The following is a 57671-nucleotide window of genomic DNA, read 5'->3' as shown; positions in this document are numbered from 1 at the left end:
GCCCAACGGCCGTAGCGCCCAGCGGATCGCGTCGGCGGGATAGTCGGGACGGTGTTCGGCATAGGCGGCCGCCGCGGCGCCGAACGAAGCGGCCCGCCGGGCCAGCAGTTCCGCTCCGGCGTCGTCCACGCGCTCGGTAGGACTTTCGGAATCCCGCACCCGGCCATGCTAGATCCGGATCCTGAGCGCGAATCCGAGGACCGGACGGCAGGCGCAGGTAGAGGCCCGGCCCGGAAACCCGGGCAGGCCGGATCAGTGACCGGGCGGCAGCTGCGAGCCGGGCCCGGGCGGCAACACCGAGCCAGGCCCCGGCGGTAACACCGAACCGGACCCCGGCGGCAGCTGCGAACCGGACCCCGGCGGTGGCGACCAGCTGTCGTCGTCGATCATGCGGAACTGCGTCACCGGCGGCGGCGGTTCGGTATGCCCGGTCAGCACCCAGGCCATCTGCAACGACAACCGCACCAGCCGCCGCGCGGTGTAGTACAGCAGCGCGGCCAGCGGCAGTTCTCCGAATACGGCGGTCAGCACGGACAACAGCAGGTCCGAGGTGTTCCAGTCCAGGACGATGTCGAACCAGGCGTCGCAGACCAGCAGCGTCGCGGTGATGATCGCCCACGGGATGAAGATCTGCCGGCGCAGCCAGGCCAGCAGCGCGGTCACCCCGACCGCCGCGACCAGGATGCAGTCGAAGCCCACCCAGGCGATATCCCACTGCCGGACCTCGTGATGGGCGGGCAGGCTGAAGGACAGGTAGCCGACCCACGGCACCAGGAAGACGAAACTGCCGGTCACCACCGCGAGGAACAACCGGCGCAGCAGAATCGCGTGCGGATGCTGCGAGGTGATCCTGAATGTCATGACGCCTCCCGGTCGGCCGCGCGACGCGGCGCGTGATCAGCGTATCCAGCGGCAATCAGCGAACGACGGGCAACTGCGGTCCCGGCTCGGCCAGCCACAGCAACCAGTGCGGCACGATCAGCGCGGCGAACTCCTCGTAACCGACTGCGCTGGGGTGATATCCGTCACCCGCGGTGACCTCCCGCATCCAGGTGGTGCTGTGCCGCAGCGGCTCGAAGACCCGGATGTACGGGACCGACGCCCGCTCACACACCGCACCGAAGATCTCGCCCAGCTTCTCGAGCCGTTCGTTGTGCTCCGCGTCGGCATTCGGCGGCGGCGCGATCACCAGCGTGGGCCATCCCCGCGCCCGCGAGCGGCTCAGGATCTCGCCGAGATGTGCGGCCGACCGTTCGGGCGCCACCCGCACCCCGCCGTCCTCGGCCATCGCGTCGTTGACGCCGAAACAGAACACCACACGGGCGTCGACGCCGTCCGGTAACCGTTGCGCGCACTCGTTTTCCCAGCGTGCGGCGATATCCGCGGAGGTCTGCCGGCGCACCCCCAGGTTGTAGTAGCTCAGGGGCTGCCCGGCCCCGATGGCACGTACCGCGAGTCGGCCCGCCCAGCCCTGGCACTGCCGATCCCCCAGACCGGCCACCAGGGAATCCCCCACGAAACAGATTCGGACATCTCGGGTCACGCTGTGATCGTGGCACGGGTTTCGGTTTCTCGCTCCGGGTTTTCCCGACCGGCCGAATTCCGGGCCCGAACCCGCGAAATATGATCACTGGAACCGGTTCGCGACTTCGTGGCGTCCGGTCCGGTGTGGATGCGGCGGCAGCGGCGTGTTGCCGTCGGCGGGCCCCAGCGCCTGCTGCATACTCACCACCGAGCCGAACCTGGGACCGACGCCGCTCCCTCGATCCGAAAGATCCGATTGGATATGCGAGTCGACGGGCGGGAGATCCCCGTATCCGGCAGCCTGCTGCAGCCGCGGATCCGGCGCACCAGCGACATCCTCCGCGTGATGCTGTCGGCGCTGCTGGTGGTGCTGGTCGTCATCGGCTCGGTGATCACCCGGTCCCGCTGGGAGGCGCTGGAACGGTCGCTGTCGGACATCGTCGGGGTACTGCCGCCGGACAAGTCCAACCTGGTGTACGTGCTGTACAGCGTCGCGATCTGCGCGCTGCCGTTCGCGATCCTGCTGCGGCTGGTACTGCGCCGGCAGTGGAAGCTGCTGGTCGGCTATGTCGCCGCCGGACAGATCGCGATCGTGCTGTTGTCGCTGACCGGTACCGGCGGGCTGTCCTGGCCGCAGTGGCACTGGATCGGCCCGAAACAGCTGGACACCTTCCTCGCCCAATTCCTCGACGATCCGCGCTGGATCGCGATGCTGGCCGCGGTGCTGACCGTCGCCAGCCCGTGGCTGCCCCCCAAGTGGCGGCGCGGGTGGTGGGCGCTGCTGCTGGCGTTCGTGCCGCTGCATCTGTTCGTCAGCCTCGTGGTGCCGTCGCGGGCCATCTTCGGACTGGCGGTCGGCTGGTTCGTGGGTGCGGTGATCGTGCTGCTGGTCGGCACCCCCGCGCTGGAAGTACCACTGGAGGCCGCGGTGCGGGTGCTGGCCGACCGCGGCTACACCGTCACCGCGTTCACGGTATTGCGGCCGGCCGGGCCCGGCCCGCTGCAACTGGCCGCCGAGACCGGTCCCCGGCAGCGGCTGATCGTCGAGATGTACGGCCAGAACCAGCGCAGTTACGGCATGTTGCGGCAGGTCCGCCGCTATCTGACCTTCCGGGCCGGTGAGCGCAGCCCGGCCTTCGCCTCACTGCGCCGCGCGGTGGAGCATCGCGCGCTGATGGGTATCGCGATCGGCGATCTCGGGTTGGCGGCCGGTAAGCCGCTCACCGTCGCCGCGCTGGGCCGCGGCTGGACCCTGTACGCGCACACCGTCCCGCAGGGCCGGGTCCTGACCGCCGCGAGCGACCGGACCGTACCCGGCGACCAGGGTCTGCTCACGATGGTGTGGCGCGCGCTGCAGGAACTGCACCGGGCCCAGATCTCGCACGGCGACCTGCGGACCGACGAGATCCGGGTCACCGACGGCCGGGTGTTGTTCGGCGGCTTCATGCTCGCCGAATTCGGCGCCAATCCGGTGCGGTTCCGTTCGGATGTCGCGCAGTTGCTGTTGTCGACCGGCGGGCTGTTCGGCGCCGAACCGGCCGTGCGCACCGCGCGGCGGGTGTTCGGCGACGAGGTGGTGCTGGACGCGTCGCGCCGGCTGACGAAATCCGGGATCCCCCGGCACGTACGCGCCTCGGTACCGGATTCCGGGGAGGTGATCAAGGCGGTCCGCGCGCAGGTGCAGGAGCAGACCGGCCAGGATCGCATCGAGACCGCGCAGATCACCCGGTACTCCCGCAACCAGATCATCCAGCTGGTACTGCTGTTCGCCCTGGTCTACGTGGCCTATCCGTTCATCAGCCAGGTGCCGACGTTCTTCACCGAACTGGGCAACGCCAACTGGTGGTGGGGGCTGCTCGGCCTGACGATCTCGGCGCTCACCTATGTGGGTGCGGCGATGGCCTTGTGGGGCTGCGCCGGGGAGTCGGTGAACTTCCGCAATCTGCTGCTGATGCAGGTGGCCAACACGTTCGCGGCCACCACCACCCCGGCCGGGGTGGGCGGGCTCGCGCTCAGCGTGCGATTCCTGCAACGCAGCGGGCTGGGCGCGGTGAAGGCGACCGCGGCGGTGGCGTTGCAGCAGAGCGTGCAGGTGGTCACGCACGTGGTGCTGCTGATCGTGTTCAGCGTGGCGGCCGGGGTGTCGGCGAATCTGTCACATCTCGTGCCGAGTGCGACGGTGCTGTACTTCGCGGCCGGTGCGCTGCTGGGCGTAGCGGGGGTGGCGACGCTGGTGCCGACGGTGCGGCGCTGGCTGCGCACCGAGGTGCGGCCGCAGCTGGCCGAGGTGGTCAGCGAGTTGCGCACGCTGGCGACGCAGCCGAAGCGGCTGGTGATGATCGTGGGCGGTTGTGCCACCACCACTCTGGGTGCGGCGGGTGCGTTGTGGGCCGCCATCGAGGCGTTCGGCGGCGCCGCCACCTTCGTGACGGTGACCGTGGTGACGATGATCGGCGGCACGCTGGCCTCGGCGGCCCCCACCCCCGGCGGCGTCGGCGCGGTGGAGGCGGCGCTGATCGGCGGGCTGGCCGCCTTCGGCGTGCCGGCCGCGATCGGGGTGCCGTCGGTCCTGCTCTACCGGGTGCTGACCTGCTGGTTGCCGGTGTTCTGCGGCTGGCCGATCATGCACTGGCTCACCGACCGCAAGATGATCTGAGCGAAACCCGCCGTACGGCACGGCCTTCAGCGGGTCGCGGTGATCTCGGCGAGCGCTTGCCCCGCGGAAAGGCTTCCGGCCGTGGCTAATTCGAGATTCGCCAGGCTGGCCGCGTGGATCTCCGGCGCCGCGGCGGCCACGCAGTCGGCGATCGGGTGCACGGTGAAACCGAGATCGGTGCCGTGCCTGGCGGTCTGCTCGACGGTGAGATTCGTCGCCACCCCGGTCAGCAGCAGCGTGTCCACGCCCCGGGCGGCCAGCCAGTCCGGCAGCGCATTACCCGCCAGGCCGGACAGCTTCTGATTGTCGAACACCGCGCCGGCCGCGGCCTGTGCGGCCATCTCCGGAACGATCTGCGCGCCGGGCGAATTCGGCCGGAAGTCGGTCTGCGCGGCGGCGACCGAACGCATGAATCCGGTGTTGCGTACCAGCCCGCCGCCACCGACCGGAACGGTGAAACGCGTGAACACCACCGGTATTCCGGCGGTCTGCGCGGCGGCGTGGAAGGCGGCGGCCCGTTCCAGCACACCGCTCGCCGCGATCGGCGCGGCGAGCATCGGCCCGAAGAAGCCTTCGGGCCGAATCACATTCACCTGCCAGTGCAGGGCCAGCACGGCGGTGCGGAGTCGATCGGTCATCCGCCGATCATCCTCCGCACCGGCCGGTGCCGGGCCCGCTTCGAGTCGTCACCGCGCGCAATCATCGCTGTCGCGCACGCGGCGATCGGATCGGATCAGGACGAATAGTCCTTGCGCAGATCGACTTTCACGACCTTGCCGCTGGCGTTGCGCGGCAGCTCCGGCACGACCACCAGGTGCTTGGGGTGCTTGTAGCGGGCCAGGTTCGCGTTGAGGAACGGCTCGAGCTCCTCGAGGGTGAGGGTGTCGGCCGGATCGGCCAGCGCCACCACCGCGACGGGCACCTCGCCCCACTTCTCGTGGGTACGGCCGATCACCGCCGCCTCGTGGATCTTCGGATGCGCGAACAGGACGTTCTCCACCTCGGCGCAGTAGATGTTCTCACCGCCGGAGATGATCATGTCCTTCTTGCGGTCGACCACCCAGACGAAGCCCTCCTCGTCCTGCTTCACCAGGTCGCCGGAGTGGAACCAGCCGCCGGAGAACGCCTCCGCGGTGGCCTCGGGCTTGTTCCAGTAGCCGAGCATCAGCGTCGGGCCGCGGTAGACGATCTCACCGATCTCGCCGGGGGCGACCTCGTTGCCCTCGTCGTCGACGACGCGGGCGGCGACGGTCGGGATGACCTGCCCGACCGAACCGAGCTTGCGCAGCGCGTCCTTGCCGTCCAGCACACAGGTGATCGGCGACATCTCGGTCTGACCGAAGACGGCGACGTTCTGCGCCTCGGGGAAGCAGTCGGCCATCGCGCGCAGCACGCTGTCGGAGGCCGGGGCCGCACCCCAGGACAGCATCCGCAGCGCCAGCTTGCGCTGCTTGACCGTCGGCTCCTCGCAGATCAGCTGCCACTGCGCCGGCACACAGAACGCGGCGGTGGCCTGTTCGGCCTCGACCGCGTCCAGGAATTCGGTGGCGTCGAACGCGCCCAGCGGATGCAGTACGAATCTGGCGCCGAGCACGAAATACGGGACGAGACTGCCCAATCCGGCGATGTGGAACAGCGGCGAGGTGCAGAAGCCGACGGTGTCGGGGGTGAGATCCATCGCCCGAATGCAGGTGAGGGCCTGCGAATTCAGGTTCGAATGGGTGAGGATCGCGCCCTTCGGGCTACCGGTGGTGCCCGAGGTGTACATGATCAGGGCCGGAGTGTCCTCCGGAATGTCCAGCGGCGTATGGGATTCGCCACCTTCGGCGAGCACGTCCTCGAAGCCGAACACCTCCTCGCCGGTGTCGCCGCCGATCACGAAGACGGTCTGCAGACCCGGGGCCTGGGACCGTACCCCGACCGCCAGCGGCTGCAGCACGGTATCGGTGACGATCGCGGTGGCGCCGGAATCGGCGACCAGGTAGGCCACCTCCGGCGGCGTGAGCCGGAAGTTCACCGGCACCGCGATCGCGCCGAGGGCGGTGATACCGAGCACCGCCTCCAGATATTCGGGATGGTTCAGCGCGAGGATCAGCACCCGATCACCGAAGCCCACCCCGCGCCGGGCGAGCGCGTCGGCGAAACGCTGCGAGCGGTCGTGGAACTGCTTCCACGAGATGTCCCGTCCGCGGTAGCGCATCGCGACGGCATCCGGGCGCATCTGCGCATGCGTCGCGATCTGGTTGTTCCAGTGATTGCGGCGAGAGCGGACGGGCTCGTCGAGCGCGCCGGGGACGAAGGTCATGCCGTGCCTTCCTAGCTTCCTACTGCATCCGACGATTCGGGCAGTCGTCACCGACGGCCGAATCGACAATGAGAATACCAACTAACTTTTTGTGTGACAAGAGTTACAGGAGTGCCCTCCGGGCACCCGAGCGCCGATCATACTCCCAGTTCAAATCCGATATTGGAACGTGTTTCGACGCAGCTCCAGGGAGTGGAGTCACCGGCCGAACGGATGGGCATCGCAAACAACGGCTCACATGAAGGTTGTTCCGCCGGATCGGCCGTGCCACCATCGGGGGCATCCGGAGGCAGGTCCGGGCGGTCAGGGAGGACACAGGCGATGTTGCGCACCAGATTCACCGAGACGTTCGGAATCGAGCACCCGATCGTGCAGGGCGGCATGATGTGGGTCGGCCGGGCCGAACTCGTCGCGGCCGTGGCGAACGCCGGTGGACTCGGCTTCCTCACCGCCCTCACCCAGCCCACCCCCGAGGCGCTGCGCACGGAGATCGCCAAGGTCCGGGAGCTCACCGACAAGCCGTTCGGCGTGAACCTCACGATCCTGCCGTCGATCAACCCGCCGCCGTACGAGGAGTACGCCGCCGCGATCATCGACTCCGGAATCAAGATCGTCGAGACGGCCGGCAGCAATCCGGAGCCGTTCCTGCCCGCCTACCGCGAGGCCGGGATCAAGGTGCTGCACAAGTGCACCAGCGTCCGGCACGCGCTCAAGGCGCAGGCCATCGGCGTCGACGGCGTCTCCATCGACGGTTTCGAATGCGCCGGCCATCCGGGCGAGGACGATGTGCCCGGCCTGGTGCTGATCCCCGCCGCCGCGCGAGCGCTGACCATCCCGATCATCGCCTCCGGCGGCATCGCCGACGCCCGCGGCCTGGTCGCGGCGCTCGCGCTCGGCGCCGACGGGGTCAACATGGGCACCCGCTTCCTGTGCACCGAGGAGTCGCCGGTGCACCGGAAGGTCAAGGAGCAGATCGTCGCGCACACCGAGCGCAGCACCCAGATGATCTTCCGCACCATGCACAACTCCGCGCGCGTCGCGGACAACGAGATCAGCCGCAAGGTCGTCGAGATCGAGAAGGCCGGCGGGAAATTCGAGGACGTCCGGGAACTGGTCGCGGGCGCCCGCGGCCGCCGGGTGTTCGAGGAGGGCGACCTCGACGCCGGTATCTGGTCGGCCGGGCAGGTCCAGGGCCTCATCGAGGACATCCCGACCTGCGCGGTGCTGATCAGCCGGATGGTCGCCGAGGCCGAGCAGCTGATCAACTCGCGACTGGCGTCCTTCGTCGCCTGATCCGCGCGACCCGGGGCCGGTCGGCCCCGGGCTGTCGCCGGCTAGGCGCGCGACAGCATCGCGTCGTAGTCGTGGGCGGCGATCACCTCGATACCGGACGGCAGCGCGTGCAGCCGGTGGATGGTCTCGAAGGTCTTCGCCCGGTCGGCATCGAACAGCTGACCGGGCATCGGGGCCTTCTCCCGGATCAGCTCGATCTGCAAGGAGTTCCAGACCGCGTCACCGGCGAGCAGCACGCGGGTGCCGTCGTCGACCGCGAGCAGCACCCCGATACTGCCCGGGGTGTGCCCGGCCAGGTCGACCAGCAGTACCGAACCGTCGCCGAACAGATCGTGACTGGCCTCGAAGGTGAGCACCGGCGGCCCGTCGAGCGTGAGCGGCGAGATCTTGCGATCGTGCAGCGGTGCGCGGACCACCCCGTAGGGCGCGTGCGATCCGGCCATCGCCCACTCGTATTCCGTTCCGGTGACCCGTAATTCGACCGAATCCGGCAACTCCAGCAGGCCGGACACATGATCCCAGTGCAGGTGGGTGGCCAGCGTGAAATCGATGTCGGTGAGCCCGAGTTCGGCGTCCGCGAGCGCGTCGCCGAGCCCGAGGACCGGCTTGTCCGGCGATACCAGCAGCCCCAGCGGGAACGGCTGCCCCGGCAGCACCCGCTCGTGCACATTCGCGCACATGCCCGGATCGACCAGGAATCGCGCCTTCGGATGTTCGACCAGGAAGGCACCGTAGACGGTCCAGACCGTGCGCAGGCTCCGCACCCCCTCGGCGACGATCGCCAGCGGAGCGCTGGTCCGGCTCTGCGGCAGCGTGCGTAGCGCGACGGTGGCGCGAGCGGGCGGCGCCGGTACCGGCGTCAGGCTCGCGAGCAGACGATGATCGGGGCGGCGAGGGCGCAGCAACCGGCCGGGGGTCGCGGCCAGCGCACCACAGCAACGGACCAGCGTGCCCAGCACGCCCGGGCGGCCCGTGGTCGGATCGGCCGGATCGGCCACGTTGTCCTCGATGGCTTCGGTCACGGCGCCCACGGTATGCGATCGCCGCCTGTGCGGGAAACTCTTCTCCGGGCGGCCGGTTCTCGGCATAATCGCGGAGGGACGCGGGGCGCGTGCCACCGGATCCGGATGTCCGCGGGGCCGGTGGCGGCAACGGAGCACGGCCACGCCAGGATCGACCGGCGGCGCCGGAGCATACGAGGGGTGAACCGACGTGGGGCAGAATTCTTCGGGCAGTGGGTCTTCGGGCGGCGATCACGGCGATGATCCGGCGGCGGTAGCGATCCCGCGCCGCGGCCGGGCCGCGATGACCGCCACCGCCGTGGCGGCGATCGCCGACCTGGCCGGAGTACCCGGCGACACCGTGGCGACCGACGCGCCCTTCACCGACCTGGGCCTGTCCTCCACCCAGTTGGCGAGACTCGCCGCGGTGCTGGAAGATGCACTGGGCGTGGAGGTTTCACTGACTGCTCTGTACGATCACCCCGACATCGACCGGCTGGTCGAACATCTGGCGTCGGTATGACCGCAGCCACGCTGCCGCCCGCGGACCGCGACGGGCCGACCCTCGACGGTCCGCGTCCGGGTGAACGCGAGCCGATCTCGATCATCGGCATCGGCTGCCGGGTGCCGGGTGCGTCCGGCGCACAACAATTCTGGCGGCTGCTGACCGAGGGCCGCGACGCCACCGGATTCCCCCCACCCGGCCGCTCCGGCCTCCGGCGCGCGGGCTATCTGGACCGGGTCGACGCCTTCGACAGCGAATGGTTCGCGATCACCGATCGTGAAGCGGCAGCGATGGATCCGCAACAACGCCTCGCACTGGAGGTGGCGGTCGAGGCGATCGACGACGCCGGAATCGGTTATCGCCTCCGCGGTTCCGACACCGCCGTGCTGTTCGGCGCGGCCACCTACGACCACGGGGCCGTGGTGATCGGCCGCGGCGGCCGGGACGCGCCGTACGCACTGACCGGTTCGGCGCTGAGCATCATCGCCAACCGCCTGTCCTACGTACTGGATCTGCACGGCCCGAGTCTGGTGCTCGACAGCGCCTGTTCCGCGTCACTGGCCGCGGTCGACCTGGCACCGCGGTTGCTGGCCGACGGTTCCACCACACTGGCGATCGTCGGCGGCGTGAACCTCACCCTGCTCCCCCACCCCACCGATTATCTCGACACCGGTGGATTCCTGGCACCCGACGGCCGCTGCAAACCCTTCGACGCCGCCGCCGACGGCTACACCCGTGGCGAGGGTTGCACCGTCCTGGTGTTGCAACGCAGTGCGGACGCGCTGCGCGAGGGCAACCGCGCCTACGCCGAGATCCTCGGCGCCGCAGTCGGTTCCGACGGCCGCTCGAACGGGCTGTACGCGCCGAACGGTACCGCGCAGCAGCAGGTGATCCGGACCGCCTGGCGGCGGGCCGGCGCCGACCCGGCCCTCGGCGACTACTTCGAATGTCACGGCACCGGAACGCCACTCGGCGATGCGGTCGAGATCGGTGCGCTGGCAGCGGTACTCGGCCCGCGTCCCGAGTCGCCCGCCTGGATCGGCTCGGTGAAATCGAATCTCGGCCATCTGGAGGCCGCCGCCGGTGTCACCGGGGTCGCCAAGGCCGCGCTGTCGATCCATCACGGAATCGTCGCTCCCACCGTCAATTTTCGGGAGGCGAATCCACTGCTGCGGCTGGCCGAACGGGGCCTGCGCGTACCGACCGCACCCATCGCCTGGGATATCCCGCCCACCGACCGGTACGCGGGAGTCAGCTCGTTCGGCTTCGGCGGAACCAACGCGCACGCCGTCCTGCGCGGCGTGCCGCAACCGGCCCTCCGCGACACCGACCCGCCCGTGCTGATCCCGATATCCGGCCGCGACGAGACCGAACTGCGCGAACTCGCCGCACGCTGGGCCACGGACCTCACCGAATCCGGCACGCCGCTACGCGAATTCGCGGCCGCGGCAGCACGACTGCTGCCCCAGCCGGTGCGCGCCGCGATCCGCGCTGCCGATCGGGACGAGGCCATCGCACTGCTGCGCGACCTGGCGAGCGCCGCCGAGAATCCGGCGGATCGAAACTCAGTGGCCGCTGGTGATATTCGGGCGGTCGAGGGTTTCGACGGGGCGGGCTCGGATCGATCCGAGACTTCACCTGTCGGGGCAGGAGATAACGGCGGCTACGGCGGACCGGGCTCGAACCAGCCCGGGACTTCACCCGTCGGGGCGGCGGATAGCAACAGCTTCGACGACGGACCGGATCCGCAACAATCCTGGACTTCACCCCTCGGAGCGGCGGATAGCGACGACGAACCGGGCTCGGACCAATCCGTGCCCCCGTCCCTGAGGGCAACCGATAACGATAGCCTCGGCGGGCCGGACTGGGACCGTTCCGGGCCCCCACCTATCGAGGCAGTGGAAAGCCCCTCTTCTGCAATCGCTTCCGAAGAATCATCGCAATCCTCGGGTGCGATTGCTCCGGGTGCCGGACCCCTCGATCATCAGCGCGGTATCTCGTTGTCGAGTCCGCGCGCGCATAACAATCCCCCGGTCCGGCACTCGCCGCCCGGGGTTCGTCCGGTTGCGGGTCCGTCCGCACCATCGGGTGATGGGGCGAACTCCACCCGCGACGGAGAGACCCGAGCGGAATCCGATGTGCGGCGATCATCGTCGAGACCGATTGTCTCCGAGCCGGATTCGATGTCATCCGACCACGCCGGGCCCGGGGCGGAGCCGGAAGCGAGCCTGCGCGACGACGAATCGAGTACCGCAAATACCGGGACACCGGCGGGTCAGACCCCCTCGCAGACCGCTGAAAAGGTACGCTCCGCTCCGAACATCGGCGCTACTACGGCCGTTCGGCAGCACAGCGACAGTCCGGCGCCGGCCGCGACCGGCAGCACCCTCGTCCCGGAACCGGACGGCCGCCGCCCACTCCAGACCACGAAAGGGCTCGGCTCGAGCGGCGATGCATCCATTACGGAGCTTGCGGAACAGGAACCGGACACCACCGGTGGGACGGAATCCGTCGTCCTACCTTCGCACCGATCCGACTCCGAGAGCGGCCCCGACTCGCCGGGCGATGAGCGGACGGATTCGATCCGGCACAGCCCTGTCTCGTCCGAGGTGAGCGCCGGGTCCGGTTCGGCCGACAAGCTCGAAACGGAGTACTCGTCGGCGGAACCCACCGCGCTGGAGACGAGCGAGGACGAGTCCACAGATTCTGCGGCGCAGGGCAATTCCGCCCTGTCTGCCGATCCGACGTCCGTCGGCGCTGCATCGGAGATCGGCGGCAAGCCCGAAACAGCACGGATACCGCATGTTTCCGAGCTCGACGGCGCGGCCGGGCACGACAACGTAGCCGAGCACGAACATGCGGCTGGGCTCGATGACGCGGCCGGACACGACAGCACAGCCGGACACGACGATGCGGCCGGGCACGACAGCGCGGGCAGGCAGGACAACGCGGCCGGACACGACAGCGCGGCCGGGCAGGACGGCGCGGCCGGGCACGACGGCGCGGCCGGGCACGACGGCGCGGCCGGGCAGGATGCTGGTCGACCGGCGCCGCGTGGCGCGGTCATCGCGGACGGGTTCGAAGGGGTGGGGCGGTTCGATCCGGCGGGGGTGGTGATCGGGCCGGGGCGGGCGCGGCGACCGGGGCGGGTGTTGTTCCTGTTCTCGGGGCAGGGTGGGCAGCATGCGCGGATGGGGCGGGCGCTGGCTGCGCGGTATCCCGTCTTCGCGCGGGCGGTGGCGGATGCCGCGGATGCGGTGGTGCGGGCCGGTGGGCCACGGGTGTGGACGCCGCGATACGGGTTCGCGCACAGTCTGGACGGGACCGCGGCGGTACAGCCGGCCCTGTTCGTCTATCAGATCGCGCTCGCGGAGTTGTTGCGGGCCTGGGGAATTCATCCGGATGCGGTGGCGGGGCACAGTCTCGGCGAGATCGCCGCGGCGGTGGTGGGCGGAGCGTTGTCGCCGGACGAGGGTGCGCGAGTGGTGGTGGCGCGCAGCCGGATGCTGGCCCGGCTCGATGGGCACGGGGCGATGGCGGTACTGGAGGCGACACCCTACGAGGCGGCGCGAATGGTGGAACCGTTGCGGTCCGAGGTCGCCGTCGCGGCGATCAACGGGCCGCGCGCGGTGGTCGTCTCCGGGTCGGCCCGGTACGTCGAGACCGTCGTGCGGCGCGCGCAGCGGCGGCAGATGTTCGCGCGGTACATCGCCGTGGACTTCGCCGCGCACAGTCCGCAGGTACGCGCGGTGGCGGCGGATCTGGCGGCCGAGCTGAAGGAGCTCCGGGCGCGGGCGCCACAGTTGCCGCTGTACTCCACCACTCGTCGCGGCGAACCGCTCACGCAGGCGCCGGACGCCGGTTATTGGGTGGAGAACGCCTGCGGCACCGTCGAATTGGCGGCGGCGCTGGAAACCGCGGTGGCCGAGGACATCTCGACGGTGATCGAGCTCGCGCCGCATCCGGTGCTGGCGCCCGCCGTGCGGGATCGGCCGGAGTTCGCGCGGTCGACTGTCGTCGTGGCCGATCGGGACGCCGAGGCGAGTGCGTTCCTGGACGGTGTCGGGCGGCTGTTCGTGGCCGGGGGATCGGTGGACTGGTCGGCGGCCGGTGGCTTCACCGGCTCGGCGCCGCAACGGATCTGGCGGCATCGGAGTTTCCCGCTGCTCACCGGCGCGGAACCGCTACCGCTGCCGGACGATCCGGTGCCGCTGCGCGATCACGTGGTCGACGGTGTCGCGACCGTGCCGGTCACCTTCTGGTTGCGCCAGCTGTTCCGGCTCGGGCCCGAGACCGCTTCGCGCATCGTTGATTTCACCGTGCACGAGCGCACCGATGTGGCCGCGCTCGACGAGGTCCGCTACCGGGAGTCGGCCGGACGGCTGGAGGTACTCGGCTCGGTACCGCTGGCCTCCGGCCGGTCCGCACCACCACCGGCGCCCGGCGAGATCGTCGGGTGGATGCGGACGGTCGACGCGCATCGGGGTGCGGGACGCGCACTGCGGCCGCTCGATATCGAGGCGTTCTATGCGGCGCTGCGCGAGCGGCGGCTGCAGTACGGCCCCGGATTCCGCACGCTGCGCGCCGTGTCCACCGGAAACCGCAGTGCGATCGGACTTTTCGGGCAGGTGCGATTCGACGTCGCGGTATTCGACGGCTGCCTCCAGGTGATCGCGGCGGCGGCGCTGGAACTGTTGCCGGACGGGGTGCTGCCGTTGCCGGTGGGTATCGCGTCGGTGTGGCTGGCAGGCGCGCCCGATCTGCTGCTGACCGAGGCACACGCCTTCGTGCGCGAGACCGGTCCCGCCGGGCTGATCTGCGAGGTCATCGCGCTGGATCAGTACGGTGCGCCCGCCGCCGCGCTGTCGGGAATCCGGATCGGCTTCGCGGCGCTGCCCGCCGACCCGCCACGGCCCGCGCCGATCGCGGCCGAACCCACGGCGTCCGGCGACGGCCGGGTGGGCGGCATCGACCTGCTGCTCGCCCCGACCGTGCCGACGGTACCCATCACCCGCATCGCGCGGGCCGAGCCACCGGCCGCCGTGCTGCGGCACGAGGCCTGGCTGCCCACCCGGGCCGCGGACTGGGCCGCCGCACAACCACTTTCGCTGGTCGAACGGGTACTGATCGTCGGTGAGTCGGCCCTGGCGGTGCGCTTGACCCGGGCACTGCACCGCCGCCTCGCCGCCGAGCGGGTGGCCCGCGAACCCGGCGAGGCGGCCCCGATCGTGGCTTCCGTCCTCGCGACCCGCACCGACCGGACCGCCGTCGTCCTGGTGTGGCCGGACGAGGAGGCCGGTCCCGCCGACGCGGTCCCGGGCCTGGTCGTGCGCGCACTGGATCTGCTGCAACGGGTGTACGACAGCGATGCGACGGCGGCGCTGACCGTGGTGCTGCGGGATCGGTCGGCGATCGATCAACAGGCGGTGGCGGGACTGGTCCGGTCGTTGCAGACGGAGTCCGGTCGGCCGATCCGGCTGGTCTGGACCTCGGGCGACCGCCCCGGCCCGCTACCGGACCTGGTGCTGGAACCGGCCGGGCCCGAGGAGGTCCGGATCGACGGCGCCGCGATCGATGTCCGGCGCTTCGTCCCCGCACCCACCGCCACGCCACCCGCGATCCGTCCCGAGGGCACCTACGTGGTGACCGGCGGACTCGGCGCGCTGGGCGCGCCCACCGTACGCTGGCTGCTCGCGGCCGGCGCGCACGACGTCGTCGTCCTGACCCGGACCCCGCGTCCGCTGCCCCCGCTGCTGGACGGCCTGGAGGACCGGATCGTCGTGGTCCGTTGCGATGTCGCCGACCGCACCGATCTGGCCAACGCACTCGAGGACATCCGCGAATGCGGTTCCACCATCCAAGGTGTCGTGCACTCGGCCGGTGTGCTGCGCGATGCCGAATTCGGCGCCGTCACCGGCGAATCGCTGCTGGCGGTGTTCGCCCCGAAACTGCTCGCCGCCGCCGATCTGCTCGACCTCACCGCCGACGACCCGATCGATTTCGCCCTGCTGTACTCCTCGGCCACCGGCGCCCTCGGTGCCCCCGGCCAGGCGGCCTACGCCGCCGCCAACGCCGCCGTGGACGCACTCGCCCGAGCCCGCACCGACCGCCGCGTCATCAGCATCGCTTGGGGCAGTTGGGAATCCGGCCTGTCCGCGGCCGCCGGCGGTGCCGCCCACCTGCGCCGCGCCGGCGTGGTCCCGTTCGATGCGACCCGCGGCGCCGCCGTACTCTCCGCGGTACTCGGCCAACCCGAACCGTTCGTACTGGCCCTGGACTACTCCCCCACCACCGACCGTTCCCCCCTTGCCGACCGAGTCCGCACGGCCCTCGGATATCCGCCGCCACCCACCCCGGCCCGCGAAACCGATTCGGACACATCACGTCCGGCCCTGCCACCGATGGAATCGATCCTCGCCCCACTGGTTCCGCCCCGGCGCACAGGCACTCACCCGGCCGCCGACCGATCCGGATCGACGGACCCCGGCGGCCCGAGAGCCGGTCTTCGCAACCCGGCATCCGGATCCAACAGCACAACACCCGGACCCAGCCGCCGCGCAACAACCGGTGCACCGACATCCAGGACCGTCCGCCCAATAGCCGAGCACAGCGACCCGATGACAGGGTCCGGCAACCCGACCACCGAGTCGGACCGGACGGCCGAGGCCGGCGGCCCGACGATCGGGTCCGGCGGCCCGACAGCCGAGCCCGGCCTCCCAACATCCAGGTCCAGCGACCCGGCAACAGCGTCCGACGACTCGGCCGCCTGGTCGACCGATCCGGCACCCGGGTCCAGCGACCCGGCCGCCTGGTCGACCCACCCGACATCCGGGCCCAGCGACCCGACCGCCTGGTCGACCCACCCGACATCCAGGCCCAGCGACCCGACCGCCTGGTCGACCCACCCAACATCCGGGCCCAGCGACCCGACCGCCTGGTCGACCCACCCGACACCCGGGCCCAGCGACCCGGCGTCCCGGTCGACCGCCCCAACACCCGGGTCCGACGACCCGGCAGCCTGGTCGACCCACCCGACACCTGGGCCCGGCGACCCGGCAGCCCGGTCGACCGATCCGACACGCAGGTCCAGCGACCCGACGGCCGGGACCAGCGACCGGACGCTCGGGTCCGGCGGCCCGACAGCTGGGTCCGGCAGCCCGACAGCTGTACCCAGCACGTCGACCGGGCCAGGCGACCCGACGGCCGAGCCCGGCGGCCCGTCGACCGGGTCCGGCAGCCCGACGACCAGGTCCGATCCGGGCGAGAGCACCACGACGACCGGAGCACGGAAAGTGTGGCGGGGCAACGGGAATGTGGTGTCGCTGGTCGGTGGTCTCACGGATCGGGACGGTGCCGAGGATCGAAATCGGCCGGGCGCCTTCGATTCCGGGGCCGCGAGCGATCCGGATCCTGCGGACGTGGCGGCGCGGGCCGAGGCGATGGTGCCGATCATCCGGTCCGCGCTGGCGGAGACCTTGGACCGGCGGGCCGAGAGTATCGACCCGGCGGGCGATTTCGTCGCGCTCGGGCTGACATCGCTGCTGGCCATCGAGTTGCGGCGGGCCCTGGAGGCCCGACTGGGCCGGCGGATCGGGACCGCCGAAATCTTCGAATATCCGACCATCGTCGCGCTCGCGGCGCATCTATCCGCCCGGCAGGTCCGCTAGGAGTTCTCGTGACAGTCTCCGGCACATCCGCGGCCCCGCTGGCCGTGGCCGTCTCCGAGCGAGCTCGCGTCCGGCCGGACGACCCGGCTCTGATCACCTTGACCTATCGCGGCACGGACTGCCTGCCGCATACCCTGACCTGCGGTGAATTGCATTCCGCCGCAGGGGCTCTCGGCGCCGAACTCCGAGCACTCACCGAACCCGGTGCGCGCGTGGCGATCCTGTGTGAGCACGGGCCGGACTATGCGATCGCCTTCCTCGCCTGCCTCTACAGTGCCCGGGTGGCGGTGCCGTTGTTCCCGGTGTCGCCGCACCGGAACATGGATCGGCTGATCACGGTGCTGGCGGATGCCGATCCGGCGGTGAGTCTGGTCTGCGCGGGGGCGGAGCAACGCACCCGGGACAGCGGGGCCGCAGTGGGGCGGGTGCTGGTCGTGACCCCAGGAGCGGCCGGGGCCGCGCCGGTGCTGGATCCGGTCGGTGACCATCCGGCCTATCTGCAGTACACCTCGGGCTCGACGAAAGCGCCGTCCGGAGTGGAGATCTCGCATGCGAACCACACCGCCGCGCTGGAGCAGTTGCGGGCCGGGATGCCGCCGGTGGCGGTGCGGCCGATCGTCACCTGGTTGCCGTTCTTCCACGATATGGGCCTGATCCTGGCGCTGTCGCTGCCGCTCTACACCGGCGTGCTCGCGGTCACGCTGGCACCGGCCGAATTCGCCAAGCGGCCGATCCGCTGGTTGCGGGCGTGCAGCGACTATCGCGCCGGTACCACCGCCGGGCCCAATTTCGGTCTGGCCCTGGCGGTCACGGCGACCACCGCCGCCGAACGCGAGGGGCTGGACCTGTCCGCCCTGGAACTGCTGATCAACGGGGCCGAGCCGATCCGCGCCGAATCCCTCGCGGCCTTCACGAAGATGTTCGCCCCCTACGGTTTCCGGCACAGCGCGCATACGCCGGGTTACGGGCTGGCCGAGGCGACGCTGCCGGTCGCGTTCGCGGCGACGGCGGAACCGCCGCTGGTGGAGGAGTTCGATCGCAGCGAACTGGCGGCGGGTCGCGCGGTCCTCGCGCGCGATCCGGCCCACGGTGTCGCACTGGTCGGCTGCGGGACCGCGGCGGGACAGCAGATCCGGATCGTGGATCCACTGCGGCACCGGGTGGTGGCCGACGGTGAGGTCGGCGAGGTGTGGGTGGCGGGGCCGAATGTGAGCGCCGGCTACTTCCGCCGGCCCCAGGCCAGTGCCGACGTATTCGGCGGCCGGCTGCCGGACAGCCACGAACGCTGGTTGCGCACCGGCGATCTGGGTTTCGTGCACGACGGGCAGCTGTTTCCGGCCGGGCGGCTGAAGGACATGATCATCGTCGCGGGCCGCAACCACTATCCCGCCGATATCGAGGCGACGGCCGCGCACGTCTCCCCCGAGGTGCGCGCGGGCCATATCGCCGCCTTCGGGATCGATCACGGCGATCACGAAACCCTGGTGCTGGTCGCCGAACTCGACGACCGCCTGGCCGATCCGGTCACGGTGGCCCGCCGGATCGGGGCCGCGGTGGCGGCGGCGCACGACATCGCGCCGGCCGATGTGATGCTGGTGCCGCGCGGTCAGATCCCGAAGACCTCCAGCGGTAAATTGCGCCGCGGGGAGTGCCGGGCCCGGTACCGGGCCGGAGCGCTGACCCGGATCACCGAGCCGCCGATCCGGCAGTCGTTCTGACCGTCGCGCGTGCCGGGCGGGCCGGGGACCGTTCGGCGCGCGATCATATCCGGATGACGAACGAGCCTTATCCCGTGCGCTGGCTGGACGCGCCGGAGGACCACGACTATCCCGCGGCCGCGGACTATCTGGACCTGGTCGCCGATCGGGATACCGTCGACACCCTGGTGGAGCTGTTGCGCGCGGCCCCGGTGACGCACAAGAAGGCGAAGGATCTGCTGCGCGCCGCACAGTTGGACCTGCTGCCGCCGGACAATCCGCATGTGCGCCTCGATCTGGCCAAGATCCTGACCGGTAAACCGTTGTCGCCGATCCTGGTGGTCCGCGGCAATTTCGCCGCCGGCGCACCGGCCCTGATCGCCGACGGCTACCACCGGGTGTGCGCCTGCTATCACACCGACGAGAATGTGCCGATCCCGGTGAAGATCGCCGCGCTGCCCACCCCGGATGCGAAAGTCGCTGCGGCGGCGGCGAAATCGACTGCCCCGGCCCCGGCAGCGGATTCCGATGTGGCGGTGGCGAAATCGGACTCGGGTAAGGGGTCCGGTGGGAAGCCGAAGTCGAAGAAGTAGCCGGCGGTGACATTCTCGACCCTGGCACTCGTGCTGGTACTGGGCCTGGCCGGACCGCTGCTGGCCTGGCGGGCGAATTGGCACGTCCCGGTCATCGTCGGTGAGCTGCTGACCGGAATCCTGTTCGGTACCACCGGTTTCGGCGTACTGCATCCCGACGATCCGGTGTTCGCGTTCCTCGCCGACATGGGTTTCGCGCTGGTGATGTTCGTGGCGGGCACCCACGTGCCGATGAATCGGTCGGTGCGGTCGGCGCTGGCCCCGGGCCTGCTGCGCGCCGCGGGGGTCGGCGTCCTCGCGGCCGCCGCCGGATATGTGATCGCGCACTGGTTCGGGACCGGACACGGTGCGATGTACGCGGTGCTGATCGCCTCCTCCTCGGCCGCGCTGATCCTGCCGATCCTCGATTCCGCCGGGCTGTCGGGTAATTCGGTCCTGGAGCTGACCGCGCAGGTCGCGGTGGCCGACACCGTGTGCACGGTGGCCCTGCCGCTGGTGATCGATACCGGTTCCGTGGTGCGCACCGCGCTCGGCGCGCTCGCGGTCACGGCGGGGGCGGTGGTGATCTATCTGGTGCTGCGCTACCTGGAGCGTTCCGGATGGCGGCATCGAGCGCACGAGGTGTCGCAGCGCCGCAAGTTCGCACTCGAGCTGCGGATCAGTCTGGCGCTGCTGTTCGGCCTGGTGGCGCTGGCCACCCGCACCCATGTGTCGGTGATGATCGCGGGCTTCGCCACGGGACTCGCCGTGGCCGGGGTCGGCGAGCCGCGCCGGGTGGCCAAGCAGCTGTTCGCGATCAGTGACGGCTTCCTCGCGCCGTTGTTCTTCGTCTGGCTCGGTGCGCGGCTGAGTCTGCGGGAGTTCGGGCATCATCCGCGACTGATCCTGCTCGGTCTGGCGCTCGGCGCGGCCGCGGTGCTGGCGCATGCGGCGATGCGGGTGTCCGGTCAGCCGATCGCGTTCGCGACGCTGGCCGCCGCGCAGATCGGGGTGCCGGTGGCCGCGGTCACGATCGGCACACAGGCGCACGTCCTGGTAGCCGGAGAGGGTGCGGCGATCATGCTCGGGGTCCTCATCACCATCGCCGCGGCGGCGCTGGCCGGTGGACGCGCCGGTCGCGGCACCGGTACGCCGGCGACACCGGAGGTCACGGAAAGGTAGCTGTTCGATATCGAATAGGTGTTTGATCCGATGACGGCCGGGGTACCCCTCGATACATGGACCGTGGGATCAGAAATATGCCTCCCCGGTACCGGAAGCTCATCCCCTCCGATTGGGTGGAGCGCCTGATCGTCGGAATGTTGTTCGCGGTGTCGGCCGTGGGGATCTATCTCTTGACGGGGACGGTGTTGTCCTCGCTCTTGATCGGACTCCTGGTCGCTGTAGTGGCGATCGGAATGGTTTCGGTGTTGTAGTTTCGGCGGGTCACCCGGCCCGGCAGAAATCCTGCCGGACCGAGCGGGCCGGACCGGACTATCGCCGGAAAAGTTTGTTACCCAACCAGACGATCGGATCGTATTTCCGATCGACGACTCGTTCCTTCATCGGGATCAGCGCATTGTCGGTGATCTTGATATGTTCCGGGCACACCTCGGTGCAGCATTTGGTGATGTTGCAGTAGCCGAGCCCGAAATCTTCCTGCGCCATATCGCGCCGGTCGGCGACATCCAGCGGATGCATCTCCAATTCGGCGACGCGCATGAGGAATCGGGGCCCGGCGAAGGCGTTCTTGTTGTCCTCGTGGTCACGTACCACGTGGCAGGTGTCCTGGCACAGGAAGCATTCGATGCACTTGCGGAACTCCTGCGAGCGCTCGACGTCCTTCTGCTGCATCCGGTACTCGCCCGGCTTCAGGTCGGCCGGCGGCGTGAAAGAAGGTATCTGCCTGGCCTTCTCGTAGTTGAACGACACATCGGTGACCAGATCGCGGATCACCGGGAAGGTGCGCATCGGCGTGACCGTGACCACCTCCTCGGTGGTGAAGGTCGACATGCGCGTCATGCACAGCAGCCGCGGCCGGCCGTTCACCTCGGCCGAACAGGATCCGCACTTGCCCGCCTTGCAGTTCCAGCGCACGGCGAGATCCGAGGCCTGGGTGGCCTGCAGCCGATGGATGATATCGAGCACCACCTCGCCCTCGTTCACCTCGACGGTGAAGTCCTGCAGGGAGCCGCCTTCGGCGTCGCCGCGCCACACTCTGAATTTGGCGTCGTAACTCATTGCTACGCATCCCCTTTCGCGGAGGATTCGGCAGATGCCGGGTGGTCGACGAGATCTGCCGCGGTGTAATACTTTTCGAGCTCGGTCAGTTCGAAGAGGGCGAGCAGGTCGTTGCGCATCGGCACCTGATCCTGCGGAGTCACGGTGACCGCGGGTACCGTCTGGCCGACACCGTCCGGATCGACCTTGCAGACCAGCAGCCTGTTGCGCCAGTTCGGGTCCATGACCGGATGGTCGTCACGGGTGTGCCCGCCGCGACTCTCGGTGCGCAACAACGCCGCCTGCGCCACACATTCGCTGACCACCAGCATGTTCCGCAGATCCAGCGCCAGGTGCCAGCCCGGGTTGAACTGCCGGTGCCCCTCCACCGTCACGGTGTCGAAGCGCTCACGCAGCTCGGCCAGCCGCTCGATGGCCTGCTTCAATTCGGGCTCCTTGCGGATGATGCCGACCAGGTCGTTCATCGCCTGCTGGAGATCGGTGTGCAGGGTGTAGGGATTCTCGGCGGTGCCGTCGGCCGGCGGATCGAACGGCGCCAGTGCGAGTTTCGCGGCCGCGGCGAGATCGGAGTCGGCGATCTCCGGCCGCTTGTCGAGCTGCTCCACATAGGTGGCCGCCCCCATCCCCGCACGCCGGCCGAAGACCAGCAGATCCGAGAGCGAGTTGCCGCCGAGCCGGTTGGAACCGTGCATACCGCCGGAACACTCACCGGCGGCGAACAATCCGGGCACGCCCGCGGCGCCGGTGTCCGGATCGACCTCGATCCCACCCATCACGTAGTGACAGGTCGGGCCGACCTCCATCGGCTCCTTCGTGATGTCCACGTCCGCAAGCTCTTTGAACTGGTGGTGCATGGACGGCAGCCGCTTGACGATCTCGTCCGGGGTCAGGCGCGAGGCGATGTCGAGGAAGACGCCGCCGTGCACCGTGCCGCGACCGGCCTTGACCTCCTCGTTGATGGCGCGGGCCACCTCGTCACGGGGCAGCAGATCCGGGGTGCGGCGCGCGGAGTCGTTGTCGCGCAACCACTGATCGGCCTCCTCCTCGGTCTCCGCGTACTGCCCCTTGAACACCGGCGGGATGTAGTCGAACATGAACCGCTTGCCCTCGGAGTTCTTGAGGATGCCGCCGTCGCCGCGGACGCCCTCGGTGACGAGGATGCCCTTCACACTCGGCGGCCAGACCATGCCGGTCGGATGGAACTGCAGGAACTCCATGTTGATCAGCGCGGCCCCGGCCCGCAGCGCCAGCGCGTGGCCGTCGCCGGTGTACTCCCAGGAATTGGAGGTCACCTTGTAGGACTTGCCGATACCGCCGGTGGCGAGCACCACCGCCGGAGTCTCGAACAGCACGAACCGGCCCGATTCACGCCAGTACCCGAAGGCGCCCGAGATCGCGTCACCCTGCTTGAGCAGATCGGTGATCGTGCACTCCTGGAACACCTTCAGGCGCGACTCGTAGTCACCGGTCGCGGCGAAATCCTCCTGCTGCAACGCGACCACCCGCTGCTGCATGGTGCGGATCAGCTCCAGGCCGGTGCGGTCACCGACATGCGCGAGCCGCGGATAGGTGTGACCACCGAAGTTGCGCTGGCTGATCCGGCCGTCGGGCAGCCGGTCGAACAGGGCGCCCCAGCTCTCCAGCTCCCACACCCGGTCGGGGGCCTCCTGCGCGTGCAGTTCGGCCATCCGCCAGCTGTTGAGGAATTTGCCGCCGCGCATGGTGTCGCGGAAATGCGTTTGCCAGCTGTCCTTCTCGTTGGCGTTACCCATCGACGCCGCGCAGCCGCCCTCGGCCATCACGGTGTGCGCCTTGCCGAACAGCGATTTGCACACCACCGCGACCGAGAGGCCGTGTTCGCGCGCCTCGATTGCTGCACGCAGGCCGGCACCACCGGCACCGATCACGACGACGTCGTACTTGTGCCGCTCGACTTCAGGCATGGAACCGAATACTCCTGTAGGACAAGGGAATGTGGGGACACGAGCGTTTCGTCAGTTGACGAAGCGCAGATCCGAGATGGTGTTGCTGGCGACCAGCATGACGTAGAAGTCGGTGATCACCAGGGTGCCCAGCGTGGTCCAGGCCAGCTGCATGTGCCGGGTGTTCAGCTTCGACACCTGCGTCCAGAACCAGTAGCGGACCGGATGCGCCGAGAAGTGCTTCAACCGCCCGCCCGCGATATGCCGGCAGGAGTGGCACGACAGCGTGTACGTCCACAGCAGTACGGCGTTGGTCAGGATGACCAGGGTGCCCAGGCCGACGCCGACGCCCCCGGACTTGCCGTGGAAGGCGATGATCGCGTCGTAGGTGTTGACCAGCGAGACCAGCACCGCGATGTAGAAGAAGTAGCGGTGCGCGTTCTGGATGATCAGCGGAAGCCGGGTCTCACCGCTGTATTTCGCATGCGGCTCGGCCACCGCGCAGGCCGGCGGGGAGAACCACACCGCCCGGTAGTAGGCCTTGCGGTAGTAGTAGCAGGTGAGCCGGAACAGCAGCAGGAACGGCAACACCATGAATCCCAGCGGGATCCAGGACGGCAGCGCGCCGACCCAGTGCCCGAGATGGCTGGAACCCTCCGCGCACGAGGTACTCACACAGGGCGAGTAGAACGGCGTTAGATAGTGATAGTCGTTGACCCAGTAGGCCGTTCGCACGAATGCCCGGATGGTCGCGTAGATCACGAAGGCGCCCAGGCCGACCACGGTGATCAGCGGCGGGAGCCACCATCTGTCCGTGCGCAGGGTTCGCATCGTCATCGCAGCGCGGCCGGTGCCGAAAACGCCGGTACCCGGCTCGGGGGCTGTCGTCTGCTGGGTAAGTGGTTCGCTCGCAAGCTCGCTCACGGCAGGATGCCTCGCTGATCTACCCCGTGGAACGTCATCGTTACCTCCGGCATCGAATGTGATGGTCAGCACCATACGACAACGGAGCTATGACTTGTGACCGGTCCCGAGAGAATCGACCCACCTCGGGCCATATGATTTGCGCCACATTTTCTGATCATGAGACATGATTTCAAGATCAGTGAACGGTAGGCAAACAGGCCGCCCATCAAGGGCTTTCGGGACATAACGGGAGGTTCGGGCATTTTCCGCGCTTCACCGGGGATTCCCGCCGCGATGTCAGCTACGAATCAGTGGCCCGGCCGGGAGGCGCATCGGTAGCGAACCCGAACACGGCAACAGCACGAACCGGGTACCGATACCTCCCGATCCGTGCTGTCCGGTAGCTGTACTTTTGGCCTTCGCTTCGCTTCGGCGGGTTCGCGGCCCTCAAGTCTCGGTCCTTCCCTCCTCCGCTCAGTCGCTGCGCTCCCTCGCTCCGTCAGTCCAGGACCGAGCCGGGCCGCGAACGACCGTGTCGGGCCGGGGCGGGGCGATCTAGGTGGTGCGAGGGCGGGAGTGGAAGCCGAGGCCCTCGTCCTGCGCGCCCATCCAGGCTGCTTCGTCGGACTTGCTGTCGGGAACGTAGATGGTCTCCTGATCGCGGCGGCTCGAAATCTCGGGCGGCGGCGACTGTTCGAACTCGTCGGCGTCGATGACGAGCCGTTCGAGGTCGTTCTCCAACCGCTTGACCGTGTTGGACTCGCCGTAATGCGACCGCAGTGCACCGACGCACTGACGTAGCTGGGTGACCGCGAAGCGGAGCTCCGCTATCTCGCTGCGTGTCATCGAACCCTCCTCGAGACCGTTTGCGGATGTATCGCCACGATGTGATAGACCACACATCGTGATCTACAACACAGTACGCGATCTCTGCGCAGATGGCTCGTACAGCGTCGAAAAAGGGGTCTGAGCTGGGGTGCAGCCGCCTGTCATCCGGCCGCCGCGAGGTCCGGAATCGGGCCTGCGGCGTTGCCGAGGACCCGGTCGACGAGGGCCGCCACGGCCGGGGCGACCTCCGCGGCCCGGTCCAGGATCACGCCGTGGCCGGCGCCGTCGAGGCGGACCAGCTCGGCCGCGGCCAGCTGCGAGGCCAGCACCACGGAGTGCGCGAACGGGATCATCAGGTCCGCCGAGCCGCCGAGTACCAGGACCGGGAGGTCGGCCAGCAGCGTCAGAGTGGACGTCTCGTCGAAACACATCAGCGAATCCAGGAAGCAGGCCATCGTGAGCAACGGGGCCTCGTTCAGCAACACCGTCGCTGCCGCGACCAAGCGCGGTCCGGCCGGACGGCCACTGCGGGTCTCGCGCACGATCGACTCGGCGATCGTGCGGGACAGACGCTGCCAGGCGTGCATGAATCTCGGCGCTCGCCGCACGGCCAGCTGCAGTGAGGCGACCGCGCGCGGATTGAGCAGGCGGCCCAGGCCGACCGCGGTGATCCCGCCCGCGGCGGCGGCGAGCAGGCCGAGGCCCGCGATGCGGGTGCCGATCATGTGCGGGAACAGCCGGGCATAGGCGAGCGCGACCATCGCGCCCATGGAGTGGCCGATCAGGACGACCGGGCCGTCGGGGACCTTGGCCCGCAGTACCGCATCGAGGTCGCGGGCCAGTTGGTCGATGGTGTAGGTCGCCGGATGCGCCGCACCGGATTCGCCGTGCCCGCGGTGGTCGTAGTGCACCATCCGCACCTCGTCGGCCCAATATGCCCGGAGCCGGGTGCACACATCCGTCCAGGATTCGCCGCGCAGGCAGTGCCCGTGCACGAAGACGATCGTGAGAACGGCTGTGGGCGAATCGAATTCGCGTACGGCGAGCAAGGTCCCGTCGTCGGCGGCAACGAATTCGGTGGACGCGCTCTCGCCGGACCGGACCGCCTCCCCGCGGTTTCGGCCATACCGATCGGATCCACGACCGCCGGTCATATGCCCTACCCGGTCCACTGCCCCATGCGTCCGACGGTCCGCCTCCCCGCGTATCCGGCCGTACAAGCCTGAGCCACGGCTGACGGTCACAGGTCCCACCCCGACCGCCTCCCCGGGTTTCCGGCCATACAAGCCGGAGCCACGACCGATGGTCACAGGTCCCACCTCCTTGCCGCTCTGGTGGGAGTTACCCGGGGAGTTACCCATGTGCTCACCAAATCAGTCCTGCGGTAGGCAATCTTTACAGCATGATGATCAAATTGATGGCAACTGGTGGTTCGGGTGTCGGGCATTCGCTTGTCCGGCGTCGTGATGGATATCTAAGTTGATCTAGTTTCTGGGCTAGATACCTTTAGATATCGCTCGACGGTGCCGATTCGCATCAGCTTCCGGAGCCGTGGCCTGTTCGGGACACGCGTGGACTGTTCGGGCCGAGGTCCTGCCTGAAGAAGTGGCGTCGTGGTGCGGCGGGCGGGATGCGAGCGCGGCGCGGATGGGGATGCGGCAGGCGGATGTCGGCGGGCGCGGGGGCTCGCAAATCGTGGGCAGGCGGTCGCCCGGGGGTAGCCGTGGGTGGGGTGGCGGATTGGCGGGCGGGTGCAGCTATCGGGTGGTGGTGGCGGTCATTCCACCCAGAGGGTCCAGGTGCCGGTGGTGCCGGCGCCTTCGCAGGCCAGGGCGTGGCCGTCGGCGGTGCGGGCGGATTTGTCCGTGCCCGGCAGGCATTTCGAGCCGCCCTCGTAGACGGCGGTGCTCACGTTGTACGGGCCCACCCAGCGGTATCCGCTGCTGCTGTGCAGGCAGAGCAGGGTGCTGTTGTCGGAGGTCTTGCCGATCAGGGCGACCTGGGCGTCGGTGCACACCTCGCCCTTGGCGACGCTCGGGGGTGTCACGGGGGTGGCCGCGGTGACGGTCACGGGGGCCGAGGTCGTGCTGGACTGGGCCGGGGCGACCGACGGCTGGCTGAGGGACGAGGTGGAATCGGCGTTCCGGTGCAGGGAGAGGTGTGGCACCGTCACGCCGGCCAGCATCGCGATACCCGCGACCACCGTCACCTCGAGCATGCCGATCAACAGGGCGCATGCGGCCATGAAACGGCCGCGCGGATAACTGAAGGAGACGAAGGCGAAGACGATCGCCACCGGGAACGCGCCGATCAGCGCGGCGACCAGCGCCACGATCGCATAGGGATTGACGATCGGCGGAACCTCGACGCGCAGCCGGCCGGCCCGGCGGCGGCTGGGTACGTCCCAGTCCTCCTCCTCCGGATCGGCCGGTGGCGCAGCGGGACCGCGCCGCCGGGCCGACGCGGCCCACGGGTCGTCGTCGGGTTCCACGGGTGGCGGGGGAGGTACCGGGCGGCGGCGATTCTGCGCCGCCGCCCAGCGATCGTCCTCGGGTGGAGCCTCCGGCCAGCGCCCGTCGTCGGAGGCCTCGGGCCAGCGCTCGACTTCCGGATGCTGATTCCTGGCCATGCGGTTCCTCTCACCTTCGTGCAGGAACCTCGTACCAACGGACCCCGCCCCGATACCGACAAAGGATAAGGGTCCGGGCGTATGCCGCAAACCGGTAGTTTGATCGGCACGGGTGCGTTGTGCGGCGCCACGATTGGGCAGCCGGAAATTTGTCGCAAATGAGACGGGGGATTTATCGCCCGTCGAATTGCTTCTCCCCCACCACGGCAACCCGGACGGCGAGCAACCATCCGGCCAGCCCCAGCATCAGACGGTCGTAGCGGTCGAGCGCGGCATGCGCCGGGCGGGCCCGTCGCGAACCGCCCGGAGCCGCGTGCCGTCCGGTGCGCAGCGGCACCGGCGGACGGCCGGGCGCCGCGGCGTGGCGGGCGATGGTGCGGCCGCCGCGTTGCCGCGGGGAGGAGGGCCGCACCACCTTCCGGCCCCCTGCCGGCATCAGCGCCGTCACGGTAGCGCCCGTTCGTCGAGCACACAGCGACCGGCTTCCACGAGTACCGCACGGGCACGTCGGCGTACCCGGCACGTGTCGACCGTGCAGTCGAGGTGCAGTTGCATCGCGGCATGTGCCTGGCCGACGCTCATGACACCGGGGTCGGCCCCGCAGCGGAGCAGTCCGGCGCCGGGCAGGTGCAGGCCCGTCACTTGCACTCCCCCACCCCCCGGACATCGACGACCAACGCCCTCCCGACGACATGTGCAGCCATGACTCCTCGTTCCTGCGTGCGATTTTCGTGCCTTGCGATCCGTAAGGGTGCCCGGAGCTTCAGGAGCGGAAAGGGGCCCAGGGCGCTCCGGGCACACATCCAGCATCCACCAGCCGACGGTTCGCTACCCCCGAAGTGGATATCCGGTAAATTTTTCGCGCGAATTCCCAGCACCGAATCCGCCTGGGAGCGCAAGATTCTCCATAGTGGACGAAGGCTCTGCCGATGTGATGCGCCGGGGGCGGGCGGGAGCGGACGACTATATCCGCCCCGGACATCCGGACCGAACGGAGTTTGTGCTGTGTCTGAAACCTCCACCCACACCTCGTCGACGCTGCCGCGCCGGCAGCTGGGAAGGTACCTGCGAGACTGGCGGGCCCGCGCCGGGCTGACCATCGCCGAGGCGGCCAAGTTGATGGAGTGGGGCGCCACCACCTTGCAGCGGCTGGAGAAGGGCCAGGCCGATCGCATCCGCACCATCGATATCGAGGCGCTGTGCCGGATCTACGGGATCCCGGACGAAATCGGCGAGGGGCTCAAGGGATTGGCCCAGCAGGCGGCGGTGAAGAGCTGGTGGCACGCCTACGGCGATCTGATCCCGGAGGACTTCGACGTATTCGTCGGACTGGAGGCATCCGCGCGCCGGCTCACCGCCTATCAGTGCGAACTGGTCCCGGGCCTGGTTCAGACGGTCGACTACGCGCGAGCGCTCAATACCCTGGGATATCCGGCGAATTCGGCCGCCGAGCTGGAGCGGCGGGTGCAACTGCGGCTGCAGCGACAGGTGCTGATCACCCGTAGACATCAGCCTGCAAACCTCGAGGTGGTGTTGTGTGAATCGGTCTTGCGTCGCGTCGTCGGAAGTGCAAAGGTGATGGCTGCGCAGCTGAGGCATCTGGCCGATCTCAGCACTCGGGACAATGTCGAGTTGCGCGTTCTGCCCTTCAGTTCCGGTGTCCCGCTGGGGCTTTCGTCCGGACCGTACATTCTCCTCGAGTTCGGTGCGGATCCGAAGGGGCAGCCGGTGGAGCCGCCGGTGGTCTATGTCGAGGGCTTCACCGGAGATCTCTATCTCGAGAGAGAAACCGATGTGCGGCGGTATCGGCGGGCGCACGAGCAACTGCTGCGCAGCGCATTGGACATCTCCGCCAGTAGACACCTGCTGCGGCAGGTTGCCAAGGAATTCATGGTGTGAAGCACACGGGATTGCGGCGTCGGCAGCGAGTCCCCTCGGCGCAAGGCCCGTCGGCTCCCGCCGGAAAGGACAGAACGGTAATGGAAAACGAGCTGGTCGGCGCTCGCTGGTTCAAGAGCACCCGCAGCGGTGCCAAGGAGTGCGTCGAGGTGGCCTTCCTCGACAGCGGCCGAATCGGCGTGCGCGACAGCAAGAATCCGGACGGCCCGGCCCTGCGCTTCGGGCCCGGCGAGTGGAGTGCGTTCGTCGACGGCATCCGCGACGGGGTCTTCCCGGGTTGATCGAAGGTCCGGGCCGTTTCTCGGTAGGGCGCGGAAACGGCCCGGCCCGCAACACATTCCGGGGGTGAGCCGCACGGCGCGGAGGCGGCCGCACGGGTATCGGATCAATCGGGCGCTCTGCCCTGCAGCCGATCCGTTTCGCGGCGTTCACGTTTCGTCGGACGACCGGCCCCCCGATCGCGGCGCGGCATCGACGCGATGATTTCGGGGGGCGGGGGCGCGGGGGTCTTATCGATCAGGCACTGCGCGGCGATCGCGGCACCGACCCGCTTGGCCACGACCTGTTCCACGATCACGATGCGTTCGTGCCCGGCCACCCGAATCCGTACCTCGTCACCGGGTTTCACCTGATGAGCGGGTTTGACGGGAGTGCCGTTCACACGCACGTGTCCGCCGCGGCACGCTTCGGCCGCGGCGGAACGGGTCTTGAACAAACGGACGGCCCAGGTCCAGGAGTCGACGCGGGCACTACCGGGGTGCTGCTCCAGAAGTACTCCTCGGGTTCACGTCGGCTTCGAGACCGGCCGACGTGAACCGAGCGGGTACGAACTCTCGCTCAGGACACCCGGCGGGCGGTGACGATCGAGTCGGGGTTGAGGTGGGCGTAGCTGACCGTCTCACCGGACTGCGGCGCCTGCAGGATCTTACCGTCGCCGGCGTACATGGCCACGTGGCCGCCGCCGTTCTGGATGACCAGATCGCCGGGCTGCAGATCCTCGAAGGCGATCGGCTGGCCGACGTGCGACTGCTCGAAGCTGGTGCGCGGCAGGTCGATACCGACCTGCTTGTAGGCCCACTGCACCAGGCCGGAGCAGTCGAAATTGGCCGGGCCGGAGGCGCCCCACACGTACTCGGCGCCGATCTTGGAGCGGGCCACGTCCAGCGCCTGGTTGCCGACGCTGTGGTCCTGCTGATGGAACAGGTCGGGCAGCATCGGGACACCCGGCATACCGGGGCCCTGCAGCGGCGCCATCGACTGCGGCGCGAGGACCTGCTGAGCGGCCTTGATCTGATCGGCGTGATCGGCGAGCGCCTGGTTGGCCGCAGCGACCTGCTGGTCGAACTCCGAACCGACCGGAACATCGAAGTTGCCGATGCCGGGAACATTGATAGTGGCAGCGCTCGAAATAGCCGGTATCGCACCGGTCGAGGCGGCAACGGCGCCCATGACGAGCGCACCCTTCACGGAACTCGGAAGCCGAGATTCCCGTTGCAAGCTGTGTCTACCCACCGAACCGAGTCTCCTGTGTGAAGCTGACCCAACGAGCCACTTCTCTGCCGTGAAGCGACTGACTTCGTTAAGTCACGAGAAGATTACGGCTACGCCGGGACGCTTGTCCACTCGAACGGCTGGCACTTTTGTGCCCCAGCGCAAAAGCCCAGGACACGCCGAGCAACGACGGCATCGGCGGCAGGATCACGACGCGATATCGGCTCGGCTACAGCTGTTATCGAACCTACGTGCGGGTGCGTTACGGACTCCGGCGTAAGGGATTCGCGGCTCATTCCGTACCCCGCGGCGCGGCTCATTCCGTACCGCCGCGGGCCAGCTCCCGCTCCAGTTCGGCGATCCGGCGGCGCGCGTCGGCCAGGTCCACCTCGAGCCGGCCCACCGCGACCACCAGCGGCCCGACGGCGAGATCGGCGACGAGTTGCGGGTCGTCATAGCCACCTTCGATCGCCACCAGGATGTTGTGCCGGATCTGGAGGGCGACCGGAGCGTCGTCCGGCACCTTCCAGGATTCGACGACCGCCGCGACCGTGGGAACCGACTCCCCGGGACCAGACTCCTCGGACATGCCCACAGCCTAGAGGGTTTCGCCGTTCGCCCCGGGAGTCGACCGGTCCCGCCCGGACCGCCGGACAGCATTCGATGCCCCTGTCTAGGAGAAGGTCTAGATGGTCCGATATTTCGCTGCGGACGCGCTACGGTGTAGCGGCATGGACCCCGTGCGAAATCCGTACGCCCCGGGCGCCGGTCAGCGGCCGCCCGAACTCGCCGGGCGCGACAAACAGCTCGACGCGTTCGACATCGTGCTGGAGCGGGTGGCCCGCGGCCGCCCGGAGCGCAGCGTGATGCTCACCGGCCTGCGTGGCGTCGGAAAGACGGTGCTGCTCAACCAACTTCGTTCCGCCGCACGGCAACGGGGCTGGGGCACCGGCAAACTCGAGGCCCGGCCCGATCAGGAACTGCGGCGGCCGCTGGCCTCGGCCCTGCACATGGCGGTCCGGGCGATCGCGGTGGCGCATCGCAATCCGGAGATGGTCGACGACTTCCTGGGCATCCTCAAGGCTTTCGCGCTGCGCTCCACCGCCGACAAGGGCATGCGCGAGCGCTGGCAGCCCGGAATCGACGTGCCCGCGGTCACCGGCCGCGCCGATTCCGGCGATATCGAGATCGACCTGGTGGAACTGCTGCTGGAGGCCGCCGAGGTGGCCCGCGGTATCGGGGTCGGCATCGCGATCTTCATCGACGAGATGCAGGATCTGGGCCCGGCCGACATCTCCGCGATCTGCGCGGCCTGTCACGAACTGAGCCAGGAGGCGGCGCCGCTGATCCTGGTGGGTGCGGGCCTGCCGCATCTGCCGGCGGTGCTGTCGGCCTCGAAGAGCTACTCGGAGCGGCTGTTCGGCTATCACCGCATCGATCGGCTCGATCGGCCCGCGGCCGACCACGCGCTGATCGCGCCGGCCGGCCGCGAAGAGGTGAAGTTCACCGACGAGGCCCTCGACGCGCTGTATCAAAAGGCCGACGGCTACCCGTATTTCGTGCAGGCGTACGGCAAGGCGACCTGGGATGCCGCCACCGACAGTCCGATCACCGCCGAGGATGTCGAGGTCGGCGCACCCGCCGCGGAGGAGGAGTTGGCGGTCGGCTTCTTCGGCTCGCGCTACGAGCGGGCCACGCCCGCGGAGCGCGAATATATGCGCGCCATGGCCGATCTGGCCGGTGACGACGGTCCGGTGGCCACCTCGGCGGTGGCGAAGGAGCTGGGGCGCAAACCCGCCTCGGTATCGCCGGCGCGGGACGGGCTGATCAAGAAGGGCCTGATCTATTCGGCCGAACGCGGGACCATCGGGTTCACCGTGCCGCATTTCGGACGCTATCTGCGCGGGGTGCAGTGATTCGCGCTGTAGTAGCTCGATCTTCGCTTGTCTACCATGATCAATAGACAGCCGTAGATTTCCCTGCCGAAGCCCTACCGGTGAGTAACCACCGCTCCTACACTCGATGTGATCCCCATCACTGTCGAGGAGGGCATCATGGCGGCCACCGCGAAAGTCCATGCCACCGAGGAGCAGTCCCGGGCGCTCGCCGAGGAATCCCGCGAAACCACCTGGGCCAAGCCGTCGTTCGCGAAGGAGCTGTTCCTGGGCCGGTTCCGGCTGGAGCTGATCCACCCCTATCCGCAGCCCGCGCCCGCCGAGGCGGCGCGCACCGACGAGTACCTGAAACGCTTGCGGGCCTTCGTCGAGACGATCGACGGCGCGGCCATCGAGGCCACCGCGCGGATTCCCGACGAGGTGGTCCGCGGGCTCGCCGACCTGGGCTGTTTCGGCCTGAAGATTCCGGCGGAGTACGGCGGGCAGGGCCTGTCGCAGGTGGGGTACAACAAGGCGCTGATGCTGGTCGGCTCGGCGCATCCGAGCCTCGGCGCCCTGCTGTCGGCACATCAGTCGATCGGCGTGCCCGAACCGCTGAAACTGGCGGGCACGCCGGAACAGCGGCGAAAGTTCCTGCCGCGCTGCGCGAAAGGCGCCATCAGCGCATTCCTGCTGACCGAACCCGACGTCGGATCCGATCCGGCCCGGATGGCCTGCACCGCCACCCCGACCGCCGACGGCGAGGCGTACGAACTCGACGGGGTCAAGCTCTGGACCACCAACGGCGTGGTCGCGGAACTGCTGGTGGTGATGGCGCGGGTGCCCGCGGGCGAGGGGCGCCGCGGTGGCATCTCGGCCTTCGTGGTCGAGGCGGACGCACCCGGCATCACGGTGGAACGGCGCAACGCGTTCATGGGCCTGCGTGGCATCGAGAACGGTGTCACCCGCCTGCATCGGGTGCGGGTGCCCCGGGACAATCTGATCGGCCGCGAGGGCGACGGGCTCAAGATCGCGCTGACCACGCTCAATGCCGGTCGGCTGGCGATTCCGGCGCTGTGTACCGCCGCCGCCAAATGGTCGCTGAAGATCGGCCGGGAATGGTCGGCCACCCGGGTGCAGTGGGGCCGGCCGGTGGGTGCGCACGGTGCGGTCGGCGCGAAGCTGTCCTTCATCGCCGCAACGACTTTCGCGCTGGAGGCGGCGCTCGACCTGTCCGGGGCGATGTGCGACGAGGATCGCAACGACATCCGGATCGAGGCGGCGCTGGCGAAGTTGTGGGCCTCCGAGATGGCGAGTGTCATCGCCGACGAACTGGTGCAGATCCGCGGCGGCCGGGGTTACGAGACGGCGGCCTCGCTGGCCGCCCGCGGCGAACGTGCCGTCGGCACCGAACAATTGGTGCGCGACCTGCGGATCAACCGGATCTTCGAGGGCTCCAGCGAGATCATGCGGCTGCTCATCGCCCGCGAGATGGCCGATGCGCACATGGCCGCGGCGGGTGCGCTGGTCGATCGCACCGCGACCACCGGCGCGAAGGCCCGCGCGGCCGTCGGGGCGGGCCGCTTCTACGCGGGCTGGTTCCCCCGGCTGACCGTCGGCCCCGGCACGGTACCGTCCGGATTCGGCGAATTCGGCGCGCTGGCAACGCATCTGCGGTTCGTCGAGCGGATGTCGCGGAAACAGGCGCGCGCGCTGATGTACGCGATGGCGCGCTGGCAGGCGAAACTCGAATACCGGCAGGGATTCCTGGGCCGGATCGTCGACATCGGCGCGGAGCTGTTCGCGATGTCGGCGGCGTGTGTGCGGGCCCGGGCCCTGGCGACGGCCGGCGATCCGGGCGCGGCCGGGGCGGCCGAACTGGCCGATACCTTCTGCCGGCAGTCGCGGATCCGGGTGCAGACACTGTTCGCGGCGCTCTGGGACAACACCGACGACGCCGACACCGCCCTCACCGCCGACCTGCTCGACGGCCGCTACCGCTGGCTGGAGGAGGGCGTACTCGACCCGAGCGAGGGCACCGGGCCGTGGATCGCCGAATGGCAGTTCGGCCCGTCCACCGAGCCGAACCTGCACGCGCCGTTCCACCTCGGCGGGTCGTGAGCCGGGTCGGGTAGCGCGGCGCGAAACCGTGGGTGCGAGGCGGTAGCGTCCCGGGCATGAGCCGACGGGTCGTGCGCCGGGCGCTCACCGGGTATGCGCTGTTGTTGCCGAGCCTGATCGGGGTCGGATGTTTCCTGCTGCTGCCGATCGCGGTGGTGGCGTGGCTGAGCGTGCACAGCTGGAATCTGCTGGGGCCGGTGCGATTCACGGGCTGGGACAACTGGCGGGCCGTGCTGAGCGACCGGCAGTTCGGGCATGCGCTGGTCGTGACGCTGGCGCTGACCGCGCTGGTGGTGCCGATCCAGACCGTGCTCGGCTTCGTCGTGGCGGCGCTGCTGGCCCGGCGGCGCGGCGGGACGGCACTCCAGGTGCTGTACGCGCTGCCGTGGATGTGCGCGCCGGTGGCGGTGGGTGTGGTGTGGCAGTGGGTGTTCGCGCCGACCGGCGGGGCGCTGAACGCGGTCCTGGGCCGGCGGATCGAGTGGCTGTCCGAACCGGCGCTGGCGCTGCCGTCGGTGGCGGCGGTGAGCATCTGGTCGAATGTGGGATACGTGGCGCTGTTCTTCGTCGCCGGAATCCGGGCCATCCCGGCGGATCTGCTGGACGCGGGTGCGCTGGACGGGGCCGGCGGCTGGCAGCGCATCCGCTTCCTGGTGTTGCCGCTGCTGCGGCCGACCATGTTCTTCGTGCTGGTCACCGGGGTGCTGGCGGCGTTCCAGACCTTCGACACGGTGTACGCGCTGACCAAGGGCGCCCCGGATCATCGCACCGATGTGGTGGCGATGCGGATCTTCTCGGAGGCGTTCGACGCGGCGCGGCCGGGCCGGGCCGCGGTGATGGCGATCGTGGTGTGCGCGGTGATGATGCTGATCACCGTGTTGCAGCACCGCTACTTCCGGGATCGGACCGGCTATGAGTACTGAGCGCACCGAGCGGCGCCACCGCGGCCCGGCCGTATCGCGTTCGGCGGCAGCCTATCTGCTGCTGTGTGCCGGGGCGTTGCTGACCGTGGCGCCCCTGGTGCTGAGCGCGGCCACGGCGCTGAAGACGCCGGGGCAGTTCGCCACCGGATCGCCGCTGTCCCCGCCGAATCCGGTGACCGGGGCCAACTTCCACACCGTCCTGCACCACGGGCTCGGCCGGGCCGTCCTGGTGACGGCGCTGATGACCGTCTTCGTCACCGGCGGGCAGCTGATCACCTCGACGCTCGCCGCATACGCGTTCGCGCGCTCGGACTTTCCCGGACGCGACGCCTTGTTCTGGGGATATCTCGGCACCATGATGGTGCCACCGATCGTCACCCTGATCCCGCTGTATCTGATGTTCGCGAAGCTGGGGTGGCTGAACACCTTCTGGGCGTTGGTGATTCCGTTCGTCTTCGGCTCGCCGTACGCGATCTTCCTGCTGCGGCAGTACTTCCGGTCGATTCCCGCGGAACTGCTGGACGCGGCCCGGCTGGACGGCGCGCACACCCTCGACATCATCGTGCACGTGATCGTGCCGGTGAGCCGGCCGATCCTGGCCACGCTGACACTGATCACCGTCGTGTCGCAGTGGAACAATTTCCTGTGGCCGCTGGTCGCGAGCAGCGGCGAGACGTGGCAAGTGCTGACGGTGGCGACCGCGAACCTGCAGACGCAGTACAACACCCAGTGGACCCTGGTGACGGCCGCGACCACGCTGGCGATCGTGCCGCTGGTACTGCTGTTCCTGATCTTCCAGCGACAGGTGCTGCGGTCGATCGCGTGGACGGGGCTGAAATGAAGACCTCCACCCGGGCCGTGCTCGGCATCGCGCTCGCCGCGGTGTTGCTGGTGGCCGCCGCGCTGTGGCTGGGCCGCACCGAGTCCGGCGACGGCACGACCGTGGTGCGGCTGCGCCTCTGGGACGAGAGTTTCGTACCCGCCTACCGATCCGCCCTGGACGCCTTCGAACAGGCGAATCCCGATGTGCGGGTGCGGATCACGGTGGTGCCGTGGGCGAACTACCAGCAGAAGCTGCGGCTGGACGTGGCCGGCGGCACCGCCGACGACCTGTTCTGGACCAACCTCTACGAGGACTACGCGGACGCCGGACGCCTGGTCGACGTCGGTCGCGCGCTCGGGCCGGATGCGGTGGCGGCCTGGGATCCGTCGGCGGTCGCGCAGTACACCCGGCACGGCTCCCTGTGGGCCGCACCGCAATTCGTCGACGGCGGGACGGCGGTCTACTACAACCGCGATCTGCTGGCCGCGGCCGGGGTGTCCCCCGCCGAGCTGGCCGATCTGCACTGGGGTCCGGTGGACACCTTCCGCCCGGTGCTGCGCCGGCTGGCGGCCGTCGCGCCGTGGGCATACAACGCGGGCAACGACTTCCAATCGCTCGAGCTGCCCTATCTGGGTTCCGCGGGCGGCCGGTTCCAGGACGGGTCCGGCGATTTCAGCTTCGCCGATCCGGCGGGGGTGACGGCGTTCGGCTATCTGGTGGGGCTGGTCACCGATCGGCTCGCACCCGCGGCGGCCGATACCGCCGCCAACTCCGATTTCGCGAAGAACACCTTCCTGCAAGGGAAGCTGGCGCTGTTCCAGTCCGGGACGTTCGATCTCGCGCAGATCGCGAAACAGGCCCGCTTCCACTGGGGAGTGGCGACCATTCCGGCGGGCCCGGCCGGACGGGTGTCGACGAACAACGCGATCGGTATGGCCGCCAATGCCGCCTCGCCGCATCCGGACGCGACCCGCCGGGTCCTGGCGTGGCTGGGCAGCGCCGCCGGCAACCGCTATCTCGCGGCGGACGGCGCCACCATTCCCGCGGTCGTCGCCGATCAGCTGATGTATCGCGATTACTGGGCCCGCGCGGGCGTCGATGTCGCGCCGTTCTTCGACGTGCTGAACGGGCCGCGCACCGGATCCGGCGGCGGGCCCGGCTTCCCGGCGGCACTGCAGGCGATCACGGCGGTGTTCGCTGAGATGTTCGCGGGCCGAATTCCCGTGCCGGAGGCCCTGTCCCGGGCGCAGGCCGCCGGAAGCGCCGCGAGGTCCTGAACGGTCTCCGTGCTCGGTGACCGCCCGCGAAATCGTCATGCGGCCGGTGCTTCACGTACATGACGGGTCTCAGATACGGCTGTGGTCGACCAGCGGGGTACGCGGCCCGAACTTCGGTTTGTGCGCGAATCCGGCGATCTCCAGCAATCGGATGGCCCGATAGCGGTGTGGCCGTAGCGGTTCCAGGTATTCGACCATCTCGTCGTCGTCGATCGGCCGGCCGAGCAGAGTCCAGCCCACGATCCCGGCGAGGTGAAAATCGCCCACCGACAAGGCATCCGGATCGCCGAGGGCGCGCTGCGCGATCTCGGCGGCCGTCCACACCCCGATACCCGGCACCGCGCACAACCGCCGCACCGCGTCCGCCGGGGTCATCGTCGCGGCCTGCTCGAGTTTGCCGGCCATGCGCGCGGCCGTCACGATCGTCCGGGACCGCTGCGGATCCACATTCGCCCGGTGGTAGACCCACGACGGGATGTGCCGCCAGGTCTCGGCATCCGGCGGCACCCGCATCGGCGCCGGGGTGGGACCGGGTGCGGGCTCACCGAACCGCCACACCAGGCTGCGCCACGAGGCACGCGCGGAGATGGTGTGCACCCGCTGCTCCAGCACCGCCGGAACCAGCGCCTCGAACACCAGACCGGTGCGCAACATCCGCAATCCGGGGAACCGCCGATGCGCCTCGGCGATCTTCGGATGGCTCGGCTCGAAATCGGCGAGATCCTCGTCCAGGCACAGCAGCCCGGACAATCCGTCGAGGAATTCCGCGGCGCCGGGACCCCAGGCCCGCGCCTCGATCTCGCGGGGCCCCTGCTGCGTGAGCCGATAGGTGACCGGGCCGGCGGCCATCCGGGCGGCCCGCCAGTGCGCGCCGTCGGCGGTGGTCCGATGACACGGATCGCCGGATCCGCGGCGCAGCGGGGCGAGCGTGTGCGCCAGATCGATGGGCCGGTCGGCCGTCACCGTCCGCGTCGTCCCGCCGGTCCTCGATTCCACCGCCACATTCTGCGACGTCGAACCCTTGTGTCCGGCACCACCCCCGCAATTCGATAACGGAACGATCACAGGCTGCGATGAGTGTGGTGATCGGCCCGCTGCGGAAGGGCCGGCGCTCGACCGGGAGGTTCTCTCATGATCACCAACATTCTGAATGCGCTCCTCAACGCCTGGGGCAGTGTCGCCGCGGGTAGCTCGGGCTACCAGATCCCGCCGGGCACACTTCCCTTCGGCAGCTGATCCCGGGGGCCGCCGCACCGTCGGCGGTTACCGCGCGGCGATCCGCTGCGGAACCCGGCGCCGGAGCACACGGTGGATGCGCTGCGGCGCTGGATCCGCCGCTGACCGGCCGTTCTGTTCGCTCTTCGCGAACGGGGGATCGAGCGGAAAGATTTGCTCTCAACCTTTGTTCAGGTCTTAGTGTCGGTGGTCACGGGTTGAATGGCCTCCGGGCGGACCCGCGACCAGAGGGAGCAGGCGGATGGACATCGAAGCAGTCGCGCGCAATCAGCTGTACCGAAATATGCACGCACCCGCGCGGTCCCGCGGACTGACCGGGATCACGGCGCGGCGGATGCTCGGTTTCGCGCGGCCGCACCGGACCTCGTTGCTGGGGTTCCTGGTGGCCAGTATCGCCTCGGCGCTGCTGGCGGTGGCCAATCCGGTGCTGGCCGGGCAGGTGGTCAACGACATCGTCGGCCATTCGGCGCCGCGGGCGGTGGTGACGCTGGCGGTCGTGATCGGCCTGGTCGCGATCGGCGATGCCGGGCTCGGCATCCTGATCCGCTGGCTGTCCTCCCGGATCGGTGAGGGACTGATCTTCGACCTGCGCACCGCGGTGTTCGATCACGTGCAGCGGATGCCGATCGCATTCTTCACCCGTACCCGTACGGGTGCGCTGGTCAGCCGGCTCAACAGCGATGTGATCGGTGCGCAGCGCGCCTTCAGCACCACGCTGTCCGGAGTGGTCACCAACGTCGTCACGCTGGTGCTCACCCTGGCGGTGATGGTGCGGTTGTCCTGGCAGGTCACCGTGCTGGCCCTGATCCTGTTGCCGCTGTTCATGATTCCGGCCCGGCGCACCGGCGTCCGGGCGGCCGGGCTGCAGCGCGAGGCCAATCAGCTGAACGCCGATATGAGTACCCAGATGACCGAGCGGTTCTCCGCACCCGGCGCCACCCTGGTCAAACTGTTCGGCCGCCCCGAACAGGAGTCGGCCGCCTTCGCGGTGCGCGCCGGCCGGGTGCGCGATATCGGGGTGCGCACCGCGATGCTGCAGACCACCTTCATGACGGCGCTCACGCTGGTGTCGGCACTGGCGGTCGCCCTGGTGTACGGCCTGGGCGGCTGGTACGCGCTGCGCGGTCAGCTCGACGCGGGCGCGGTGGTGTCGCTGTCGCTGTTGCTGACCCGGCTGTACGGGCCGCTGACCGCGCTGGCCGGGGCCCGGGTCGACATCGTCTCGGCGCTGGTGAGTTTCGAGCGGGTCTTCGAGATCCTGGATCTGAAGCCGCTGATCGTGCAGGCGCCGGACGCGGTGGAGGTTCCGGCGGGCCCGGTGACCGTCGAGCTCGACGACGTGCGTTTCGGTTATCCCTCGGCCGACAAGGTGTCGCTGGCCTCGCTCGAGGATGTGGCCACCCTCGACTCGCGCGGCGGCGAGGAGGTGCTGCACGGTGTCTCGCTGCGGGCGGAACCAGGGCGGATGATCGCGCTGGTCGGCTCCTCCGGCGCGGGTAAATCGACCATCGCGCAACTGGTTTCGCGACTGTACGACGTCGACTCCGGGGCGGTGCGGTTGAACGGCGTCGACGTCCGGGAGCTGACCACCCGTTCGCTGCAGGACACGGTCGGCCTGGTCACCCAGGACGGCCATCTGTTCCACGACACCATCCGCGCGAACCTGCTGCTGGCCCGGCCCGACGCCACCGAGACCGAGCTGTGGGACGCGCTGCGCCGGGCCCGGCTGGCCGATCTGCTCGAGAGCCTGCCGGACGGGCTGGAAACCGTTGTCGGCGAACGTGGTTACCGGCTGTCCGGCGGTGAACGGCAGCGGCTGACCATCGCCCGTCTCCTGCTCAAACAGCCGCGCGTGGTCGTGCTGGACGAGGCGACCGCCGCGCTGGACGCCACCTCGGAGGCGGCCGTCCAGGAGGCGCTCACCGAGGCCCTGACCGGCCGCACCTCCCTGGTCATCGCGCACCGCCTGGCCACCATCCGCAACGCCGACGAGATCCTGGTGGTCGAGGACGGCCGAATCATCGAGCACGGCAACCACACCCAGCTACTGGCCGCCGACGGCCGCTACGCCGAGCTCTACCGCACCCAGTTCGCCGACGCCCCGGAACCGGCCGCGGCCTAGGCGAGCGATTCCGGTTGCAGAGCCCGGCCGAGAAAGCCCGGATCGAATCGAGCACCGATTTCGCTGAGCTCGAACTCCGGCTCGACCGGCCGGTCACCGCCACCGCGATCGGTGACCTGTTCATCCGACGGTCGACGACCTGTTCGTCTGGGCCTTCAGTGGGTGGCGAGGAAGTCTTCCCACGTGCCATGGCCGATGGTGGCGTCGGCGAGTGCGAGATTGTCGCCGGCGCGGTAGGCCTTGCCTGCTTTGCCGGGCATGCCGAAGGACAGGATCGGGCGACGCTTGCCGGTGGCGTGCAGGTAGCCGCGAATGAGGTCGGCCATGGCGTATTCGGTCGGACCGGCGATGTCGGCGACCAGTCCGGCCGGCGCGGCGAGGGTGAGTTCGGCAATACGCGCGGCGACGTCGCCGGAGTCGACGGGCTGCATGCGCACGCCGGGGGCGGGGACGATGGGCATCTTGGCCATCATGGCGATGGTCTTCAGGGTGAGTTCGTGGAACTGGGCGGCGCGCAGGATGGTCCACTCGATACCGGAGTCGACGATTGCCTGCTCCGCGCCGCGCTTGGACCTGAACCAGGCCAGCGGGACCTTGTCCGCGCCGATGACGGAGATGTACACCATGTGCCGCACGCCGGCTCGTTGCGCGGCCGCGACCAGGTTCCGGGTGGCGACGTCGTCGCCCTTGGTGCTGCCCGCCAAGTGCAGGATGATCTCGACGCCGGCCACCGCACGGTCGATGCCTTCGTCTTTCAACAAGTCGCAAGCCACGTATTCGACGCCGTCGGTGCTGTCGCGGGTGTGCCGGCTGAGTACCCGCAGCGCGTAGCCCTTGTCCTGCAGCAGCGGCACCACCCGGCTGCCCAGGACGCCGGTACCGCCGGTGATCAGGATAGTTGCGCTCATGACTGTCTCCGATGTTCGTATCGCCTATTGCCTTACTGTTATGACCCCCCGTATGGAAGGAATGTGACAACGGTGGGTTTCGAGGAACAGCGGCCACATCTGCGCGCGGTGGCCTACCGCATGCTCGGCTCGATGAGCGAGGCCGACGACGCGGTTCAGGAGACGTGGCTGCGGTACCACCGCACCGACTCCGCGGAAATCGACAATCTCGCGGGCTGGCTGACCACCGTGGTGGCCAGGGTCTGTCTGAACATGTTGCGGTCCCGCGAGACTCGCCGCGAGGAGCCGCTGGACGAGCCCGCTCGCGAGCTGGCTCCCGCCGAAGCCGCCGATCCGGAGCAGGAGGCAATGCTCGCCGAGTCCGTCGGCCTGGCCCTGCTGGTAGTGCTCGACACGCTGACCCCCGCCGAGCGCATTGCCTTTGTCCTCCACGACATGTTCGCCATGCCCTTCGATGACATCGGCCCGATGATCGAGCGCACGGCAGCCGCGACCCGCCAACTCGCCAGTCGCGCCCGTCGCCGGGTGAAAGGAGTCACCCCGATCGCCGATCCCGCCGATCTACCCCGCCGCCGCAATGCCGTCGACGCCTACCTGTCCGCCTGTCGCAGTGGCGACTTCGAGGCACTGGTCGCGCTGCTCGATCCGAATGTCGTGTTGCGCGCCGATCCGGCGGTCGGCCCCACCCCGGTCTCCGTCATGATCCGTGGTGGCGCCACAGTCGCCAAGGCCGCGTTGGCGTCGATGCAGCGGGCGCTGTTCACCGAGACCGCGCTGGTCGACGGCAAGGTGGGCTTGGTGATGGCCCCCTACGGGCGGCTGTCGGTGGTGCTCGTCTTCACGTTCGCGGGCGATCTGATTGCCGACATCGACGTCATCGCCGAACCGGACCGGCTTCGCAACCTGGAGATCGCATGCGCATGATTCGCCCAAATCACGCACAACTCGACGTTGCGCACCCAGCTGGACAAGCGACTCCAATGGTCGTCGGCGTTGAGGGATCGTTCGACGGGTGCGCCGATGTTTGCGTTGTGCCGGATCACGGCGGCCAGGGCGAGCAGTCGCCGGGCGGCTCGGGCGTAGAGCGGTCGCCACCGCCACGCCGCCAGCCGACTTCGACGATTCCCTCAGCCGGCGAACTTCTTCGCGATGTCTCGCAGCCGTGCCACCGCGGCGGCCACCTGGTCGGCGGTGAGGTTCACGCCGGGCATCGGGCCGCGGCCCAGTCGCTCGATCTGCTCGGCGAAGCGGAGGTATTCCCGATGAGCGTGTTCCCGGCAGGCGAGGCAGGTGACGCTTTCCGGGTGTGGCGAGGTCATCGCGTAGGGGGCCCGGACGCCGCAGCCGGTGACGACGACGCTCGGCGCATCGGGCACCCGGCCGAGCATCGATGAGATCAGGTTGCGGGTGGTGGGCCCGGCCGCCGGCACCTTTCGCTCGACGTGGATGTGCGGATCGGTCTCGCTCATCTGCCTCCGCCTCGGTCCGGGTCGGTCCGAACCAGGTTATCGGCCGGGTTGGGGCAACCCGGCCGATGTCCGGTGTCAGGACCCGGTACTGCCCGGATCCGCGATCCCGAAGCCGGGCGGCATCATTCGGGCGCGTTCGGCGCGCAGTCGTTCGCGGTCGGCGGGACTCATCGCGGCGGCGGCCGCCGCTCGCCGTTCCGACAGTGCCGCAAGTTCTTCCGGGCGCAACTGCCGGAGGTATTCGGTGCGCCGCGCGGTCAGGCGGGCGAATTCCTCAGGGGTCAAAGGCTGATTCACTGCGATCGTCTCCTCGATCAGGCGTAGGAATTCCGATGTCGACGGCTCGACCGCACGATCGAGACCGCCGAGCACATCGAGGAGGCGCTGCCGCAGCAGGGTGGCCCGGGTGATGCGTTCGCCGATCAGGGCGAGTTGCTGCCGGACCAGTTCCCGCGGGTCCTGGTCGGGTTCGGCGCGCAGGACGGCGGCGATGTCGTCGAGCGAGAAACCGAAGCCGCGCAGGGCGACGATGCGGTGCAGCAGCCGGACGTCGGCCCGGGTGTAGCAGCGGTGGCCGCCCGATGTCCGGGACGACGGCACCAGCAGGCCGAGGCGGTCGTAGTGGTGCAGCGTCCGCACCGTCACGCCGGATTCCCGGGCCAATTCGCCCACCCGCCATTCACGTTCGGACATCCGACGCCTCCTTCGATGTGCACCGCCCACGCTAGGACCTGACGTTACGTCGGGTTCAAGCTCGCGACTGCCGGCTCACGACCGGTCGGGCACTCCCCCGGCCCGGCGTCGGACAGCCGGGACCAGCCGACCGTCGTGAGTGCGGCGGCGCCCAGGGCGGCGGCGATCCATGCAACGGACGGGTAGCCGAGGCCCGCGCCGAGGGCCAGCCCGCCGAGCCAGGGTCCGACGGTGATACCGACGTTGAAGGCGGCCACATTTCCGGCGGCGCCCAGTGTGGCGGCCGCGGGGGCCAGGGTGAACACCCGGCTGTTCAGGACCGGGTTGGTGACGAAACCGGCGATGCCGAACAGGATCACGGCGGGGATCACCACGATCGCGTACCGGGCGGTCAGTGCGAGGAGTACGACGGTCAGGGTCAGGCCGGTGATGCCGATCGCGAGGGTGCGCAGGGGGTGAGCATCGGCGAATCGGCCGCCGAGGACGACACCGGCGAACATGCCGGCGCCGTAACCGGCCAGCACCACGGGGACCCAGGCCGCGGACAGTCCGGTCGTCGTCGTGAGGAGGGCGCCGAGGTAACCGAAGACGGCCAGGCCGGCGCCGGTGGCGAGCATGGTGGTGAGGTAGAGCCGGAGCACCGGACCCGTTGCCAGGGCACGCAATTCGGTGCGCACGCGTGGCACGGTGGTGGGGCGGCCCTCGGGTACCGCGATCAGTACGCCGAGTGCGGCGAGCGCCGACAGCAGCGTCACCGCCCAGAACGCGGACCGCCAGCCCCACAGCTGACCGGCCCAGGTGCCCAGTGGCAGGCCGACGACGGTGGCGAGGGTGAGGCCGCCGGCCACGATGCTCATCGCCCGGCCGCGCGCCGTCGCGGGGACCGCGTGCACCGCGGTGGCAGCTGCCACCGACCAGAACCCGGCGTACACGAAGGCGGCCACCATGCGGGTGGCGAACAGCACCGCATACGAATCGGTCAGGGCCGCAACGATATGCGCGGCGGCGAAGATCGCCAGGAAGGTGAGCAACGCGGACCGCCGGGACCAGCGGGCCGTGGCGATCGCGAGAATTGGTGCGCCGAACAGCATTCCGATCGCGAAGGCGGAGATCAGCAGGCCCGCTCGGGGTACGGTGACGCCGAGATCGCCCGCGATCGTGGTGAGCAGTCCGGCGAGCATGAGTTCCGAGGTGCCCTGGGCGAAGATCGCCGCGCCCAGTACGTAGACGGCCACGGGCATCGCATACCTCCTGTTTTGTATTGATCAGTCCAAAATCGGGGCAGCGAAACCGGGTGCGGTGCCGCGCTTTTCGGCTACCCGAGGGTCAGAGGGCGGCCAGCGCTACGTCGGCGATCGCCGCCAGCGTGGCGCGTTCGGCGCCGCCGCGGGCCGCGACCCGCATGCCGCCGATCGTGGCGACCACGAAGTGCGCGATGTCCATCGGATCGCGGCCGGAGGCGATCTCACCGGTGCGCTGTCCCGCCGCGACGGTGGTGGACAGCGCGGTGAGACGGCGTTGCAGATCGGCTTGCAACAACTGCGCTGTCTCCGGATCGCGCTGTCCCAGTTCGACAGTGGCGTTGACGACCAGACAGCCGAGCGGATCGCCGTCCGGTGCGTCGACCACCGCGTACAGCAACATCCGGAGCTTCTCCCGCGCGGAGCCGGGGCCGTCGAGCAGCGCGAAGGTGTCACTGTTCTTGTCCGCCATGTAGCGCCGCAGCGCCCGCTCGAAGAGGTCCCGCTTGCTGCGGAAGGTGTTGTAGATACTGCTGCGGCCCAAACCCGTTGCCCGGCACAGCTCTTGCGTCGACACCCCGTCGTAGCCGGCGATCCAGAACGCTCGCATCGCCGCCTCGACGGCACCCTCCTCGTCGAACTGCTTCGGTCGCGCCATGCCGTCACCCTACCAAGTTTTGGATACATCAGTCCAAAACCAGGTCATCGTCTCCGTGCAACTGCGGGAAGGTCCGGCTGCGTGGTCGCCTTGATCGTCGCGAGTACCGGCGTGGTCTCCAGGGTGTGGATCGCGTCGAGGGCACCCAGGCGATGGGTGAGATAGGTGTGCAGTTCCGCCGGATCGGAGCACAACGCCTCGGCGACCAGATTGGTGCGGCCGGTGGTGGCGGCGACGAAGGCCAGTTCCGGGTGCTGCGACAGCGTGTGGCCGACCTCGTCCAGGCGGCCCGGGACCACCGCGGCCCAGAGCAGGGCCCGGGTGTTGACGCCGAAACAGCGATCGTCGAGTTCGACGTCGAAATACAGTGCGCCACAAGTACGCAACTCCGACATGCGGCGTGCCACGGTCGACGCCGACCAGCCCGTCACGGCGGACAGGTCGGCGAGCGTCGCGCGCCCGTCGCCGCGCAACGCCGCGAACAGGGCGGCATCGTCGGGCTTCACCCCGGATCGGTCGGGCTCGATGACGGATCTGCCGTCGGAGCTTGCCGAAACGCCGTCGGGGCCGGATCGTCCGGGAGGGGCCGTTGCGGTGGCCGACAGGTCGCCTCCCGCCGAAAGTCGTTGCTGCTGTTCGGATGTGAGTTGGCGGAGACGGCCGGGCCAGGCGGTGGCGTTGCCGAGGTAGGTGTGCAGGACGTAGTGGGCGGAGATGCCGGTGATCGCCGAGGTGCGCGGCAGATCGTGCAGCAGCAGGGCGGGGGTGTCGGGGCCGGGTGCGTCGACGATCAGGAATACCTCGGTGCCGCCGGAGGTCAGCATCACCCACGAGGTCTCGGGTCGCCGCGACAATGCGTGGGCCAGCCGTTGCGCGGCGGCGGGTGTGGAGGTCAGGCGCAGCAGCCACTGGGCCGTGCCCGGCCGATCGGGGTCGGGCAGGCCCACGACGCGCAGACCGGCCTCAGCCCGCAGGCGGCGGTAGCGCCTGGCGACGGTCTGAGTCGACACCCCGAGTACCTCGCCGATCCGGTTGAAGGGGGCCCGGCCGTCGATGTGCAGCGCGTGGATCAGACCGCGATCCGTCTCGTCCAGCATGAAACTCATTCTCCGATATCGCCGATCGCGCGGAAAGTATCGGCAAAATCGGCGCTCGTGATGGATCCGGATGGGCCGACGCTCGCACCCTGGTCAGCAGGTCGCGGAACTCTCCGTGGCCGGGTGAAAGGACAATCATGATTCTCGTGACGGGTGCGACCGGAACCGTCGGACGGGTGCTGGTCGATCAACTGCTCGAGGCCGGGGTGCCGGTGCGCGCCGCCACCCGCCGGCCGGATGCCGCCGGGCTACCGGCCGGAGTGCCGGTGGTGCGGGCGGATCTCGACGATCCGGACAGCCTCACTCCCGCCTTGGACGGCGTCGACGCCGTCTTCCTCCTGTCGACAGGACCCGATCTGCCGCGGCACGACGCCAACGTCGGGAAGGCGGCCGCGGCGGCGGGAGTCGGCCGGATCGTCAAGTTGTCCTCCGGCCGGACCGGGGATCCCGCCGCGGACGACCCGATCCCGGCCTGGCACCGGGCCGGGGAACAGGCCGTGCGCGACAGTGGGGTGGCGTGGACGATGGTGCGGCCCTTGGGTTTCATGACCAACGCGCTGCACTGGGCGCCGTCGATCCGCCGTCGTGACACCGTGTCCGCGCCGTACGGGCAGGGTCGCATCGCGGTGGTGGATCCGGTGGATATCGCGGCGGTGGCGCGACATGCGCTGATCGAACCGGGGCATGTGGGGCACACCTACACATTGAGCGGGCCGCAGGCCCTGTCACCGGGGGAGCAGACCGAGATCCTCGCCGAGGTTCTCGGCCGACCGCTGCGGTACGAGGAGACCTCACCGGAGCAGGCGCGGGCCGCCCTGCTGGGTTTCGGGGTCGACGCCGAGATGGCCGATGCCATCATGGCGTTGCGGGCCACCGCGCTGGAATCGTTCACCTCGATCGTGCATCCGACGGTGGAGGAGGTGACCGGCCGGCCGGCGCGGAGTTTCGCCGATTGGGTTCGCGCGCACCGCGACGAATTCGCCTGAGCCGCAACAGACTGCGCGGTGGCTCACGGCTAGGGTGGCGAGGTGGTCCGCGAGCCCTCGATCCGGGCGCCGACCGCACCGCGGCCCACGGCCCACGGCCCACGGCCTGCGGCCTGCGGACCACCGCGGCCAGCGAACCGGAGACGGTGGTGTCCGGCGCGGAATCGTCCCCGACCGCCAGCGGCTCCCGGGCCGCCGCGGATGGTGCCCGCCGCGGGTGGTGCCCGGCACGGGTGGTGCCCGGCACGGGTGGTGCCCGGCACGGAATCGTCCCGGACCGCCAGCGGCTCCCGGCCCGCCGCGGCGAGCACCAGGCCGCTGCCGAGGCCCATGCGCCGCCAGACATTGCCGATATCCTTGAGCAGCGAATCCAGTACGGCCGGTGGGAAATCGCCGAGGGTGGCAACGCCGCGTGGCCTGCGGGAGGTCGACGCCGAACGCGCACCGCGCTGCAACCGAGGTACTGACCACCGGCCGGATGTGGGGTGAACTCTGGCATCTCGACGGCACCGGGGGCGTCGCCCGCAACGAGTTGTTCCGCACTCGCGGCACCGGGAGTTGGCGGTACACCGACTGGGCGTGGGCCTCCGCGTCGGATCGGAACTGATTCGTCCGGTGTCGACCGGCGGCGTGGGGAGTGGCCGGGCCGGGTTCGGTGGGATGCTCGTCGGGTGCGCGGCCGTGTGCCGCCGAGCCCGATCAGATCCGTTCCGTGAAAGGCGCCGACCATGACCGAATCGTCCGTGTCACCGCACAGTGCGGCTGCCGATTCCGGCATCACGTTCACGCACGAGACGCTGGGGCAGCGGGCCGGGTTCGGGCACGGGCGGGCGGCGGAGTTGCTGCGGGCCGAGGTGGCTCGGCTCGGCGCCGAGCGGGTGATGCTGATCGCGTCGACCCGGGACCGGGTGAACGTCGATCGGCTGGCGGCGGTTGTTCCGGTGGCGTTGCGCTGGACCGAGGTCCGGCAGCATGTGCCGGTGGACAATGCCGAGCGCGCGCGGGCGGCCGCGACGGCGGCGGGGGTCGACGTGCTGGTGGCCGTGGGTGGCGGGTCGGCGGTCGGACTGGCGAAGGCGGTCGCGCTGACCAGCGGGTTGCCGATCGTCGCCGTGCCGACCACCTATGCCGGGTCGGAGGCCACCGATGTGTGGGGACTGACCGATGCGGACGGGAAACGGACCGGATCCGATCGGGCGGTACTGCCGGTCGCGGTCGTCTACGACGCGGAGCTGTCCCTCTCGATGCCGGTCGAACTCGCGGTGACCAGCGGGCTGAACGCGCTGGCGCACTGCGTGGACGCGCTGTGGGCGCCGCGGGCCGATCCGATCAACCGGGCGATGGCGCTGGAGGGGGCGCGAGCGCTGGCCACCGCGCTGCGCGGCATCGTGGCCGATCCGGGCGACGGCGCCGCGCGGGAACGGGCGTTGTACGGCTGCTATCTGGCGGCGGTCGCCTTCGCCTCGGCGGGTTCGGGGCTGCATCACAAGATCTGCCATGTGCTGGGCGGGGCCTTCGATCTGCCGCATGCCCGCACCCATGCCGTGGTGCTGCCACACGTACTCGCGTTCAACGCGCCGGCGGTCCCGGATCTGGCCGGTCGGCTGGCCACGGCCCTCGGGCATCCGCCGGTCGTGCCCGCGGCGGGTCCGGCCGCGGCGATCGGCGCGCTCGCCGAGCTGTACCGGGCGACGGGTGCGCCGACCGCACTCGCCGAATCCGGTTTCACCGCAACGGATGTCGTGGCCGCCGTGCCGCAGGTGCTGGCGGTGGCGCCGCCGTCGAATCCGGTGCCGGTGACCACGGCGAATCTGACCACGCTGCTGACCGCCGCCCGCACCGGATCGAATCCGGCGGTGCCGGCCGAGGTGGAACAGGCCATCCGGGAGCAGACCCTGACCGATCGGGTGGTCGCCTCCTTCGCCGGCGCCGCCGATCCACGGTTGCGGATGTTGATGCAGGCGCTGACGCGGCATCTGCACGCGTTCGTGCGCGAGGTGCGGCTCGGCGAGGGGGAGTGGGAGGCGGCGATCGACTTCCTCACCCGGGCCGGGCACATCACCGACGACCGGCGGCAGGAGTTCATCCTGCTGTCCGATGTGCTCGGCGCATCGATGCAGACGATCACCGTGTCCAATCCGGCCAACGGGAATGCCACCGAGGCCACCGTATTCGGGCCGTTCTTCGTGGCCGGTTCGCCCGAGATCCCGCTCGGCGGCGATATCGCCCGGGGTGCGATCGGCGAACCGTGCTGGGTGGAAGGCGTCGTCACCGGCGTCGACGGCGCACCGATTCCCGGGGCCCGGATCGAGGTGTGGGAGGCCGACGCGGACGGATATTACGACGTCCAGTATCCCGGCGGCGCGCTCGCCGGTCGCGGGCACCTGTCGACCGATTCCGAAGGGCGGTACCGGTTCTGGGGACTGACGCCGACGCCGTATCCGGTCCCGCACGACGGGCCGGTCGGGGAGCTGCTGGCGGCGACCGATCGATCGCCGGTGCGCGCCGCGCACCTGCACTTCATGGTGACCGCTCCCGGCTTCCGCACGCTGGTGACGCATATCTTCGTGGCGGACGATCCGCAGTTGGCGATCGGCGACAGCGTCTTCGGCGTGAAAGACTCGCTGATCAGGAGCTTCGACCGGCACTCGGCCGGGACCGCGACACCCGACGGCCGGGACCTCGGCGATCGGACCTGGACCCGGACCCGGTTCGACATCGTGCTGGCGCCGGAAAACCGTTGAACGCCCGAGCTGTTCGGCAGGAACGAGACAGGAGTACATCGTGACCAAGCCCGTACTGCAGATCGTCATCGGCAGCACCCGTCCCGGACGCGTCGGCGCGTCGGTGGCGCGGTGGTTCGCCGAACTGGCCCGCGCCGACGGCCGTTTCGAGGTCGAGGTCGTCGATCTGGCCGAGGTGGGGCTGCCGTTGCTGGACGAACCGAACCATCCGCGGCTGCGCACCTATCTGCACGAGCACACCAGGAAATGGAGCGCGACCGTCGCGCGGGCCGACGCCTTCGCCTTCGTGATCCCCGAGTACAACTACTCGCTGAACGCCGCCACCAAGAACGCGATCGACTATCTGTTCCACGAGTGGCAGTACAAACCGCTGGGCATCATCAGCTACGGCGGGGTGTCCGGTGGCCTGCGGGCGGCGCAGGCGCTCAAGCCCATCGCCACCGCGCTGAAGATGTGGCCGACGCCGGACACCGTGATCATCCCGGCCGTGGGGCAATTGCGCGACGAGAACGGCATGTTCACGCCGACCGAGCCGATCACGGCAGCGGCCGATGCCCTGCTCGACGAGCTGGACAAGCTGACCGCCGTGCTGCGTCCGCTGCGGGCGCAGGAGGCAGCGGCGGCGCGAGCCTGATTGCGGGCGGGCCCGATTCAGAATTCGCCCGCGACCCCCAGTACCGTACGGCCCGAGTGGCCGCCGGAATGGATGTCCCGCAACACCTTTTCGGCGGTGGTCACCGGGGCGTAGTGCTCGATGGCCGAAAGGTGTTGTGGTTTCAGGTCGCCGCCGAGCCGGGCCCACAGCGCGCGGCGATCCTCGATGGGGAAATTCACCGAGTCGACGCCCAACAGTGAGACGCCGCGCAGGATGAACGGCATGACCGTGGTGGGCAGGGCGGTGCCGCCGGTGAGGCCGCTGACCGCAACCGCGCCACCGTATTTCACGGTGCTGAGTACATAGGCCAGGGAGGTGCCGCCGACACTGTCGACGGCTGCCGCCCACTGGGCCTTGCCGAGCGGGCGGATCTTCGCGGCCGGATCCTCGGGGAGGCGGCCGATCACCGATTTCGCGCCGAGCGTGGCGAGCCACTCGCCCACATCGGCCTTGCCGGTGGAGGCCACCACCTCGAAGCCGCGGCCGGCGAGGATGTCGACGGCGACCGCGCCGACGCCACCCGTCGCGCCCGTGACCAGCACCGGGCCGTCGCCGGGGGACAGGCCGCGGTCGAGCAGGGCCTGGACGCTCATCGCGGCGGTGAATCCGGCGGTGCCGATCGCGGCGGCCTCCCGGGTGCTCACGCCGTCGAGCTTCACGACCCATTCCGCCGGTACCCGGGCGTATTCGGCGAATCCACCGTGGTGGCTCACGCCGATCTCGTAGCCGTGCGCGATCACCGCGTCGCCGGGGGCGAACTGCGGATCGGCCGACTCGACCACCTCACCGGTCAGGTCGATGCCGGGGATGATCGGATAGTTGCGCACCACCCCGCCGCCCGCGGTGACAGCCAGCCCATCCTTGAAGTTGGCGCTGGAGAAGTGCACCTTGATCGTCACCTCTCCCGGACCGAGGAAGTCGTCGCCCACCTCCTCCCGGGTCAACGTCACACCGCTGTCCGTCTCGTGCGCCACCATCGCCTGAAACACCATGGGTCCGAGCATAGGTGCGCCGCCGGAACCGGAGTAGGACCTCTCGCACTCCCGCACCCCGTGCCGCATATTTTTTCCGTACTCGCATTCGAATCCACCGGATAGCTGCGCGAAAGCCCTTATCCGCCACACCTCTTATCGAATATTCAGCGGCCCCAACAAATTCCGTTCGGAAGTTTACATAACCGATCGATTTGTGGACCGGAGCGGGAAAGGCTATAGAGTGACAACAACTTTCGGAGCTCGGGTCGCATAAAGGGGGAAGTCGCATGGTGTTCGTACTCGCGGTGGCGGCGACATGGGTGGCGTGCGTCGCCCTGTTCCTGGTCCTGACCGGCGTAAATCTGCCGGATCGACATCCCCGGCACCGCGCCGAGGGCAGACCGACGGTCGCCCAGATCGAGCGCCGGCTGGCCCGGGAATGGCGAGAATCATCCGGACGGGTGACCGGATGACGCGGCCGATCGAACTGCCCTCGAAACACGAACTCATGCGCGCTTGTCGCGGCGGCGGACACGACGATCATCCATTGTTGCGGGCCGCATGCGAATTGACCGCACTGCACGAACAACTTTCGCGGCTGGAACCGCAACGGCGGGACGGGCCGGACGAGAATCGGGCCGCACTCGTCACGGGGATAGATCGGTGGGTGCGGGCCCGGCTGCCGCCCGCGCACGCATCGACCACGGATCGGCCACCACAATCGATGGGCGCCGTCGTCGACCGGATCGCCGAGTACACCGCCGTCGCCTTCACCGCCCTGACCCGCACCGACGATTGGAGTCTCTGGGATGCCTGGACCAATCTGGAGGAGCTCTCCGCCGCCTACGAGGAACTCGTGGCCGATCTGGCCGCGGGCCGCCGCCGATTGCCCGGCGCCTGAGCGGATTTCACGATTCCCACAGCGCGGCGATCGGCACGGCGCACAGACGCGACCCGAAGGTCAGGGTCTGCGGCCCGGTGTGCAGCACGATCCCGGCCACGAGGTCCGCGCCGAGCCGGTCGGCGAGATGCCGCAGCCCGCGAAAGTCCTCGTCCCGCACGGTCGAAGCGGCCTTCACGTCGACGGCCACCACCTGCCCCCGCGGGTTCTCCAGCACGATGTCGACCTCGAGTTGATCCCGGGTGCGGTAGTGGAACATCTCGATCCCCGGCGCCGACCAGGTCAGCTGCCTGGCGATCTCCATGGCGGCGAACCCCTCGAGCAGCGGCCCCAACGGGCTTTCCAGGGAACGCAATTCGGCCGCACCGCGGCCCACCAGATGTGCGGCCAGCCCCGAATCCACCACGGCCACCTTGGCGGCACTCACCGCCCGGGTGCCGATGTCCCGGGTCCAGGCGGGAATTCGCCTGAGCAGGAAGGCATCCTCCAGCAGGGTCAGATACCGGGCCACGGTCCGCTGCGAGATCCCCAGCTCGCCGGCCACCGTGCCCGCCATCAGCAATTGACCGGATCGCGATGCCACCAGCCTTGTCAGTGCACGCATTTCATCGATCCGCTCGATCTCGGCGAGCTGACCGATCTCCCGATCGAGCAGCTCGGTCAGATAGGCGTCGTGGAAACGCCTGCGCCGCAGCGGCGTTCTGGACACCGCCTCGGGAAATCCGCCTCGCACAAGCCTTTCCACATATCCCGCCCGCGTCTCCGCGCTCCGGTGATCAGGTCGCGGTCCCGCCGCGAACATCCGGTCCACGAATCGGTCCGGCCGCCCGTCCAGTTCGCCTTGGGACAGCGGCCAGAGTTCCAGCACCGCGGTGCCGCCGGGCTGCGCCGACGGGAGATCAGCGAATCCCGGCGCCCGCACCGATCCGGTCAGCAGGAACTGTCCGGGTCGCGAACCGTGTGCGGCCGCCTTCGCCACCGCACCCGCCAGATCGGGCACCTGCGGCACCCCGTCGATCACCACCGGATCCGCACCCACCACGAACTCGACCGGGTCGAACGCCGCCGCTCGCCGTGTCGCGGGCTGATCCAGCGATCGGCACGGCACTCCCCGCTCCCGCGACAACGCCGACACCAGCACCGTCTTCCCACATCGCCTCGGCCCGACCAGCACCACCGTGCGATGCTCGGTCAGCGCCGACCGTAGCGGCGCGGCCATTCGGCGCGCGATGTTCCGACCGTTCGACGAGGCGGTTGTGGCTGACATCCGGCCATTATGCGGTTCGAGCATCACCAGCAGCCGCAATCTGCCGCCACAACCGCACCCGTGTCGCCCCTTCCCCGCCGCCGAGCCCGCGCCAGCTCGGCCGCCGTAATTTGGGCAGATCAGCCATGCAGCTCGCCGACTGACCGCCGAGGCATGACGCTGTGACCGCTACGGGTGCGCCGGAACAGCAGCGGGCGACCGACTGCACATCTGCCGCCGACGCCGCGACGCAACAACCGTGGATTGCCTGCGAGTCGGCCGCAGTGGACCGGGCGAGTCCGCCGCACTTTCGCTACCGACCCACCGCACCAGGACATCGATCCGGCCGGAGGAGCTCCACGTATTCAGCCGCCGCGATCGGGTTGATCCAGCCGCCGACGCGGGGGCCGAAAAAATACCCCCCCCCCCCGCCGGAATCGATCGATCGGGACTGCAGACGCCGATCGCATTGCAAGAAGGTCTTCCGGAACAGGACCGGGCTGCGTGCGGAATCGACAGACCCGAACGGGACCGGATCAGGGGCGGCTGCGGAATGAGCCGGTCGGGAACACGACCGGGTCAGGCGTAGCCGCGGAATCAGCAGGCCCAGAACGGGAGGTCAAGCGCGGTTACGGAATCAGCAGGCCCGGAACAGGACCGGATCAGGCGCGACTACGAAACACGCCTGGTCCGGAACAGGACCGGCCGAGCGCGGTTGCAGAATCGGCCAGCCCGGAACAGGACCGGGTCAGGCGCGACTACGGAATCGGCCGGGTCCGGAACACGACAAGGCTGGATGCGGGTGTGGAATCGCAGGCCCGGAACGGGATCGGCGAATGTGGTTGCGGATCGGCAGGCATTGCGCGGCCCGAGCGGCCGTATCGGATCGGCGCACTCGATCCGGATTCGGCAGCACTGCGAATTTGCTTGTACGAGTTGGAGATCCGCCGTGGCACCGCTTCCGGAGCGGTGCCACGGCGGAGGAGAACACCGGGTGTGTCCGGGCCGGACCTGGTGCTGCAGAGGGCCGCGGACGAGGTCCGGGATCGTCAGGCGCGGTGCAGGGCCAGGACCGGGATGGTCCGGATGCCTTCGGTCTTGCGGGCGTAATCGCCGAAACCGGGGTAGCGGCGGGCCTGTTCGGCGTAGAGGGTGTCGCGGCGCTCGCCGGTCACCTCGTCCACGGTGACGGGATAGCCGCCCGTGCCGCGTTCGACGGAGCCGGCGCCGGCGGTGGTCAGGTTGTAGTACCAGGCCGGGTTGGTGGGGGCGCCGGCCTTGGAGGCGAAGACGTAGATGGTGTCGGGGTCCTGCTCGTCGGCCATGTACATCATCGGGGTCACCACCTCGCGGCCGCTCTTGCGGCCGTTGTGGTGGACCAGGATCATCGGGGCGCCCTCGAACGGGCCGCCGACGCGGCCCTCGTTCGCCCGGAACTCTTCGATGATCTTCGTATTCCAGTCGTCCGGTGTGCTCATGGCACGGATCCTCCTGATCGGGGTGGAACAGCGGGGGCGGCCGTCGCGCTGTCAGGCGAACTTCGGGGTGCGCTTGCCGAGGAATGCGGCGATGCCCTCCTGGCCGTCGGAGGAGTCGGCGCAGTGCGAGATGAAGGCGGACTCGCGGGCCAGCTGCTCCTCGAGGGTGTGATCGGAACTGACCAGCAGCAGCTTCTTCACGTTCGCGTTGGACAACTTCGGGCCCGCGGCGAACTGCGCGGCCAGCTCGTCGACGGCGGTCGCGAGTTCGGCGGCGGGGACGACCCGATGCAGCAGATCCCATTCCAGCGCCTCGGCGGCGGACAGGGACCGGTTGGTGAGCATGAGCTCCTGGGTGCGGCGCAGGCCGATCAGGCGCGGCAGATAGTAGGAGGCGCCGCCGTCGGGGCTCAGGCCCGCGCGAGTGTAGGCCATGGTGAAGGAGGCGGTGTCGGCGGCGACCACCAGATCGCCGGTCACGGCGAGGCTGAACCCGGCGCCGGCGGCGACCCCGTTCACGCCGATGATCAGCAGCGCGTCCATCCGCGCGAAGGAGGACAACGCCCGGTGCAGGTCGTCGGCGAGGCCCTTCACGTACGCGCCGGCCTTGGCTTCGTTCGCCGCCATCGCCTTCAGGTCGCCGCCCGCGGAGAAGAACTTGCCCTCGCCGGTCAGGGTGACCACCTTCACCGCCGGATCGTCGGCGACCAGGCCCGCGATCTCGGCCAGTTCCCGGCTCAGCACATGGTTGATGCCGTTCGCCGCATCGGGCCGGTTCAGGGTGATGCGTGCGATACCCCCGGACTGTTCGAACCGGATCGTCTCGTACTTGCTCATGGACAGCCTTCCCAATCGATCTCAGCTCTCAGCATGACAAACCGATCCGCCGCGGTCGGCTCGTGGGCGCAGCAACGCCCCGCATCCCTGCATACCCGGTGTCCACGGCTCACGCGAACTCACGGCGTGTCGAGGGGGACGAGTTCCAGCCGGACGCCGAGCAGCCGGATCGGCCGGTCGAGCTCGAATCGGGCCAGCACCGCCAGGGCGGTGTCGACGATCTCGGCGATGTCGGTGGTGGGAGCGGGCAGTTTGCGTTGCTTGGTGCGCGT

General features: G+C 69.4%; 50 protein-coding genes and 2 pseudogenes (2 of these 52 only partly in view). 22 read left to right on the top strand and 30 right to left on the bottom strand.

Annotation, left to right across the window (positions count from 1 at the left end; all coding sequences use genetic code 11):
- The 3 genes from G361_RS0136635 to G361_RS0136625 form a co-directional block, all read right to left on the bottom strand.
- A protein-coding gene (locus G361_RS0136635) for a class I SAM-dependent methyltransferase (protein ID WP_231387198.1) crosses the window boundary here: on the bottom strand, nt 1-159 show its 5' portion. Its footprint begins 633 nt before the window's first position; the window shows 159 of its 792 coding nt (coding positions 1-159); its start codon is at nt 157-159; the stop codon falls past the left edge of the window.
- A 93-nt stretch (nt 160-252) separates the two neighbouring features.
- Complete coding sequence (locus tag G361_RS47560) at nt 253-861, bottom strand: hypothetical protein (protein WP_019932124.1); 609 nt, start codon at nt 859-861, stop codon at nt 253-255.
- 55 nt (nt 862-916) lie between these two features.
- Nucleotides 917-1543, bottom strand: a complete 627-nt coding sequence (locus G361_RS0136625; protein WP_019932123.1) for a GDSL-type esterase/lipase family protein — start codon at nt 1541-1543, stop codon at nt 917-919.
- 243 nt (nt 1544-1786) lie between these two features.
- On the opposite strand from G361_RS0136625, the gene G361_RS0136615 reads away from it, so the two are divergent.
- Complete coding sequence (locus G361_RS0136615) at nt 1787-4180, top strand: lysylphosphatidylglycerol synthase transmembrane domain-containing protein (protein ID WP_019932121.1); 2394 nt, start codon at nt 1787-1789, stop codon at nt 4178-4180.
- 26 nt (nt 4181-4206) lie between these two features.
- Here the strand turns inward: G361_RS0136615 and G361_RS0136610 are convergent, their stop codons facing one another.
- Both G361_RS0136610 and fadD5 read right to left on the bottom strand, forming a co-directional pair.
- A complete protein-coding gene (locus tag G361_RS0136610) occupies nt 4207-4818 on the bottom strand; it encodes a cysteine hydrolase (RefSeq protein ID WP_026343942.1) in 612 nt (203 codons plus the stop codon).
- Between the two features lie 95 nt (nt 4819-4913).
- Nucleotides 4914-6485, bottom strand: coding sequence for a fatty-acid--CoA ligase FadD5 (gene fadD5 / locus G361_RS0136605; RefSeq protein WP_019932118.1), 1572 nt, complete (start codon nt 6483-6485; stop codon nt 4914-4916).
- Nucleotides 6486-6806: 321 nt separating this feature from the next.
- On the opposite strand from fadD5, the gene G361_RS0136600 reads away from it, so the two are divergent.
- On the top strand, nt 6807-7778 hold the full coding sequence (locus tag G361_RS0136600; RefSeq protein WP_019932117.1) for a nitronate monooxygenase family protein: 972 nt from the start codon (nt 6807-6809) through the stop codon (nt 7776-7778).
- A gap of 41 nt (nt 7779-7819) precedes the next feature.
- On the opposite strand, the gene G361_RS0136595 is transcribed toward G361_RS0136600, so the two are convergent.
- On the bottom strand, nt 7820-8800 hold the full coding sequence (locus G361_RS0136595) for an MBL fold metallo-hydrolase (protein WP_019932116.1): 981 nt from the start codon (nt 8798-8800) through the stop codon (nt 7820-7822).
- 190 nt (nt 8801-8990) lie between these two features.
- Here G361_RS0136595 and G361_RS45995 point away from each other — a divergent pair, with 190 nt between their 5' ends.
- From G361_RS45995 to G361_RS0136570, 5 genes and pseudogenes are all read left to right on the top strand, one after another.
- On the top strand, nt 8991-9302 hold the full coding sequence (locus G361_RS45995) for an acyl carrier protein (protein ID WP_019932115.1): 312 nt from the start codon (nt 8991-8993) through the stop codon (nt 9300-9302).
- Nucleotides 9299-16951 carry a type I polyketide synthase gene (locus G361_RS0136585; RefSeq protein ID WP_020647651.1) on the top strand — a complete coding sequence of 2551 codons (7653 nt, stop codon included), beginning with the start codon at nt 9299-9301 and terminating at the stop codon, nt 16949-16951. Before G361_RS45995 ends, G361_RS0136585 begins: the two co-directional genes overlap by 4 nt.
- Before the next feature lie 8 nt (nt 16952-16959).
- Complete coding sequence (locus G361_RS0136580; protein WP_231387197.1) at nt 16960-18669, top strand: fatty acyl-AMP ligase; 1710 nt, start codon at nt 16960-16962, stop codon at nt 18667-18669.
- Nucleotides 18670-18722: 53 nt separating this feature from the next.
- Nucleotides 18723-19100: pseudogene (locus tag G361_RS48865) on the top strand (hypothetical protein); the annotation flags it as partial.
- 147 nt (nt 19101-19247) lie between these two features.
- Nucleotides 19248-20402 (top strand): cation:proton antiporter, encoded by a 1155-nt coding sequence (locus G361_RS0136570; RefSeq protein WP_019932112.1) that lies wholly within the window; start codon nt 19248-19250, stop codon nt 20400-20402.
- Between the two features lie 312 nt (nt 20403-20714).
- On the opposite strand, the gene G361_RS0136560 is transcribed toward G361_RS0136570, so the two are convergent.
- The 8 genes from G361_RS0136560 to G361_RS0136525 all read right to left on the bottom strand — a co-directional run bounded on the left by G361_RS0136560 (nt 20715) and on the right by G361_RS0136525 (nt 28388).
- Nucleotides 20715-21461, bottom strand: coding sequence for a succinate dehydrogenase/fumarate reductase iron-sulfur subunit (locus G361_RS0136560; protein ID WP_019932110.1), 747 nt, complete (start codon nt 21459-21461; stop codon nt 20715-20717).
- A 2-nt stretch (nt 21462-21463) separates the two neighbouring features.
- A complete protein-coding gene (locus tag G361_RS0136555) occupies nt 21464-23404 on the bottom strand; it encodes a fumarate reductase/succinate dehydrogenase flavoprotein subunit (RefSeq protein WP_019932109.1) in 1941 nt (646 codons plus the stop codon).
- A gap of 51 nt (nt 23405-23455) precedes the next feature.
- Nucleotides 23456-24220, bottom strand: coding sequence for a hypothetical protein (locus G361_RS0136550; RefSeq protein WP_019932108.1), 765 nt, complete (start codon nt 24218-24220; stop codon nt 23456-23458).
- Nucleotides 24221-24844: 624 nt separating this feature from the next.
- Nucleotides 24845-25135 (bottom strand): hypothetical protein, encoded by a 291-nt coding sequence (locus G361_RS0136545; RefSeq protein WP_019932107.1) that lies wholly within the window; start codon nt 25133-25135, stop codon nt 24845-24847.
- 143 nt (nt 25136-25278) lie between these two features.
- A complete protein-coding gene (locus G361_RS0136540; RefSeq protein ID WP_019932106.1) occupies nt 25279-26271 on the bottom strand; it encodes an alpha/beta fold hydrolase in 993 nt (330 codons plus the stop codon).
- A gap of 623 nt (nt 26272-26894) precedes the next feature.
- Nucleotides 26895-27746: a hypothetical protein gene (locus G361_RS0136535; protein ID WP_019932105.1), complete on the bottom strand. Its 852-nt coding sequence runs from the start codon at nt 27744-27746 to the stop codon at nt 26895-26897.
- 172 nt (nt 27747-27918) lie between these two features.
- Complete coding sequence (locus tag G361_RS0136530) at nt 27919-28182, bottom strand: hypothetical protein (RefSeq protein WP_155981965.1); 264 nt, start codon at nt 28180-28182, stop codon at nt 27919-27921.
- An 8-nt stretch (nt 28183-28190) separates the two neighbouring features.
- Entirely contained in the window at nt 28191-28388 is a 198-nt protein-coding gene (locus tag G361_RS0136525) for a hypothetical protein (RefSeq protein WP_019932103.1), read from the bottom strand.
- 363 nt (nt 28389-28751) lie between these two features.
- Between G361_RS0136525 and G361_RS0136520 the strand changes: the two genes are divergently transcribed.
- Together G361_RS0136520 and G361_RS0136515 are read left to right on the top strand one after the other, a co-directional pair.
- Nucleotides 28752-29645, top strand: a complete 894-nt coding sequence (locus G361_RS0136520; RefSeq protein ID WP_019932102.1) for a helix-turn-helix transcriptional regulator — start codon at nt 28752-28754, stop codon at nt 29643-29645.
- 80 nt (nt 29646-29725) lie between these two features.
- Complete coding sequence (locus G361_RS0136515) at nt 29726-29926, top strand: DUF397 domain-containing protein (protein ID WP_019932101.1); 201 nt, start codon at nt 29726-29728, stop codon at nt 29924-29926.
- A 104-nt stretch (nt 29927-30030) separates the two neighbouring features.
- Here G361_RS0136515 and G361_RS0136510 read toward each other — a convergent pair whose 3' ends face one another.
- From G361_RS0136510 to G361_RS0136500, 3 genes are all read right to left on the bottom strand, one after another.
- On the bottom strand, nt 30031-30414 hold the full coding sequence (locus tag G361_RS0136510; RefSeq protein ID WP_026343940.1) for an RNA-binding S4 domain-containing protein: 384 nt from the start codon (nt 30412-30414) through the stop codon (nt 30031-30033).
- A 68-nt stretch (nt 30415-30482) separates the two neighbouring features.
- The gene (locus tag G361_RS0136505) at nt 30483-31094 is read right to left on the bottom strand and encodes a C40 family peptidase (protein WP_019932099.1); all 612 of its coding nucleotides are present in this window, start codon (nt 31092-31094) and stop codon (nt 30483-30485) included.
- Between the two features lie 358 nt (nt 31095-31452).
- Nucleotides 31453-31725: a hypothetical protein gene (locus G361_RS0136500; RefSeq protein ID WP_036496459.1), complete on the bottom strand. Its 273-nt coding sequence runs from the start codon at nt 31723-31725 to the stop codon at nt 31453-31455.
- A gap of 142 nt (nt 31726-31867) precedes the next feature.
- Here G361_RS0136500 and G361_RS0136495 point away from each other — a divergent pair, with 142 nt between their 5' ends.
- The 5 genes from G361_RS0136495 to G361_RS0136475 all read left to right on the top strand — a co-directional run bounded on the left by G361_RS0136495 (nt 31868) and on the right by G361_RS0136475 (nt 38154).
- On the top strand, nt 31868-33052 hold the full coding sequence (locus G361_RS0136495) for an AAA family ATPase (RefSeq protein ID WP_019932097.1): 1185 nt from the start codon (nt 31868-31870) through the stop codon (nt 33050-33052).
- A gap of 138 nt (nt 33053-33190) precedes the next feature.
- Nucleotides 33191-35131: an acyl-CoA dehydrogenase family protein gene (locus G361_RS0136490; protein ID WP_026343938.1), complete on the top strand. Its 1941-nt coding sequence runs from the start codon at nt 33191-33193 to the stop codon at nt 35129-35131.
- A gap of 56 nt (nt 35132-35187) precedes the next feature.
- Nucleotides 35188-36054, top strand: coding sequence for a carbohydrate ABC transporter permease (locus G361_RS0136485; protein WP_019932095.1), 867 nt, complete (start codon nt 35188-35190; stop codon nt 36052-36054).
- Nucleotides 36044-36895 carry a carbohydrate ABC transporter permease gene (locus G361_RS0136480; protein WP_019932094.1) on the top strand — a complete coding sequence of 284 codons (852 nt, stop codon included), beginning with the start codon at nt 36044-36046 and terminating at the stop codon, nt 36893-36895. Before G361_RS0136485 ends, G361_RS0136480 begins: the two co-directional genes overlap by 11 nt.
- The gene (locus G361_RS0136475; RefSeq protein ID WP_019932093.1) at nt 36892-38154 is read left to right on the top strand and encodes an extracellular solute-binding protein; all 1263 of its coding nucleotides are present in this window, start codon (nt 36892-36894) and stop codon (nt 38152-38154) included. The genes G361_RS0136480 and G361_RS0136475 overlap by 4 nt, the downstream gene beginning before the upstream one ends.
- Before the next feature lie 69 nt (nt 38155-38223).
- On the opposite strand, the gene G361_RS0136470 is transcribed toward G361_RS0136475, so the two are convergent.
- Nucleotides 38224-39156 carry a DNA-3-methyladenine glycosylase gene (locus G361_RS0136470; protein WP_019932092.1) on the bottom strand — a complete coding sequence of 311 codons (933 nt, stop codon included), beginning with the start codon at nt 39154-39156 and terminating at the stop codon, nt 38224-38226.
- A gap of 475 nt (nt 39157-39631) precedes the next feature.
- Between G361_RS0136470 and G361_RS0136460 the strand changes: the two genes are divergently transcribed.
- Nucleotides 39632-41512 carry an ABC transporter ATP-binding protein gene (locus tag G361_RS0136460; protein WP_019932090.1) on the top strand — a complete coding sequence of 627 codons (1881 nt, stop codon included), beginning with the start codon at nt 39632-39634 and terminating at the stop codon, nt 41510-41512.
- 155 nt (nt 41513-41667) lie between these two features.
- Here G361_RS0136460 and G361_RS0136455 read toward each other — a convergent pair whose 3' ends face one another.
- Nucleotides 41668-42420 (bottom strand): SDR family oxidoreductase, encoded by a 753-nt coding sequence (locus G361_RS0136455; RefSeq protein ID WP_019932089.1) that lies wholly within the window; start codon nt 42418-42420, stop codon nt 41668-41670.
- A 72-nt stretch (nt 42421-42492) separates the two neighbouring features.
- Between G361_RS0136455 and G361_RS0136450 the strand changes: the two genes are divergently transcribed.
- Complete coding sequence (locus tag G361_RS0136450) at nt 42493-43344, top strand: sigma-70 family RNA polymerase sigma factor (protein WP_019932088.1); 852 nt, start codon at nt 42493-42495, stop codon at nt 43342-43344.
- Nucleotides 43345-43547: 203 nt separating this feature from the next.
- Here G361_RS0136450 and G361_RS0136445 read toward each other — a convergent pair whose 3' ends face one another.
- The 5 genes from G361_RS0136445 to G361_RS0136425 form a co-directional block, all read right to left on the bottom strand.
- Entirely contained in the window at nt 43548-43889 is a 342-nt protein-coding gene (locus tag G361_RS0136445) for a hypothetical protein (protein ID WP_019932087.1), read from the bottom strand.
- A gap of 75 nt (nt 43890-43964) precedes the next feature.
- Nucleotides 43965-44582: a MerR family transcriptional regulator gene (locus tag G361_RS0136440; RefSeq protein ID WP_019932086.1), complete on the bottom strand. Its 618-nt coding sequence runs from the start codon at nt 44580-44582 to the stop codon at nt 43965-43967.
- Between the two features lie 44 nt (nt 44583-44626).
- Nucleotides 44627-45823, bottom strand: coding sequence for a Cmx/CmrA family chloramphenicol efflux MFS transporter (locus G361_RS0136435; RefSeq protein ID WP_019932085.1), 1197 nt, complete (start codon nt 45821-45823; stop codon nt 44627-44629).
- 85 nt (nt 45824-45908) lie between these two features.
- Complete coding sequence (locus G361_RS0136430; protein ID WP_019932084.1) at nt 45909-46481, bottom strand: TetR/AcrR family transcriptional regulator; 573 nt, start codon at nt 46479-46481, stop codon at nt 45909-45911.
- Nucleotides 46482-46525: 44 nt separating this feature from the next.
- Nucleotides 46526-47578, bottom strand: a complete 1053-nt coding sequence (locus tag G361_RS0136425) for an Lrp/AsnC family transcriptional regulator (RefSeq protein WP_036496456.1) — start codon at nt 47576-47578, stop codon at nt 46526-46528.
- A 137-nt stretch (nt 47579-47715) separates the two neighbouring features.
- Between G361_RS0136425 and G361_RS0136420 the strand changes: the two genes are divergently transcribed.
- Nucleotides 47716-48564 (top strand): SDR family oxidoreductase, encoded by an 849-nt coding sequence (locus G361_RS0136420; RefSeq protein ID WP_019932082.1) that lies wholly within the window; start codon nt 47716-47718, stop codon nt 48562-48564.
- 29 nt (nt 48565-48593) lie between these two features.
- Here G361_RS0136420 and G361_RS0136415 read toward each other — a convergent pair whose 3' ends face one another.
- Entirely contained in the window at nt 48594-49019 is a 426-nt protein-coding gene (locus G361_RS0136415) for a hypothetical protein (RefSeq protein WP_019932081.1), read from the bottom strand.
- On the opposite strand from G361_RS0136415, the pseudogene G361_RS51315 reads away from it, so the two are divergent.
- From G361_RS51315 to G361_RS0136400, 3 genes and pseudogenes are all read left to right on the top strand, one after another.
- Nucleotides 48925-49171, top strand: a pseudogene (locus G361_RS51315) (3-hydroxybenzoate 6-hydroxylase); the annotation flags it as partial. The gene G361_RS0136415 and the pseudogene G361_RS51315 sit on opposite strands and share 95 nt — an antisense overlap.
- 121 nt (nt 49172-49292) lie before the next feature.
- On the top strand, nt 49293-51308 hold the full coding sequence (locus G361_RS51985) for an iron-containing alcohol dehydrogenase (protein ID WP_019932079.1): 2016 nt from the start codon (nt 49293-49295) through the stop codon (nt 51306-51308).
- Between the two features lie 40 nt (nt 51309-51348).
- Nucleotides 51349-51942, top strand: a complete 594-nt coding sequence (locus tag G361_RS0136400; RefSeq protein ID WP_019932078.1) for an NADPH-dependent FMN reductase — start codon at nt 51349-51351, stop codon at nt 51940-51942.
- A 17-nt stretch (nt 51943-51959) separates the two neighbouring features.
- Here the strand turns inward: G361_RS0136400 and G361_RS0136395 are convergent, their stop codons facing one another.
- Nucleotides 51960-52955 (bottom strand): oxidoreductase, encoded by a 996-nt coding sequence (locus G361_RS0136395; RefSeq protein WP_019932077.1) that lies wholly within the window; start codon nt 52953-52955, stop codon nt 51960-51962.
- 269 nt (nt 52956-53224) lie between these two features.
- Between G361_RS0136395 and G361_RS0136390 the strand changes: the two genes are divergently transcribed.
- Nucleotides 53225-53410: a hypothetical protein gene (locus tag G361_RS0136390; RefSeq protein ID WP_019932076.1), complete on the top strand. Its 186-nt coding sequence runs from the start codon at nt 53225-53227 to the stop codon at nt 53408-53410.
- Complete coding sequence (locus G361_RS0136385) at nt 53407-53838, top strand: hypothetical protein (RefSeq protein ID WP_019932075.1); 432 nt, start codon at nt 53407-53409, stop codon at nt 53836-53838. Before G361_RS0136390 ends, G361_RS0136385 begins: the two co-directional genes overlap by 4 nt.
- 7 nt (nt 53839-53845) lie before the next feature.
- Here the strand turns inward: G361_RS0136385 and G361_RS0136380 are convergent, their stop codons facing one another.
- The 4 genes from G361_RS0136380 to G361_RS0136365 form a co-directional block, all read right to left on the bottom strand.
- Nucleotides 53846-55105, bottom strand: a complete 1260-nt coding sequence (locus G361_RS0136380; protein ID WP_063711927.1) for an ATP-binding protein — start codon at nt 55103-55105, stop codon at nt 53846-53848.
- 1028 nt (nt 55106-56133) lie between these two features.
- Nucleotides 56134-56562, bottom strand: coding sequence for a nitroreductase/quinone reductase family protein (locus G361_RS0136375; protein WP_019932073.1), 429 nt, complete (start codon nt 56560-56562; stop codon nt 56134-56136).
- A 51-nt stretch (nt 56563-56613) separates the two neighbouring features.
- Entirely contained in the window at nt 56614-57399 is a 786-nt protein-coding gene (locus tag G361_RS0136370; protein WP_019932072.1) for an enoyl-CoA hydratase/isomerase family protein, read from the bottom strand.
- A 119-nt stretch (nt 57400-57518) separates the two neighbouring features.
- Nucleotides 57519-57671 carry the 3' end of a DNA polymerase IV gene (locus tag G361_RS0136365; RefSeq protein ID WP_019932071.1) on the bottom strand. The gene runs 1002 nt beyond the window's last position, so the window shows 153 of its 1155 coding nt (coding positions 1003-1155); the start codon falls outside the window, past its right edge; its stop codon occupies nt 57519-57521.

It is taken from the genome of Nocardia sp. BMG111209 (assembly GCF_000381925.1).
Lineage (GTDB): Bacteria > Actinomycetota > Actinomycetes > Mycobacteriales > Mycobacteriaceae > Nocardia.
This window is presented reverse-complemented; position numbering and strand designations above follow the sequence as displayed.

Bases quoted from the DNA above. Each gene is read 5' to 3' on its own strand.
- G361_RS0136430 (WP_019932084.1), bottom strand. From the start codon at position 46,481: ATGGCGCGACCGAAGCAGTTCGACGAGGAGGGTGCCGTCGAGGCGGCG.
- fadD5 (WP_019932118.1), bottom strand. From the start codon at position 6,485: ATGACCTTCGTCCCCGGCGCGCTCGACGAGCCCGTCCGCTCTCGCCGC.
- G361_RS0136395 (WP_019932077.1), bottom strand. From the start codon at position 52,955: ATGGTGTTTCAGGCGATGGTGGCGCACGAGACGGACAGCGGTGTGACG.
- G361_RS0136500 (WP_036496459.1), bottom strand. From the start codon at position 31,725: ATGTCCGAGGAGTCTGGTCCCGGGGAGTCGGTTCCCACGGTCGCGGCG.
- G361_RS0136545 (WP_019932107.1), bottom strand. From the start codon at position 25,135: ATGACACGCAGCGAGATAGCGGAGCTCCGCTTCGCGGTCACCCAGCTA.
- G361_RS51985 (WP_019932079.1), top strand. From the start codon at position 49,293: ATGACCGAATCGTCCGTGTCACCGCACAGTGCGGCTGCCGATTCCGGC.
- G361_RS0136390 (WP_019932076.1), top strand. From the start codon at position 53,225: ATGGTGTTCGTACTCGCGGTGGCGGCGACATGGGTGGCGTGCGTCGCC.
- G361_RS0136380 (WP_063711927.1), bottom strand. From the start codon at position 55,105: ATGTCAGCCACAACCGCCTCGTCGAACGGTCGGAACATCGCGCGCCGA.
- G361_RS0136445 (WP_019932087.1), bottom strand. From the start codon at position 43,889: ATGAGCGAGACCGATCCGCACATCCACGTCGAGCGAAAGGTGCCGGCG.
- G361_RS0136385 (WP_019932075.1), top strand. From the start codon at position 53,407: ATGACGCGGCCGATCGAACTGCCCTCGAAACACGAACTCATGCGCGCT.
- G361_RS0136600 (WP_019932117.1), top strand. From the start codon at position 6,807: ATGTTGCGCACCAGATTCACCGAGACGTTCGGAATCGAGCACCCGATC.
- G361_RS0136425 (WP_036496456.1), bottom strand. From the start codon at position 47,578: ATGCTGGACGAGACGGATCGCGGTCTGATCCACGCGCTGCACATCGAC.
- G361_RS0136610 (WP_026343942.1), bottom strand. From the start codon at position 4,818: ATGACCGATCGACTCCGCACCGCCGTGCTGGCCCTGCACTGGCAGGTG.
- G361_RS0136540 (WP_019932106.1), bottom strand. From the start codon at position 26,271: ATGACCGGCGGTCGTGGATCCGATCGGTATGGCCGAAACCGCGGGGAG.
- G361_RS0136490 (WP_026343938.1), top strand. From the start codon at position 33,191: ATGGCGGCCACCGCGAAAGTCCATGCCACCGAGGAGCAGTCCCGGGCG.
- G361_RS0136535 (WP_019932105.1), bottom strand. From the start codon at position 27,746: ATGGCCAGGAATCAGCATCCGGAAGTCGAGCGCTGGCCCGAGGCCTCC.
- G361_RS0136555 (WP_019932109.1), bottom strand. From the start codon at position 23,404: ATGCCTGAAGTCGAGCGGCACAAGTACGACGTCGTCGTGATCGGTGCC.
- G361_RS0136515 (WP_019932101.1), top strand. From the start codon at position 29,726: ATGGAAAACGAGCTGGTCGGCGCTCGCTGGTTCAAGAGCACCCGCAGC.
- G361_RS0136585 (WP_020647651.1), top strand. From the start codon at position 9,299: ATGACCGCAGCCACGCTGCCGCCCGCGGACCGCGACGGGCCGACCCTC.
- G361_RS47560 (WP_019932124.1), bottom strand. From the start codon at position 861: ATGACATTCAGGATCACCTCGCAGCATCCGCACGCGATTCTGCTGCGC.
- G361_RS0136485 (WP_019932095.1), top strand. From the start codon at position 35,188: ATGAGCCGACGGGTCGTGCGCCGGGCGCTCACCGGGTATGCGCTGTTG.
- G361_RS0136370 (WP_019932072.1), bottom strand. From the start codon at position 57,399: ATGAGCAAGTACGAGACGATCCGGTTCGAACAGTCCGGGGGTATCGCA.
- G361_RS0136530 (WP_155981965.1), bottom strand. From the start codon at position 28,182: ATGCCGGCAGGGGGCCGGAAGGTGGTGCGGCCCTCCTCCCCGCGGCAA.
- G361_RS0136505 (WP_019932099.1), bottom strand. From the start codon at position 31,094: ATGGGCGCCGTTGCCGCCTCGACCGGTGCGATACCGGCTATTTCGAGC.
- G361_RS0136550 (WP_019932108.1), bottom strand. From the start codon at position 24,220: ATGACGATGCGAACCCTGCGCACGGACAGATGGTGGCTCCCGCCGCTG.
- G361_RS0136615 (WP_019932121.1), top strand. From the start codon at position 1,787: ATGCGAGTCGACGGGCGGGAGATCCCCGTATCCGGCAGCCTGCTGCAG.
- G361_RS0136440 (WP_019932086.1), bottom strand. From the start codon at position 44,582: ATGTCCGAACGTGAATGGCGGGTGGGCGAATTGGCCCGGGAATCCGGC.
- G361_RS0136375 (WP_019932073.1), bottom strand. From the start codon at position 56,562: ATGAGCACACCGGACGACTGGAATACGAAGATCATCGAAGAGTTCCGG.
- G361_RS0136460 (WP_019932090.1), top strand. From the start codon at position 39,632: ATGGACATCGAAGCAGTCGCGCGCAATCAGCTGTACCGAAATATGCAC.
- G361_RS0136420 (WP_019932082.1), top strand. From the start codon at position 47,716: ATGATTCTCGTGACGGGTGCGACCGGAACCGTCGGACGGGTGCTGGTC.
- G361_RS0136475 (WP_019932093.1), top strand. From the start codon at position 36,892: ATGAAGACCTCCACCCGGGCCGTGCTCGGCATCGCGCTCGCCGCGGTG.
- G361_RS0136560 (WP_019932110.1), bottom strand. From the start codon at position 21,461: ATGAGTTACGACGCCAAATTCAGAGTGTGGCGCGGCGACGCCGAAGGC.
- G361_RS0136495 (WP_019932097.1), top strand. From the start codon at position 31,868: ATGGACCCCGTGCGAAATCCGTACGCCCCGGGCGCCGGTCAGCGGCCG.
- G361_RS0136435 (WP_019932085.1), bottom strand. From the start codon at position 45,823: ATGCCCGTGGCCGTCTACGTACTGGGCGCGGCGATCTTCGCCCAGGGC.
- G361_RS0136455 (WP_019932089.1), bottom strand. From the start codon at position 42,420: ATGAGCGCAACTATCCTGATCACCGGCGGTACCGGCGTCCTGGGCAGC.
- G361_RS0136480 (WP_019932094.1), top strand. From the start codon at position 36,044: ATGAGTACTGAGCGCACCGAGCGGCGCCACCGCGGCCCGGCCGTATCG.